Origin of the sequence: Parazoarcus communis SWub3 = DSM 12120 (assembly GCF_003226565.1) — a bacterium.
Lineage (GTDB): Bacteria > Pseudomonadota > Gammaproteobacteria > Burkholderiales > Rhodocyclaceae > Parazoarcus > Parazoarcus communis.
The window spans coordinates 115344-171085 of record NZ_QKOE01000001.1 but is presented as its reverse complement, the minus strand read 5'-3'; the positions used below and the strand labels follow the sequence as shown (position 1 = coordinate 171085).

Below are 55742 nucleotides of genomic sequence, written 5' to 3'. Positions count from 1 at the left end.
AGCGGCAGGGTTTCGTCCCAGATCAGCATGCCGAACAGGCTGGCAAAGATCACCGTGCTGTAGCTGAAGGCAGCTGAGACCACCGTCTTGCCCAGACGATAAGAGCGCGTCATCGCCAGTTGCGCGAGTCCGCCGAACAGGCCGACGCCGATCAGTATCGCCAGCCCTTCACCGTCGGGCAGGTGCAATGCGTCGGCCAGCGCCCATCCGGCACCGAGTGCGGTGGTGACCGTCGAAAACCAGAACACCGTACGGATCTCGGGCTCTCCCGCCTTACCCAGTTCGCGCACGCTGATGTAGGCGAGGCTTGCGATCAGTCCGGCGCCCAGGCCCACGACGGCGCCCAGCCACTGTCCGGGTTGCAGGGTGGGGCGAAGCAACAGGACCACACCGGCAAAGCCGATCAGTACAGCAAGTGCTGCGCTGGGGCGCAGGCGCTCGCCGAACAGCAGCACGAGCAGGATGGCGACGAAGATCGGTGAGGTGTAGCTCAGGGTGGCGGCAGTCGCCAGTGGCAGCAGGCCAATGGCAAAGAAGTAGCACATCAGCGCGATCGAGCCCGAGACGCTGCGTGACAGCTGCATGCGCCAGTGCGGCGTGCGCAATGACACCTTGGCGGCGCGGGCGGCCACGAGCATCATCAGCAGGCTGATGAAGCCGCGATAGAACACCAGCTCGCCAGTGGAAAAGCGTGCTGCGCCCAGTTTTACGCAGACGCCCATGCAGGCAAACAGAAAACTGGCGATGATCATCCACAAGGCGGGCATGTCGGCGTGTTGCAGTGCAATGAACAGCCTGCCATTGAAACATACTGCGGCACATCATGCGATTGCCCTGTTCAGCCGGGCGACAAGGGTCTAACCTTGGTCCAGATGCATATCGGGAGTGAAGGATGGCTCATGTCCTTGCCCTGGATCAGGGTACGACCAGCTCGAGAGCGATGATCTTCGATGACGCCGGGCGGGTATGCTCCAGCGCGCAGCGCGAGTTGACGCAGCACTATCCGCAGCCCGGATGGGTGGAGCACGATCCGCACGAGATCCTCTCAAGCCAGTTCGATTGTGCCCGCCAAGCCATCGCGATGGCCGGGCTTAAGGCAGGTGATATCGCTGCAATCGGCATTGCCAATCAGCGTGAAACCACCGTGTTGTGGGAGCGTGCGACCGGCCGGGCGCTGGCGCCCGCCATCGTCTGGCAGGACCGGCGCACGGCGCAGCGCTGCGAGCAGTTGCGCGAGCAGGGCTGGAGCGCGCTCGTACGCGAGCGCGCCGGGCTCGAGATCGATCCGTATTTCTCAGCCACCAAGCTGGCCTGGCTGCTCGATCGGCTGCCAGATGCGCGTGTGCGGGCCGAGCGCGGCGAGCTTGCCTTTGGCACCATCGACAGTTGGTTGCTGTGGCACTTGAGCGGCGGGCGGCTCCACGTCACCGATGCGAGCAATGCCTCCCGGACCCTGCTCTACGATCTGCAGGCACGCAATTGGGGTGCGGTCTTGCTTGACTGCTTCGGTATTCCTGCGTCGGTGTTGCCGACCGTGGTCGATAGTATCGGCCAGTGCGGAGAGACCGACCCCGAAGTGTTCGGTGCAGCGATTCCGATGACTGGCATCGGTGGCGATCAGCAGGCCGCTACATTCGGGCAATGCTGTTTTTCGCCTGGCATGGCAAAAAATACCTACGGAACCGGCTGCTTCTTGTTGATGAATACCGGGCACGAGGCGGTGGTCTCCCGGCATCATCTGCTGACGACCGTGGCCTGGGCATCGGCGGGTGAGGTTTGCCATGCGCTTGAGGGCAGTGTGTTCATGGGTGGGGCGGTGGTGCAGTGGTTGCGCGATGGTCTGGGCGTGATCGAGCGTGCCGCCGATGTGCAGGCGCTGGCGGCCCAGGTGCCGGACGCGGAAGGCGTCGTGATGGTGCCGGCCTTCACGGGCCTGGGGGCACCCTACTGGGATGCACAGGCCCGCGGCAGCGTGTTTGGCCTGACGCGGGGAAGCTCGGCAGCGCATCTTGCCCGTGCTGCACTGGACGCGATCGCACAGCAGACCGCCGATCTGGTCGAGGCGATGCGTCTGGATGGTACGGGTGACTTGCGCGAACTGCGGGTGGATGGTGGGGCAGCGTCGAACGACCTGTTGATGCAGATCCAGGCCGATTTGCTGGGGGTGCCGGTGGTCAGGCCGCAGATGCTGGAGACGACCGCACTCGGGGCGGCATATCTGGCGGGCCTGGGGGCCGGAGTCTGGACGGACCGCGGCGTGCTTGAGCGCCAATGGGTGCAGGACCGGGTCTTTGAGCCGCAGCGCAACGCGGACTGGCGTGCGACGCAGCGCGCTCGGTGGGCGGATGCAGTGGCGTGCGCGCGAAACTGGAGGCCGACATGAGCGGCGATCCCGGCAAGGGCGCCGGTGTGCGCACCCGGCTGGCGATGCTGGCCCGTCTGGCGGAGCCGATCACTTGGGATATCGTGGTCATTGGTGGGGGGGCGACCGGTCTGGGATGTGCGGTGGATGCCGCAGCGCGAGGCTATTCGGTGCTGCTGGTCGAGGCGCGGGATTTTGCCAAGGGGACCAGCTCGCGTGCGACCAAGCTGGTTCATGGCGGCGTGCGCTATCTGGCCCAGGCGCAGCTTCCTCTGGTGCGGGAGGCGCTGGCCGAGCGTGCGCGCTTGCTCGACAATGCGCCACATCTGGTTCACCCCCTGCGCTTCGTCGTGCCGGCCTACCGGTTTCGCGACAAGCCCATGCTGGCGGCCGGGCTCGGGCTTTACGATCTGCTGGCCGGGCGCAGGGGCATTGCCCGCAGTCAGGTGCTGGATGCAGCACGTACGGTGGCGGCGCTCCCTACGGTACAACCTCGCGGTTTGCGCGGCGGGATTGCCTACTGGGATGCGCAGTTCGATGACGCCCGACTGGCCCTGGCCCTGGCCCGTACCGTTGCCGACCTGGGTGGGGTGGCGCTCAATTATTGCCCGGTCACCGGCCTGATCCTGGAGGGCGGGCGGGTGGCCGGTGTCGAGATCACCGATGCGGAAACCGGTGCTCGCTTCAAGGTGTCGGGTCGCGCGGTGGTCAATGCGACCGGTGTGTGGGCCGACGATGTGCGCCGGATGGCGCGTGCCGACGCCCCCCGCATGCTCAAGCCGAGTCAGGGTGTTCACCTGGTGGTCGATGCCGGTTTCCTGCCTGGCAAGGATGCGCTGCTGATCCCGCAAACCGACGATGGTCGGGTGCTGTTCATGATTCCGTGGCAGGGCAAGTGCCTGCTCGGCACCACCGATACGCCCCGGAGCGATCGCCCACTCGAGCCCGAGCCCTTGCCGGGCGAAATCGACTTCATCCTGGAAACCGCCCGACGCTATCTGGTGCGGGCGCCCTCGTCTGCCGATGTACGCAGCATTTTCGCCGGCATGCGGCCGCTGATCGGTGCGGGTGACGCCTCGCTCACCCGGCAGTTGTCACGTGAGCATCTGGTCGATGTGTCCGCCGAGGGTCTGATCAGTGTGCTGGGGGGCAAATGGACGACCTATCGGTTGATGGCCGAAGATGCCATCGATGTTGCGCAATCCCTTGCGCGTCTGCCAAAGCGCTACTCGGGCACGGCCGATCTGCGCCTGCATGGTGCTCTGGCAGGCAGCATGGATCCCTACGGCAGTGATCGTGAGGCGCTCGATCGTATCCAGGGGGCTGGTGTGCGCCTGATGCAGGATGCCAGCCTGACCGAGGCCGAGGTACGCTACGCAGTGCGTGCCGAGCAGGCCCGAACCGTAGAAGATGTGCTTGCGCGCCGGCACCGTGCCTTGTTTCAGGACGCCCGCGTGGCGCAGGCACTCGCTCCGGCGGTCGCAGACCTGATGGCCGACGAACTGGCGAGGGACGCGGACTGGGTGGCAACGCAGGTTGCCGAGTTCTCCGCACTTGCCGACCATTATCTGCCGCCATCGTGATCAGCTCGCTGGGTGATCGGGTGTGAGTCGGACGCGCTGCGCCTATGGTGGGCACACGTCTCGTCGATCCGGCTTCTTGATGAGTGCTGCCTGCATCTGCTTCCGGATGAGGGCATGGTCAGTGGCGTCGCGGCAGTTTCACTGTGGCCAGCAAGCCGCCTTCAGCCGGATTCGACAACGTTACGGTGGCGCCTTGGGTACGCAGCAGATTGCGGGCGATGGCCAGGCCAAGACCTGTGCCGCCGGTCTCGCGGTTGCGGGACGCTTCGGTACGGTAGAAGGGTTCGAAGACTTTCTCGAGCTCTTCGGGCGGCAGTCCCGGGCCATGATCCCGGATCAGGATCGTCTGGCCGTCACTTGTCTCGCTGACACGGATGTCCACCTGCTGGCCGAACTTCACGCCGTTCTCGATCAGATTCCACAGGGCCCGGCGTAGCGCTGAAATCTGCCCCTCGAAGGGCGTGCGCAGCGTGCCCGCCAGCGCGACCGACCAGCCCATGTCGACGGCGTCGTCGCGCAGGGCTTCAAGCAGTCCGTTCAGGTCTATCGTCTGCCGGCTACGGTCGGCCTCCATGCTGCGGGCGTAGGTCAACCCTTCCTTGATCAAGGACTGCATCGCGTCCAGATCTGCCTGGATCTTGGTACGCAGGGTTTCTTCGTCGATCATTTCGGCGCGCAGACGTAGGCGGGTGATCGGCGTCTGCAGGTCGTGCGAGATGGCCGCCAGGATGCGGGTACGATCGCGGACATGCTCGCCGATGCGTTGTTGCATCTGGTTGAAGGCTGCTGCGGCCTGCGCAACCTCCACCGGGCCGCGGGTATCCATCGGCGGGCGGTCGGGGTCTTCACCCAGGGCGCGCGCCGCCGCGGCCATTCGCGACAGAGGGCGGGTGGCGATACGCACACCCAACCAGGTAAGCAGGCTGACGCCGATAAGCAGTGCCGCCAGCGCTGGCAGCAGGCGGCCAGGCGGGGCTGGCGGCAGTTCGGCCAGCGGGGCGATACCGGGCAGACGGACGCTGACGCTGCTGCCGTCACGCAGGCTCAGGCTCAGCAACAAGGCTGGGTGGGGGCCGTCACCGCGGCTGTGTGCAAAGAGCATGATATTGCGCTCTGGCATGGCGCGCCGTAGCGCCGGCAGCATGGGGTGATCGGGTGGGAGCGGGCGCAGATGCTCGGGCGGTGGTCTCAGGCTCAGGCGCAGTCGTCGGCGTCCAAGTTCGTCGATCCAGCGCGCACGTTCCTCTGGGGCCAGACGGTCGAGTACGTCGGCGACGTTTGCGACTTCCTGGGCGATACCCTCGAACAGCGCATCCCGCCCGACGCGATCGCGCTCGCCGACGAATAGTGCGAAGCTGACCGCCAGTACCAGCGAGATGCCGATCAGCCAGATCAGCATCAGGCGCGCGAACAGACTGCGTGGCCAGGGCAGTTTCATGGTGCGTCTGCAACGGTCTGGCGTTGTGCCGTGACTTCGCAGGCCAGGACATAACCTTCGTTGCGTACGGTCTTGATGATTGCCGGCTCGCGGGCGTTGTCGCCCAGGCGTTGACGCAGTCGGCTGATCAGCAGGTCAATCGAGCGGTCGAAGACATCTGCCTCTCGTCCCTGGGTCAGTTCCATGAGCTGGTCGCGCGACAGCACTCGCTGTGGGTGGGCGAGAAAGACGCCCAGCATGCGGTACTCTGCGCCGGACAGCGCAACGACCGTACCCTGTGCGTCGACCAGATGCCGGTTGACGGTGTCCAGCCGCCAGTGGGCGAAGTGCAGTTCCCGCGCGTTGGCCGGTGGGGCTGCATCAAGGTTGGGAGGCAAGGCACGGGCGCGGCGCAGGATGGCGCGGATGCGCGCATATAACTCTCGCGGTACGAAAGGCTTGGGCAGGTAGTCATCGGCACCCATCTCCAGCCCCAGGATGCGGTCCATGTCCTCGCCACGTGCGGTCAGCATCAGGATCGGGGTGTTCGCATGGTTGCCGCCACCTGCACGCAGATTGCGGCACAAGGTCAGGCCGTCTTCGCCCGGCATCATGACGTCGAGCACGATCAGATCGACCCGATGATGCTCCAGTGCGGACTTCATTTCCCGGCCGTCGGCCGCTACGGTGCAGCGCAGACCCTGCTTCTCCAGGTAGTCGGCAAGCAAGGTGCGGATGTCGCGGTCGTCGTCGACGATGAGAATGTGATCTTGTGTATGGCTCATGCTGTGTTCTCCATGTCCCGTATCTTAAGCTGCGCGCCGGGGTGCTTTGTATCTCAGCGTATCTGCGTGGCCGGGGGAGACATCAGGGTGCAAAACGGGCCGATCCCGACATATGAGACTTACATCCAGGTGATCAAATGGCTCCGTCGCCCGAACGACCGGGCGCCAGGCAGAAACCCTAAGAGGAGAAACATCATGAAAACCTGGATCAAGACTTCCATTGCCGCCGCCCTGTTTGCCACCACCGCCGTGGGGGCAACCGCCTTTGCCCGTGGTGGCGATTGCGATGGTCCGCGTGGTGAGCGCATGGGCATGCACCGCATGGCGCCGGAACAGATGAAGGTGCGATTGGCCGAGCGTACCGATCTTCAGCTTGCCCGTCTGGAACTGGCCCTTGCCCTGACGCCAGCACAGCAGGGGGATTGGGCGACGTTCAAGACGGCAATGAAGGCACGTGCTGACAAGATGGTTGCAACCATGGAGGCGCGCAGCAAGGAAGCCACGCCGAAGACGGCAGTGGATCGCATGCAGCGCATGGAGGAAATGAGCAAGCTGCGCCAAACTGAAATGGCCGATACCCGCAAGGCGGTCGAAGCGTTCTATGGCAAGTTGTCGGCTGCACAGAAAACGGTGTTCGATGCCGAGTTTGCCAAGCTGGCCGGTGGCCATGGTCCGATGCATGGAAAGGGTGAAGGGCGTGGTTATGGGCCGGGCCGGGGCTGAGCGACACGCCCAGGAGGCTGTCGGACTTGAGCGATCGTAGCGAGCAGAGGGAGAACGAGGACAGATTCGACCGTTTTTGAGGCGCATAGTCATTCCATGCAACGAAAAAAAACGGGCGGATATGGACCGTTTCTCCCACTGGCGCAGCAGATCGGCCTCAAGCCCGACAGCCTCCTGGGTCAGTCAGAGAATGTTCAGCAGGTCCGTAGAAACGGCCTTGGCAGCATGACGAAAAAAGGCCACCCCGTGGGGTGGCCTTTCTGTCTCCTCCCCCGTTGTCCGGGGAGATTTTTTCTTAGTGGAACTGTTCTTCTTCGGTCGAACCGGTCAGCGCCTTGACGCTGGACGAGCCGCCCTGGATGACGGTGGTCACTTCGTCGAAGTAGCCGGTGCCGACTTCCTGCTGGTGCGACACGAAGGTGTAACCCTGTTCGCGAGCAGCGAATTCCGGTTCCTGCACCATTTCGACGTAATGCTTCATGCCTTCGCCGCGAGCATAGGCGTGGGCGAACTTGAAGGTGTTGTACCAGTTGACATGGATACCGGCCAGGGTGATGAACTGGTACTTGTAGCCCAGCGCCGACAGTTCTTCCTGGAAGGAAGCGATCTGCGAGTCGTTGAGGTTCTTCTTCCAGTTGAAGGACGGCGAGCAGTTGTAGGACAGCAGCTTGCCCGGGCAGGCAGCCAGCACGGCCTGGGCGAATTCGCGGGCGAAGCCGATATCGGGCACGCCGGTTTCGCACCACACCAGGTCAGCATACGGTGCGTAAGCAACGCCACGGGAGATCGACTGCTCCAGACCATTCTTGACGCGGTAGAAGCCTTCCTGAGTACGCTCGCCGGTGAGGAAGGGCTTGTCGTTCTCGTCGTAGTCGGAGGTGATCAGGTTGGCTGCTTCGGCGTCGGTACGGGCCAGGATCAGGGTCGGAACACCCATGACGTCGGCAGCGAAACGCGCTGAGATCAGCTTCTCGACGGCTTCACGGGTCGGGACCAGCACCTTGCCGCCCATGTGGCCACACTTCTTGGCAGCGGCCAGTTGGTCTTCGAAGTGCACACCGGCGGCACCCGCGGCGATCATGTTCTTCATCAGTTCGAAGGCGTTCAGCACGCCACCGAAACCGGCTTCGGCATCGGCCACGATCGGCAGGAAGTAGTCGATGAAGCCTTCGTCGCCCGGGTTGATGCCACGCGACCACTGGATTTCGTCAGCGCGCTTGAAGGTGTTGTTGATGCGGCGAACCATGGTCGGCACCGAGTCGTAGGCGTACAGCGACTGGTCCGGGTACATGGTTTCGGAGGTGTTGCCGTCGGCGGCGACTTGCCAGCCGGACAGATAAACGGCTTCCAGGCCAGCCTTGGCCTGCTGCATGGCCTGACCGGCGGTGATGGCGCCGAAGGCATTCACGTAACCCTTCTTGGCACCGCCATTGACCTTTTCCCACAGCACTTTGGCGCCGCGCTGAGCCAGGGTGTACTCGGGCTGCAGGCTGCCACGCAGACGCACGACGTCGGCCGCGGTGTAACCACGCTTGACGTTCTTCCAGCGGGGGTTTTCAGCCCAGTCTTTTTCGAGGGCGGCGATTTGCTGTTCGCGGGTCAGGGTCATGATGCTTCCTTGTCTGTTTGAAAAGGGGGACAACCATGGTGTGAGGCGGGATCAGGGGGCCGACTCAACCGTTCAAAATTACCGACTCGCTTCGAGGGAGAAAGCTGCATCGGTTGTGAAGCAGTATAGGGGGCATTCTGCGTAGCAGCAATATGTCTTATATAAGATATAAGAAAAAATCTTTCATTTAAAAATCAGCTGCTTAAAAAAACAATGCCGTATTGTGAAACGCAAATTGGACTGATGAAATGAAAAGTCGGACCCCGCCTGTTGCAACGCACAGGTTGAGCCCGACAGCGAGTGCAAAATCGGCGTGCTGTAATGGCGGTTGTGCGCTTCAGAGCAGTGCAGTCGCCGATACGATGACGCCATCTTCATCGGCGTACACGTATTCGCCAGGGGTAAAGGTGACGCCGCCGAAGGTGACGGGAACGTCGATCTCGCCAGTATTGCGCTTGACTGTCTTGCGCGGATGCGTGCCCAGTGCGAACACCCCCAGCGCCATCTCGCCGATTGCCTTGGCGTCGCGGATGCAGCCGTAAACAAGTACGCCCGCCCAGCCGTTCTTCACCGCCAGCTCGGCCAGTTGATCACCCACCAGCGCGCAACGCATCGAAGCGCCGCCGTCGATGACCAGCACCCGGCCATTGCCGGCGGATTCGAAGGCCTTGCGCACCAGCGAGTTGTCCTCGAACAGCTTCAGCGTACTGATCGGGCCACCGAAAGCGGGGATGCCACCAAAACTGGCAAACATTGGCGCAACGACCTTGACGGCGTCTTCATGGGCATCACACAGGTCGGCTGTCTGGATATTCATGCTTGAGTCCTTGTGGGGGAGCGTTGGGCGGGATATTTTCAGGCGCCGATCATAAACCAGGGGCGGGGTGGCGAACAGCCAGCAGAAGGGCGAAAAAAAGCGGCTCCGGAGAGCCGCTTGGTCATTGCAATGACAGGGGTCAGACGGTTGCTGCTTCGGTCTGGTCGAATACCAGCTTGACCTTGTCGTCGTCGTCCAGGTCGATCGTCACCTTGCCGCCATTGGCCAGACGGCCGAACAGCAACTCGTCTGCCAGGGCTGACCGGATGGTGTCCTGAATCAGCCGGGCCATTGGGCGAGCACCCATCAGCGGATCGAACCCCTGCTCGGCCAGCCAGGCCTTGAGCTGGTCCGTGAAGTGGGCTTCCACCTTCTTCTCGTGCAACTGGGCTTCGAGCTGCATCAGGAACTTGTCCACCACTCGCAGGATGACTTCGCTGTCTAGCGCCTTGAACGAGATCGTTGCGTCCAGACGGTTGCGGAACTCCGGCGAGAACATGCGCTTGATATCGCTCATCTCGTCGCCCGCTTCGCGCTTGGCCGAGAAGCCGATGACCGACTTCTGCATCGTCTCTGCGCCTGCATTGGTGGTCATGATGATGATCACATTGCGGAAGTCAGCCTGGCGGCCATTGTTGTCCGTCAGCGTGCCGTGGTCCATCACCTGCAGCAGGATGTTGTAGATGTCAGGATGCGCTTTCTCGATCTCGTCGAGCAACAGCACGCAGTGGGGCTTCTTGGTGATCTGCTCGGTCAGCAGGCCGCCCTGATCGAAGCCGACATAGCCCGGCGGTGCGCCGATCAGCCGGCTGACCGCATGACGTTCCATGTACTCGGACATGTCGAAACGCACCAGTTCGATGCCCAGCGTGTAGGCGAGCTGGCGCGCGACTTCGGTCTTGCCGACGCCAGTCGGGCCGGAAAACAGGAAGGAGCCGATCGGCTTGTGCGGATTGCCCAGGCCCGAGCGCGACATCTTGATGGCCTTGGCCAGTGCTTCGATGGCCGCGTTCTGGCCGAACACGACGTTCTTGAGGTCGCGGTCCAGCGTCTTCAGCGAGGCGCGGTCGTCGTGCGAGACGCTGCGCGGCGGAATGCGCGCGATCTTGGCAACGATGTCCTCGATCTCGGTCTTGCCGATGGTCTTTTTCTGTTTCGACTTCGGCAGGATGCGTTGCGCTGCGCCTGCTTCGTCGATGACATCGATGGCCTTGTCCGGCAGGTGGCGGTCGTTGATGTACTTGGCCGACAACTCGGCCGCGCTGGTCAGGGCGGAGGCAGAGTACTTGATGCCGTGGTGCTCCTCGAAACGGGTCTTCAGTCCCTTGAGGATCTCGACTGTCTCAGCCACCGACGGCTCGACCACGTCGATCTTCTGGAAGCGCCGCGACAGTGCATGGTCTTTCTCGAAGATCTGGCGGAACTCGTTGTAGGTGGTCGCACCGATGCACTTCAACTGGCCGGACGACAGCGCGGGCTTGAGCAGGTTCGAGGCGTCCAGGGTGCCGCCTGACGCGGCGCCGGCGCCAATCAGGGTATGGATCTCGTCAATGAACAGGATGGCATCCTTGTTATCGACCAGTTGCTTGAGCACCGCCTTGAGACGTTGTTCGAAATCGCCCCGATACTTGGTGCCTGCCAGCAAGGCGCCCATGTCCAGCGCGTAGACCTGTGCATTTTCGAGAATCTCGGGTACGCGACCCTCGACGATGCGATGTGCAAGGCCCTCGGCAATTGCGGTCTTGCCCACGCCGGCCTCGCCAACCAGCAAGGGATTGTTCTTGCGCCGGCGGCACAAGGTCTGAATGACGCGCTCGACTTCCTTGTCACGTCCGATCAGCGGGTCGATCTTGCCGATCAGTACCTGCTGGTTGAGGTTCTGGGTGTAGTTCTCGAGGGCGCCACCGGAGGTTTTCTCCTCCTGCTCCTGTTCGCCTTGTTCGGGCTCGCTGCGGTTGGCATTGCCTGCACCGTTCTGGGGCGACTTGGCAATGCCGTGAGAGATGAAATTCACCACATCGAGGCGCGAGATGTTCTGCCGCTGGAGGAAATAGACGGCATGCGAATCCTTCTCGCCAAAGATTGCCACCAGCACGTTGGCGCCGGTGACTTCCTTCTTGCCTGACGACTGCACGTGCAGGATCGCGCGCTGGATGACGCGCTGGAAACCCAGTGTAGGCTGGGTGTCGATCTCGTCAGTGCCTTCGACCTTCGGGGTGTGCTCACTGATGAAGTTGGTCAGTTCCCGACGCAACTCGTCAATGTTCGCAGCGCAGGCGCGTAGCACCTCTGCCGCTGAGGGGTTGTCGAGCAGTGCGAGCAGCAGGTGCTCCACCGTGATGAACTCATGGCGTTTCTGCCGGGCTTCGACAAAAGCCATGTGCAGGCTGACTTCAAGTTCTTGCGCGATCATTCAGTTTTCCTCCATCACGCATGCCAACGGATGCTGGTTCTGGCGGGCATGGGAAACGACCTGTTCCACCTTGGTCGCTGCGATGTCTCTTGGAAACACACCGCATACGCCCACGCCTTCTCTGTGCACTTGGAGCATGACCCGTGTGGCGCGTTCGCGGTCCATGCCAAAAAATTTCTGCAGCACGTCGATCACGAAATCCATCGGTGTGAAATCGTCGTTGAGCAGAAGTACCTTGTAGAGCGGAGGCGGACGGGTACTTGTCCGCTTCGATTCCAGTACGAATCCGTCTTGTTTCTGAGTGGCCATGCGGCCCATTCTAATCAACTCGAGGCAGAGTGCAACACACTGTTCAACAGCTGAAGCAGGGTCAAAAACAGGGTTATTGATGAGAGGCTCATGCGTGAATGGTGCAACACGCATGATTCCGGTAAGCCAGAAACGTGCCATTTTCTGATTGCTTTGCCGGGGGAAATATGACGCGCCGCAGCGTTGTGGTCCGGATCAATTAACCGTTGACGCTGTGCGGACAAGTGCGTAAAAAACCAACCGTGCATTGGTCATGTGCAGCTGGAAGGCGCGCTGGTTGCCGGATTGTCGGGATTGCGACAGTTCGTCGGATGGAGTGCTCCGGATGTCTGATTGAATGCGCCGTCCGGGAGGGGCCCGGGCTGTACCAAGTCACTTTGAAGGATTAAGGCATTATGGCAATCGGCACTGTTAAGTGGTTCAACGATTCGAAGGGTTTTGGTTTCATTACGCCTGACGATGGTAGCGAAGACCTGTTCGCGCACTTCTCCGCCATCAACATGAATGGCTTCAAGACCCTGAAGGAAGGCGAGAAGGTTTCTTTCGAAGTTACGCAGGGCCCCAAGGGCAAGCAGGCTTCGAATATTCAGCGCGCCTGATTCGTTGTTGCGGGCGCCGTGGCTGTGCCACGATCAGCCATGCAAACAAAAAGGCCACCTGCATGGTGGCCTTTTTTTCTGGAGCATGCGTAACCCGCTGCCGGGTTCGCAACAGCAGGCGGGAGCCTGCCGTCGTGTATTACTTCAGCTTGATTTCCTTGTACGGGACGTGCTTGCGCGCGACCGGGTCGTACTTGCTGAATTCGAGCTTCTGCGGGGTGGTGCGCTTGTTCTTCGAAGTCGTGTAGAAATGACCCGTGCCGGCGGTGGACTCCAGCTTGATCTTTTCGCGGCCGCCTTTTGCCATGGCGATCTCCAATCAGTTCAGGTGCGGCGCAGGGCCGCAGGGTTAACGCCGAGGCTTAGAGCTTGTCGCCGCGGGCACGCAATTCGGCAACGACGACGTCGATGCCTTTCTTGTCGATGGTCCGGAGACCGGCATTGGATACGCGCAGGCGGATCCAGCGGTTCTCGGATTCGCTCCAGAACCGGCGGTTTTGCAGGTTGGGGAGGAAACGACGCTTGGTTTTGTTGTTAGCGTGGGAAACGTTGTTTCCCACCATCGGTGCTTTACCGGTCACTTGGCAGACGCGAGCCATACGATGCTCCAGGGAATTCGGATTGCGAAAACGTTGGAGGATAGCGTAATCGGCCAGGTTTTGGCAAGTGGATAATCGGTTTTTGCATGTGTGAGGATTGCATTGGGAAAGGGCGTCATAGCAGTCCGCGCTCGGCAAAAGACAAGGGGCGCCCATGTGCGGGCACGATGAAATGGTCGAGTACGCGCACATCGATCAGGGCGAGCGCATCTTTCAGGGCGCGTGTCAGCAGTTCGTCGGCGTGGCTGGGTTCGGCCGCTCCCGAGGGGTGGTTGTGTGCGAGTATGACCGAGGCGGCATTGTGGGACAGCGCCAGCTTGACCACTTCCCGCGGATAGACTGATGTCTGGGTCAGGGTGCCACGGAACAGATCGACTGCGTCGATCAAGCGGTTCTGCGCATCAAGCAGAAGGATGCAGAAGGTCTCGTGTGGCAGATGGCCCAGGCGCAGGCGCAGCCAGTCCCTGACTGCGGTGGGGGAGTCGAACAGGTCGCGGGTGACCAACTCTTCGTTCAGCGCTCGACGTGCCAGTTCCATCACTGCCTGCAGTTGGGCATACTTCGCCAGCCCCATGCCGGGTACGGCGGAGAACTCGTCCGCGCGGGCGTGGCACAGCCGGGTGATCGACCCGAAGCGCGCAATCAGGCTGCGGGCAAGGTCGACGGCGCTGTGGCCGCGAATGCCGACGCGCAGGAAGAGGGCAAGCAGTTCGGCATCGGATAACGCCTGTGCGCCGCGAGACAGCAGCTTTTCGCGCGGCCGTTCGTCTGCCGGCCAGTCGGTGATCGCCATTCGGAGTCCCATTGTGTTGAATGCAAACCGTATTATCTTAATGTCATGAATGAGCTGCAAGGTCGCAAGGTTGTCATCGGCGTGACCGGTGGGGTTGCCGCATACAAGGCGGTGGAGTTGGTGCGCCTGTTGACCAAGGCCGGTGCCGAGGTTCACGTCGTGCTCACCGAGGGGGGCGCCCGTTTCGTGACCGCGGTCACCTATCAGGCGGTGTCCGGGCATCCGGTGTGGTCGGACCTGTGGGATCCGCGGATGGATAACAACATGGCGCACATCGACCTCGGTCGTGCCGCCGATCTGGTACTGGTGGCGCCGGCTACGGCCGACTTCATCGCACGACTGGCGCAGGGGCGGGCGGATGATCTGCTGAGCACCTTGTGTCTGGCGAGGGATTGCCCCTTGATGCTGGCGCCCGCGATGAACCGCCAGATGTGGGAGCACGCCGCGACCCGGCGCAATGTGACGCAGGTGCAGGCCGACGGGGCTGTCATCGTCGGCCCGGCGGCGGGCGAGCAGGCGTGCGGCGAGGTTGGCATGGGCCGCATGCTCGAGCCTGAGGCCTTGTTCGAGTCGGTATGCGCCTTCTTCACGCCGAAGCGTCTGGCCGGACGTAAGGTTGTGATCACCGCCGGCCCGACCTTCGAGGCCATCGATCCGGTGCGCGGCATCACCAACAGCAGTTCGGGCAAGATGGGGTATGCCATCGCCACTGCCTGTGTCCGTGCCGGAGCGGAAGTCGTGCTGGTCAGTGGTCCGGTGATGCTGCCGGCACCCTTGGGCGTACGGAGGGTGTCGGTCAGCAGTGCGTTACAGATGCGCGATGCGGTTTTTGCTGCGCTGCCTGGCGCTGACGTGTTCATTGGCGTCGCTGCGGTTGCCGACTACCGGCCTGTGCAGGCGGCCGAGCACAAGATCAAGAAATCCGGGGCCTCGATCAGTATCGACTTGACGCCCAATCCCGACATCCTGGCAGAGGTCGCCGGCGGGCCGAACGCCCCTTTCTGTGTCGGTTTTGCAGCGGAAAGCCGTGATCTTGACGGCTATGCCGAGGGCAAGCGCCGCAGCAAGCGCTTGCCTCTGCTGGTAGGCAATCTGGTGGCCGACGGCCTGGGTGGGGATGACAACACCGTGATTCTGTACGACGATGCCGGCAAGCATCCGCTACCGCGAGCCGCCAAGCCGGTGATTGCAGAGCGCATTGTCGAACACCTGGCCAGCCTGCTCCCCGCAGGTGCCGGTCAGCTCCAAGCTTGAGGACTATTCGCATGCATCAAATCGACGTCAAGATTCTCGACGCGCGTCTGCGCGACCATCCGCCAGCTTATGCTACCGCGGGGGCGGCGGGGCTGGATCTGCGTGCCTGCGTCGATGCGCCGGTGCTATTGCATCCGGGCGATACCACACTGGTACCCAGTGGCATCGCGATTCACCTGGCGGATCCCGGCCTGGCGGCCATGGTGCTGCCGCGCTCGGGTCTGGGGCACAAGCACGGTATCGTGCTGGGTAATCTGGTCGGGCTGATCGATTCGGATTACCAGGGGCAGATCTTTGTCTCGGTGTGGAATCGTGGGCGTGACGTGTTCACCATCCAGCCGATGGAGCGGATTGCGCAACTGGTGGTGGTGCCGGTCCTGCAGGTCGGTTTCCGTCTGGTAGAGCGTTTCGATGATAGCGAGCGTGGCAGTGGCGGCTTTGGTAGTACCGGCAAACACTGACGTCATGAGTACGCGGTCTGCGGTTGGTGGGGCAGCGGGGTGTCTGGCGGGAGGGCATGCGGGTATCCCCACCGGCGTTCACATCCTTTGTCAGCAGGGCGACCGCGTACTGCTGCTGCGGCGGGCTGGTACTGGCTTCTTCGATGGGCTCTACAGTCTGCCGGGCGGACATGTCGAGCCTGGCGAATCGGTACTGCAAGCCGCTTGCCGCGAGTTGGCCGAGGAGGTGGGGTTGACGGTGCTGGCGGCTGACCTTGTCTGGCTCGGGGTTGTTCATCGGCTGTCCGACACCAACCGGATCGATTTCTTTGTCCGCGCGCTGCACTGGCAGGGTGAGCCGCGACTGCTCGAGCCCGAGAAGTGTGACCATATCGACTGGTTTGTCCGTACCGGGCTGCCTGCTGAACTGGTGCCTTATGTACGGACCGCGCTCGACAGCGGGGAAGGGCCATGGATGCTTGAGTTGGGTTGGCGCTGAAGCGAGCTTGCGCGATACATGCGCCGATATGAAGTTTTGCGTATTAAAGCATTCTGATAATCTTCTTTACTCGTGCTCGTTTCGAAGCATTCGACTGGGGGAGACAAGGATGACTGGATGGAAAGGCGCCCTGTGTGGCGGGCTGGCTGGCCTGGGGCTGAGTGCGGCAGTGGTGGCGGCGGATTTTCCGCCGGTCGATCTGGCGCGTGCCGAGGAGATCAACATGGGGCGCTGTTTTCTTTGCCACGGTGCAGAAGGTGAGAGCTCGACTGCGCTCTATCCCCGGCTGGCAGGGCAGCACTACCAGTACATTGCCAAGCAGCTGGCGGACTTCAAGTCGGGCAAGCGCAAGAGCGACACCATGGTCAATATGTCAGCCGAGTTGACCGAAGACGAAATGCTGGCGCTTGGCGTGTATTTCGAGCAGAAGCCGACGCGTCCGCAAGAGGTCAAGGATGGCGAACTGGCTGCGGTCGGGCAGTTCATTTTCCGGCGGGGAAATGAGTACGCTGGCGTGGCGGCCTGTGCCACCTGCCACGGAGAGAAGGGCTTGGGCACGTCCCAGTTACCCCGTCTGGCGGGCCAGGTGCCGCAATACACCGAAAGTCAGCTACGCTCGTTCAACAAGCGGGAGCGCACCAACGACAACGCGATCATGCATTCGATCGCCTCGAAGCTCTCCGAGCTCGAGATCAAGGCCGTCGCCCTGTACATCAGCTCCCTGAACTGACCCGGCGCATCTCGTATCCAGAAAAAGAGGGCCGCACGGCCCTCTTTGCATCTATAGCCCGCATGATGCGGGCTATCCGCTCAGTGCTTACGCCAGCATGTCGGCCCAGATGTTCTGTGCCCAGGCAAGTGCGTACTTGCCTTCGATCTCGTTGGCGGCCACCGATACGCCACCCGCGCCGGCAACGGGCATGGGTTGCTTCTTTTCGGCGTCGTACTGATGCACCGAGGCGACGTGGATGACGTTCTTTGCGTCCACGAAGCTGTAGCAGGTGTTCATGACCACCGGGTTCGGGTTGGGCGGTTCGCCAGCGAGCAGATTGATGATGGCTGCGGCAACCACCTTGCCGTGCTGGTTGGCCATGTGGCCGGATTTGGGCATGGTCGGCGCGGGGAACAAGGCGTCGCCGATGACATGGACGCCGGGCACACCCTTGGCTTCATAGGTCAGCCAATCGATGTCGACCCAGCGATCATTGACCAGCGGCAGACCCGATCTGGTGGCGATGTCGCCGGCACGCATCGGAGGGATGATATTCAGCACGTCAGCCTGCACCTTGTCGAACTCAAGCTCCGCGGTACGACTCTTGGCGTCGACGCTGCGGATCTCGCTGTTCGGGCGGTACTCGATCATGCCCTTGTAGCTTTCGAAAGCCTTGGTAAATAAAGGTTTCTTGGACTGGATCTCGCCGTTGGCATCGAGCACCAGCACTTTGGATTTTGGCTTTGCCTGGCGCAGGTAGTTGGCCACCACGCAAGCGCGCTCGTAAGGCCCGGGCGGGCAGCGATAGGGGGCTTTCGGGATCTGGATGGCGAAGACGCCGCCGTCCTTCATGTCCTGCAGCTGCTGGCGCAGCAGCGCGGTTTGCGGACCCGCCTTCCACGCGTGCGGAATCAGTGCCTCGTTGCCGGCCAGGCCTTCGATTGCACCGAACATGAAATCGATGCCGGGTGACAGGACGACGCGATCATAGGTGATGACACCGTTCTTTGCGGTCGTGACGGTGCGCTTGGCCGGATCCAGGCCCACTACCTCGTCCGTCAGGACGCGCACCCCCCACTTCGATTTCAGGTTGTCGTAGCTGACGGTGATGTCCTTCATCTCCTTGACGCCACCAATCACCAGATTGGAGATCGGGCAGGAGATGAAGTCGGTATTGCGTTCGATCAGTGTGACATTGACGCTGCCGTTGCTCCACATGCGCAGGTACTTGGACACGGTGGCGCCGCCATAACCGCCGCCGACCACAACGACATGGCCGCCCGCGCCGCTGCCGGTGCTGGCGCAGCCCGCGAGCCCGACCAGCGAGCTGCCGGCGGTGAGGATGCCTGCAGATTTCAGGAATTCACGTCTGTTCAGCATGGTGTCTCCTCCGGCTTATTTCTGCGCTGCGAAGTACGCAGCGATGAGATCAATCTGTTCGTCGGTATAGCCTTTGGAGATCTGATGCATGATCGACGCGGGTTTCGCGCCCGATTTGAAATCGGCCATTTTCTGCACCAGTTTTTCCTTGGGTTCGCCGGCAAGGCTGTCCATGCCGCCGACGCTCTTGCCGTTGGTGCCGTGGCAGTTGGCACAGGTTGCAGCGAGGTTGCGGCCCAGGTTGGGGTCTTTGGCTTGGGCAATGCCGGCCGTTCCAGCCAGGCACAAGCTGATCAATGCAAGTTTGATGCGCACGTTTTCCTCCTCGTTGCGTGTTTTGGTTTCGCGTCGTCGGCGGGCAGGGCTGTCACGTCCCTCGGCTACTCACGACGGATGGGTGCAAGGACGCCATGGCGCAAAAGTATATCCCACGAGATGCCGGCGCAATCCCTAGTTTTTTGCAGAACTTATGCACAAGTTCGATATGGGACGGTGGTGCGATGCACAAATATTAGCGGTTGACCATATGAGTCTATAGTTATACAGTTTTTCAATCATATACAAGACCCGTAACCGCCATGGACGAGCTGAACAAGGTGTTCGAAAGCGTCGCCGAATACTTCGGCCTGCTTGCAGAGCCAACCCGGCTGAAGATCCTGCACTGCCTGTGCAATGGCGAGCGTGCAGTCAACGAAGTGGTGGATGCGGTTGGCCTGTCGCAGGCCAACGCCTCCAGGCATCTGAACATGCTGTATCGCGCTCGCGTGGTCGATCGACGCCGCGAAGGCAGCCAGGTCATCTACCGCATCATCGATCCGAACTTCACCGATCTGTGCCGCACGGTCTGCGTCAGCATCGCATCGCGCAACGACATGAGTGCGCCCAAGCGGGAGAGTCTGCTCCGGCTGGAGCAGGAGCTGGGCGCAGGTCACTGAGGCAGCCATCAAAAGCGTTTGAAGATATAAAGAGGGGGAGCGTACGTATGGCAAATAGCGAACTCCGGCTTGGCCGGATCCGACCCGCGCCCGAGAACTTCCTGTCCGACGAGCAGATTCAGTCGGTCAAGGAAGGCAGGCGTGATTTCTTGCGCAAGGCGTTTCTCGGCGCCAGTGCAGCAATGGCGGTACCTGCAATGGCGCGGGCGGCGGGGCCGGGCGATCCGGCCATCCTGAACCTGCCTGCATGGACCACCAGTCTTGGATTGCCTGTGGCGGCCAATCCGTATGGCATGCCGTCAAAATACGAGCGTGGTCTGGTACGACGTGAAAGTCCCGGCCTGACCCGCGTCGGGGGCTCGTCAGTCGCATTCACGCCCTTGCAGGGGCTGTTTGGCATCATTACGCCGTCGGGCCTGCATTTCGAACGTCATCACCAGGGCTGGCATGACGTCGACCCGTCCCAACACCGGCTGATGATCAATGGCATGGTCAAGACCAATGCGGTGTTCACCATGGATGACCTGATGCGCCTGCCGTCGGTGTCGCGCATCCACTTCATCGAGTGTGGCGCCAACACCGGTATGGAATGGGGCAATGTCGCGGTGCCGACGGTGCAGTACAGCCACGGCATGCTGTCCTGTTCGGAATTCACCGGCGTGCCGCTCAAGGCCATCCTGGACATGTGTGGTGCGGACTACAAGAAGGGCCGTTTCATCCTCGCCGAAGGGGCCGATGGTTCGTCGATGACACGGACGATTCCGATGGAGATGGTCGAGTCGGGCGAGGTGCTGGTGGCCTACGGCATGAACGGTGAAATGCTGCGGCCGGAGAATGGCTACCCACTGCGTCTGGTGGTGCCGGGTGTGCAGGGCGTGAGCTGGGTGAAGTGGTTGCGCCGCATCGAGGTGGGCGACAAGCCCTGGGGTGCCAAGGACGAAGCCGTGCATTACATCGACCTGATGCCGGACGGCCTGCATCGCCAGTACAGTTCGGTACAGGAGTGCAAATCGGTCATCACCACGCCGTCGGGCGGTCAGATCCTGCTCGACAAGGGCTTCTACAACATTTCCGGCATGGCGTGGTCGGGCCGCGGCAAGGTAACCCGGGTCGATGTTTCCGTCGATGGCGGCATCAACTGGCGCCCGGCGCGACTCGAAACACCGGTGTTGTCGAAGGCAGTCACCCGCTTCAACGTCGATTGGGTGTGGGATGGCAAGCCCGCAATCCTGCAGTCACGTGCGGTGGATGAGACCGGTTATGTGCAGCCGAGCTATGGCCAGTTGCGCGCGGTGCGTGGTACCAAATCCATCTATCACAACAACGCCATCCAGTCCTGGAAGGTGGTCGAATCCGGGGAGGTGAGCAATGTCCAGGTTCTCTAAGACGCTGATGGCCTTGTTCGTGGGGGGCGCGACCATGGCGGCCCTCGCTCCGGCGATGGCGTTCGATCGATACCAGGGGATTGGTCGCCCGGCAACGGCTTCCGAAGTCAAGGCCTGGGACATCGATGTGCGCCCCGACTTTGTCGGGCTGCCCAAAGGGCGGGGCACGGTCGACCAGGGGGTCGAGTTGTGGGAAACTCATTGCGCCAGCTGTCACGGCGCTTTTGGCGAATCCAACGAGGTGTTTACCCCTATTGTTGGCGGTACCACCCAGGACGACATCAAGACCGGGCGGGTCAAGGCGCTGGTGACCGGTGACGCGCCGCAGCGTTCGACCCTGATGAAGGTACCGACGGTGTCCACGCTGTTCGACTACATTCAGCGCGCCATGCCCTGGACTGCGCCGAAGTCGCTCAAGCCTGACGAGGTCTACGCCATCCTGGCCTATATCCTCAACCTGGCAGATGTCGTGCCGGCGGATTTCGAGCTCAGCGACGAGAACATCCGCGAGGTACAGGAGCGCATGCCCAACCGCAACGGCATGACGACCGATCATGGCATGTGGCCGGGGGCCGGTGCCGCCAAGGGTGGCATTGGCAACGGTGGCAAGCCTGATGTCAAGAACGTTGCGTGCATGAAGGACTGCAAGAAGGAAGTGCAGATCGTTTCTGCGCTGCCCGACTACGCTCAGGACGCACACGGCAACCTTGCCGAGCAGAATCGTCCGGTCGGCCAGACCCGGGGCAAGCAGACCGGGACGCCTGCCGAGCAGAAGGGCGATGCCGCACCTTCTGCTGCTGCGGCGACACTGGCGCTGGCAAACGAGAAAGGCTGCATGGCCTGCCACGGGGTGTCCAACAAGATCGTGGGTCCGGGCTATAACGAAATTCTGGCCAAGTACAAGGGTCAGACGGATGCCGAGGCGAAACTGATCGCCAAGGTCAAGGCCGGTGGCCAGGGGGTCTGGGGGGCGGTGCCGATGCCGCCTCAGGGCCATGTGAAGGACGAGGAGATCAAGCAACTCGTCCAGTGGATTCTGGAAGGCGCGAAAGCGCAGTAGTACACAACTCATCATGAGGAGAGACGGGATGAATCATCAACGCAGGGACACCCTGAAGGCGGGCGGCGGCCTTGGTATCTTCGGTCTGCTGGCGGCAGCCGGCATGATCAAGCCGGAAATGGCCGAGGCAGCCTGGAACAAGGCAGCATTCGATGCCCACAAGATGGACGATGCAATGAGCGCACTGGGTGCGGGCAAACCGGCCGAAAGTGCCGACGTGCAGATCACTGCACCCGATATCGCCGAGAACGGTGCAGTGGTGCCGGTTGGTGTGGTGAGCAACATCGCCAATACCGAAAGTATCGCGATCCTGATCGAGAAGAACCCCGCCATGGTTGCGGCGACCTTCGACATTCCGGCAGGCACGGTTGCCGACGTGCAGACCCGGGTCAAGATGGGGCAGACCTCCGACGTCTACGCCGTGGTCAAGGCTGACGGCAAGTTCTACATGGCCAAGAAAGAAGTGAAGGTCACCCTCGGCGGCTGCGGCGGCTGATCAGGCATACGAAACCAAGGAGATAGATCGATGGCAAATCCGATGCGTATCCGCGCTGCGGCCAAGGATGGCGTGACCGAAGTCCGCGTGCTGATGTCCCACGTCATGGAGACCGGTCAGCGCAAGGACTCCTCCGGCGCGGTGATTCCGGCTCATTTCATCACCGAGCTCACCGCCAAGCACAACGACAAGGTTGTGCTGTCGGCGCAGTTCGGCCCCTCCGTGTCCACCAACCCCTATCTGGCGTTCAAGTTCAACGGTGGCGCCAAGGGCGACAAGGTGGTGGTCAGCTGGGTCGACAACAAGGGCGACAGCCGGACCGACGAAGTTCAGGTTGCCTGATTCTGGGTCGTGATCGGACATGGCGGCCTCGCCGGCTGCCATGCCCTTGCAGGTCAAAACAAGCAGGAGGCCCGTATCCTGATCGCATCGTCCAGCGATGTGCTCACGATGCTGGCGCTCGCTCCAGGAGGAGAGACAATGAAGAAAACCATCATGGCGGTGGCGATCGGTGCAGTTGCACTGACTGCTCCGAACATGCAGGCAATGGCCAGCGAAGACCTCAACTTCGATGCTTACCGACAGATGCTGGCCGATGGCAATCCGGCAGAGCTGTTCGAAATGGAAGGCGAAGAGCTGTGGCGTACTGCCCGTGGTCCAAAGAACGCCACGCTCGAGCAATGCGATCTTGGCGTTGGCGCCGGTGTCGTCGACGGTGCTGCAGCGCAGTTACCGCGCTTTTTTGCCGATACGGGCAAGGTGCAGGATCTCGAGTCCCGCCTGATGCACTGCATGGAGACGCTGCAGGGTATTCCGTCTGCCGAAATCATCAACGGCAAGTTCCGTCAGGGTGAGCGCGGCAAGCTGGCATCGCTCGTTGCTTATGTGGTCACGCACTCCAATGGCAAGAAAGTCCAGGTCGATCTCTCGCATCCGAAGATGAAGGAGATGTACGACATGGGCGAGAAAGTCTTCTACTACCGTACCGGCGCAATGGATTTCTCGTGTGCTTCCTGCCATAGCCAGGACGGAAAGCGCATCCGCGCCACCCAGCTGCCCAATATCACCACCAGCAAGGGGGCTGCCGAGGGTTGGGGCTCCTGGCCTGCTTACCGGGTGTCCAACTCGCAGTTCTGGACCATGCAGCACCGGCTGTGGGACTGCTTCCGCCAGCAACGCACGGCTGAACCGGTGTTTGCGTCCGACGTGACCATTGCCCTGTCGGTGTTCATGGCGGGCAAGGGCAATGGCTACGAGGCCGTCTGGCCCGGTGTCAAGCGCTGATCGGGAGAATCACATGAAGAAAACCCTAATGTTTGCGCCGCTGGCGCTGTGTGCTTCCGTCTCGCTGGCCGCCGATCTGGATGCCAAGGTTGCCGAGATGATGAAGACTTCCTTCAAGGCCAATGGCATTGCGTCGATCGAGCGTCAGGTTCAGGACGAGGTGCAGAAGGCCTGTTCCAGCCCCACACAACCTGATGCCGCAACCATGAAGCGGCTGGAAGAGGCGCAGATGGCGACCATCCAGTGGCCTGCCAACGGTGATTACACAGGCGGTGACTGGAAGGAGGGGGCCAAGATCGCAATCAGCGGCCGTGGCCTGACCTGGACGGATCCAACGCCCGACAACAATGGTGGTGGCTGCTACAACTGCCATGCGATGGATCCGAAGGAAGTCTCCGCCGGCACCATCGGACCCAGCCTGGTCGGCTACGGCAAGTTGCGTGGCAACAGCGAGCCGATGGTCAAGTACACCTGGGGCAAGTTGTGGAACTCCAAGGCGTACAACGCCTGCAGTGACATGCCGCGCAACGGGTTCGGCAAGATCCTGACCGAGACGCAGATCCGTCACGTGATGGCTTACCTGTTCGATCCGGAATCGCCGGTCAACAAGTAATGATCTGACGATCGAGGGGCTCGGTCCGCATGGCGGGCTGGGCCTTTTTTCCGTCTTCGTTTATCAATATCTGTCGATATTCCACTTCATTCCGCGATTCAAGGATTCCGACCATGAGCATGAACCGCCGAGAGTTCCTCCAGGTGCTGGCCATTGCTGCGGCAGGTGGCATGACGCTGCACAGCGACATTGCCCGCGCCGAGGCTGCTGCTGCCAAAATGTACGAGCTGCCGAAGTTCGGCAACGTCAGTCTGCTGCACATGACCGATTGTCATGCGCAGTTGTTACCGATCTACTTCCGCGAGCCCAACGTCAACCTCGGCGTCGGCAGCATGCTCGGTCAGGCACCGCACGTCGTGGGCGACCGCTTCCTCAAGCATTTCGGTATCAAGCCCGGATCGGCAGAGGCGCACGCCTTTACCTATCTGGATTTTGTCGAGGCCTCCAGGACCTACGGCAAGGTCGGCGGCTTCGCCCACCTGTCGACGCTGGTCAAGAAGATGAAGGCCAGCCGCCCGGGCGCGCTGTTGCTCGATGGTGGCGATACCTGGCAGGGTTCGGGCACTGCACTGTGGACCAACGCGCAGGACATGGTCGATGCCTGCAAGCTGCTCGGGGTGGATGTGATGACCCTGCATTGGGAATCCACCTACGGTGCGGATCGGGTCAAGGAGATCGAGGAGAAGGACTTTGCCGGCAAGATCGACATCGTCGCGCAGAACGTCAAGACCACCGACTTTGAAGACCCGGTGTTCAAACCCTATGTGATCAAGAACATCAACGGCATTCCTGTCGCCATCGTCGGCCAGGCCTTTCCCTACACGCCGATTGCCAACCCACGCTGGATGACGCCCAACTGGAGCTTCGGCATCCAGGAACAGGGCATGCAGGAGGCAGTCAATGCTGCCCGAGCCGAAGGCGCACAAGTCGTGGTGGTGCTGTCGCACAACGGCATGGACGTCGATCTGAAGATGGCTAGCCGGGTGAGCGGTATCGATGCCATCTTTGGCGGCCATACGCACGACGGCATGCCTGCACCGACGGTGGTGCAGAATCCTGGTGGCAAGACCCTGGTGACCAACGCCGGTTCCAACGGCAAGTTCCTCGGCGTCATGGATTTCGACGTGCGCGACGGCAAGGTGCGGGATTTCCGCTACAAGTTGCTGCCGGTATTTGCCAATCTGCTGCCCGCAGATGCCGAAATGGCTGCCTTCATCGACAAGGTGCGCGCACCCTTCATCGAGAAGCTCAGCGAGAAGCTGGCAGTCACCGAAGGCCTGCTTTACCGTCGTGGCAACTTCAATGGATCGTGGGATCAGTTGCTGGTCGACGCACTGATTGCCGAGAAGGATGCAGAGATCGCATTCTCCCCCGGTTTCCGCTGGGGCACCTCATTGTTGCCGGGTGACACCATCACCATGGAGCACTTGCTCGACCAGACCGCGATCACCTATCCGTGGACCACGGTCACCAACATGAGCGGGGAGATGATCAAGACCATCCTCGAAGATGTTGCCGACAATCTGTTCAATGCGGACCCCTACTATCAGCAAGGCGGGGACATGGTACGCATCGGCGGTCTGCAGTACACCTGCGACCCGGCGGCGGCGATGGGCAAACGCATCGACAACATGATGCTCAAAGGCAAGCCGATCGAGGCTGGCAAGACCTACAAGGTTGCAGGCTGGGCGCCGGTGTCGGAAGAGGCGAAGGATTCCGGGCCCGCCGTCTGGGATGTGGTCGCCAATTATCTGCGCACGCAGAAGGTCATCACCCAGCGTCCGCTGAACCTGCCCACGCTCAAGGGGATGGATGGCAACCCTGGGGTCGCCGTCTGACGCTTGGCTTCGCCCGGCGTGGTGAGGCTTGTTGACTACGTTGGTATTTCAACTTGATGTCGTGCCAAGCCGGCACGACACCGGAGATCGTGATGAAGTGGATGCCTGTCCTATTGTTATCGGCAAGCTTGTTGAGCGGTGCTCAGGTTTTCGCAGCCGATTGGTCAACCTTGCCGGAGATCAAGCGCAGCGAACTGCAGTTGTACCTGACTCCGCAGGAAGCGCATGCGCTGAAGCAGCGTGAGGGCGACAAGGTGTTGTTCGTTGATGTCCGTACCCGTGCCGAGGCGCAATATGTCGGCATGGCAACAGGGGTTGATGCCCTGGTGCCCTTTGTGGAGCATCAGGAAATGTGGACCGACTGGGACGAGAAGCGTGGCATGTACCAGCTAGAGCCCTTTCAGGACTTCGTCCCCGAGATCGAGCGTCGGCTGCAGGAGAAGGGCTTGGGCAAGGATGCGACCCTGGTGCTGATCTGCCGTTCGGGTGACCGCAGCTCGAAGGCGGCTGATCGTCTCGCCAAGGCTGGGTATGCCCGTGTCTACAGCGTGCCGGAAGGCTTCGAAGGGGATATGGGCAAGGAGGGCGCCGCAGCGGGGCGTCGCGCCGTCAATGGCTGGAAGAACGCCGGGTTGCCGTGGAGCTACAAGCTCGACAAGGCGAGGATGTATTTTCCACGCTAGTCGAACCCGCTAATCTTCGGCTCTGCAGTAGGGCGGGTGGGCGCCTCGCTTCCATGGCAGGTGCTGCTGGCTGGCGAAAGCCCCGCAGGTCGAACGACTGCGGGGCTTTCGTCATTCTGCCGTCGGAATGGTTCCGGTTCAGTCGTGCCCGCGGACGATCAGCACCGACACATCGACCTTGCGCACCAGGTTTTCCGCAACGCTACCCAGCAGCAGGCGACGGAAACCGCGGCGGCCGTGCGAGCCAACCACCAGCAGGTCTGCACCTGACTGGGTGACAGCTTCTGCGATCTGGTCCGCTGCATGCAGGTCTTCCGAGGCCAGGAAACGCTCGCGTGGCGCCAGTCCCGCAGCGCGAGCCTTGGCACATGCTTCGGCCAGCACGCTGCGGCCGCTATCGAGCAGTGCATGCTGGATGCGGTCGCTGTCGACCAGCGTGACGCCGTGATTGGAAAAGGACTGCAGCACGGACTCATCGACTGCGTGCGCAATCTCGAGCACGGCGCCGTGAAGCTTTGCCAGCGAGATGGCCTCGTCGAGTGCCTTGGTCGACGTGCGGCTCTCATCGATTGCTACCAGAACGTGCTTGTACATCTTGGCTCCCATGCCGATTGGAACGATCCCGCCAAGACTAGCATTGCGCAGGGCGGCGCGGCATCGGCGTTTTCCTGTAAGCACATCGCGGATCCCCGCAGGACCTGGCCGAAAGCTGACAGCCGTGTTTCGGTTTGTAAGGCAGAAGTAAGATCCGCCTTCCTATAATGGCCCCGCAGTTTTGTGAATTGGCCCATTCAAGCCATTTATTGCAGTAAGGCAGTAACTCTTCAAGAGGAGACGTTATGGAAAACAACAGCAAGACGTACTGGGGAACAGTACTGGGCCTGCTGACCAAGATCCTGATCATCTGGTTCGTGGTCTCGTTCGGCGCAGGCATCCTCTTCGCACCGGAGCTCAACAGCATCTCGCTGGGTGGTTATCCGCTCGGTTTCTGGTTTGCTCACCAGGGGTCAATCTATGTCTTCATCGCGCTGATCTTCTGGTACGCGAAGAAGATGGGCGATATCGACCGCGAATTCGACGTCCACGAAGAATAAGGGGGACACATGGATCTTCAGACTCTGACCTATCTGGTCGTCGGCGCGTCGTTTGCGCTGTACATCGGCATCGCCATCTGGGCACGTGCCGGCAGCACCAGCGAATTCTATGCCGCGGGTGGCAGCGTTCACCCCATCACCAACGGCATGGCCACCGCTGCTGACTGGATGTCGGCGGCTTCCTTCATCTCCATGGCCGGCCTGATCGCCAACATGGGTTACGGCGGCGGCCTGTTCCTGATGGGCTGGACCGGTGGCTATGTGCTGCTGGCCATGCTGCTGGCTCCGTACCTGCGCAAGTTCGGCAAGTTCACCGTGCCGCAGTTCATCGGCGATCGCTTCTACTCCAAGACCGCATCCACGGTTGCGGTGGTCTGCCTGCTGACCGCGTCGCTGACCTACATCATCGGCCAGATGACCGGCGTTGGTGTGGCGTTCTCGCGTTTCCTTGGCGTGTCGAGCGACACCGGTATCTACATCGGTATGGCGATCGTGTTCATGTACGCGGTGTTCGGCGGCATGAAGGGCATCACCTACACCCAGGTGGCCCAGTACATCGTGCTGATCTCCGCTTACCTGGTGCCGGCGATCTTCATCTCGCTGCAACTGACCGGCAATCCGCTGCCGCAACTGGGTCTGGGTTCGAGCATCTCGGGTACCGATACCTCGCTGCTGAGCAAGCTTGACCAGGTCGTCACCGAACTGGGCTTTGGCCAATACACCACGACCACGGCCGGCTCCACGCTGAACATGTTCGTGTACACCATGTCGCTGATGATCGGTACTGCAGGTCTGCCGCACGTCATCATGCGATTCTTCACTGTTCCGACGGTGAAGGATGCGCGTAGCTCGGCGGGCTGGGCACTGGTCTTCATCGCCCTGCTTTACACCACGGCACCGGCTGTTGCTGCCATGGCCAAGCTCAACCTGCACGCCACGGTGAACACCGCGGTGGGTCTGGAAACGGCTGCGGATGGTCGTATGGTGGTGAATGCTGCTGCAGTCAAGGCCAACATCGATCCGTATGCGACCGAGTCGAGCCTGGTCTACGAGCAGCGTCCTGACTGGATGAAGCGTTGGGAAAAGACCGGTCTGCTGAAGTTCGAAGACAAGAACGGCGACGGCCGCATCCAGTACTACAACGACAAGACCAAGAGCGAAGCTGCCAAGGCCAAGGCCGAAGCTGCGGGCTGGAAGGGCAACGAGCTGACGGTCAACGCCGACATCATCGTGCTGGCCAACCCGGAAATCGCGCTGCTGCCGAACTGGGTGATCGCACTGGTGGCTGCCGGTGGTCTGGCTGCCGCACTATCGACCGCTGCCGGTCTGCTGATGGCAATTTCGTCCGCGGTGTCGCATGACCTGGTCAAGGGTGTCTTCAACCCGAACATCAGCGACAAGAACGAGCTGCTGGCAGGCAAGGTCTCGATGGCTGTGGCCATCGTCATCGCCGGCTACCTCGGTCTGAACCCCCCGGGCTTTGCTGCCGGTACGGTTGCACTGGCCTTCGGTATCGCTGCCTCTTCGCTGTTCCCGGCAATCATGATGGGCATCTTCTCCAAGAAGATGAACAAGGAAGGCGCGATCGCAGGCATGCTGGCGGGTCTGTTCGTTACCCTGTTCTACGTGTTTGCACACAAGGGCATCTTCTTCGTGAAGGGTACCGAGTTCGTCGATCTGATCGGCGGCCCGAACTCCTTCTTCGGCATCACGCCGGAAGCCTTCGGTGCAATCGGTGCGTTGGTCAACTTCATCGTCGCCTTCGCGGTCGATAAGGTGACCAAGGAGCCGCCCGAGCACATCCAGCACATGGTCGAAGCGGTTCGCATCCCGCGCGGTTCCAAGGCTGTGGATGGTGCGCACTAAGCAGGGCAGTTAGTCGATGTGTCTGCAGTGCCTGAGGGCGCTGCAGACTCAGAAAAGCCCCGCTCGATCCTGTGGCGGGGCTTTTTGTTTTGTGGCACCTTGCGGCTGCTCGCACAGTTGGCTGCAGCGTGTTCAAATGGAGTAGCACATGGTTTTCGATGTCAGTGTCGCCCTGAACCTGATCCTGTTCATAGCCTTGTTTCCCATCACCTTCTTCTGGCTGCGTCGCGCGTGGCGGATCGTGGTCAAGCGGGATTTCTCGGAAGTGGCGCTCAAGCGCGGCGAACCGCCTGCCAACCCTGCACCTTATGCCCCCTTTGCTGCAGCCATCAATATGGTGGGAGCCGGCGTGATCCTGTTTGTGATTTACGGTGTGGTGGTTCACCAGGTCGAGTTCGACACCTGGACTGCAATCGCCGGGTCGACGATCTGGATGAAGTTCATTGCCGACTTCATTCTCAGTCGTCAGGCGCACCCTATCGTGATCAAGAAGCGTAACAAGGCTGGTGGTACGGCAGGCGAGGCGGGCAAATAAGCCTTGCCCTCAGCGGGTAGGCAAGCGGCTGGCCCGTCAGCGGCGTTCGGAAACGCCGTAACGCCGATCCAGCCAGTTCATGACGATCACGTAGATGCCGATCAGCACAAGATAGGCGATCAGCGTGCCTTGGGCGAAAATGTAGAATCCCAGCGGAAAGCCCAGAAAGGACACATCGTTGAGCTCGTCGGCGTAATAGCCGGCGACGAAGGTCCCTGCGAACCACACCGTCAGCAATGTTGCGGTCAGCCAGAGGTTGCGGCGCCAGTAGGCGCGGTGGCGAGCGGTGAGGTCCATGTCCGTGATCTTAGCGCCAGTGTTGCCGGGCGGTATACCAAAAGACCTATACGCCCGGACTGACTGCGCGCTTGTTCGGCTTACTGAGTGGCACCGTGGGTGCCATGTGCCTGTATCAGTCGTGCCTGGGTCTCCGCAGGCGCGGCTTCATACCCTCCCGCATCGACCACGAACTCGCTTTCGCCCGCGCAGATCGCTTTCAAACGGGTCTCGAAACCCTCCATCGAGGCCATTGGCACCTTTGCGGAGATCAGCGTCCAGCCACTCGATGGACTGTCGGTCGACGTCACCCTGCCACGGCGGACTGCAAGTTCTGCACTGACTTCGCCAAAGTGCGGGTCGGCAACCTTGATGGTCAGGTCCAGGATGGGCTCCAGCACCTGGGGGCGAGCCGCGGTGACCGCCTCGATCAGGGCATGGCGAGCGGCGGTCACGAAGGAGACCTCGTTGGAGTCCACCGCATGATGCTTGCCGTCGGTGACGACGACACGCAGATCCTGAATCGGATAGCCTGCGATCGCCCCTTCGGCCAGCGCCTGGCGCACACCTTTCTCCACCGCCGGCATGAAATGGGTGGGAATGGCGCCGCCCTTGACCTCATCGGCCAGTTGCAGGCCGCTGCCTCGCGCCAATGCCTCCACCCGCAAGGCCACTTCGCCGAACTGACCTGCGCCCCCACTCTGCTTCTTGTGGCGGTAGCGTGCCTCGGCGGTTGCCGAGATGGTCTCACGATAGGGAATGGCCGGTGTGGCGGTGTCGAGTTCGAGATTCCAGCGCGTGGAAAGTTGATCCAGAACGATCTTCAGGTGCTGCTCGCCCAGCCCGCGGACGACGGTCTGGCGGCCACGGGTGTCGTAGCTCACCTCCAGGCAGGGGTCTTCATCGGTTAGGCGAGCGAGTGCCTCTGACAATTTATGCTCGTCAGCAGGTTTGCGCGCCAGCAGGGCCAGGCCAAAGACCGGCCGCGGATAGTCGGGCGGCGCAAGGTGGAAGTGATCTTCGTCATGAGAGTCGTGCAGTACCGCATCACGGTAGAGCTCATCCACTCTCGATACCGCGCATAGATCGCCCGGTACTGCTTTGGGCGTTTCCATCGTATTGCGCCCTTGCAAGCGCAGTAGATGGGTGGGGCGGAAGGGTTTGCGTCCATCACCGATGAACAAGGCACTGCTTGCGGTGATCTCGCCCTGATGAACCCGGAACAGGGCAAGCTTGCCCCGGTAGGGATCGTTGCTGATCTGGAAGACATGCGCCAAGGCGTGGCGCTCGCTTTCAGGCCTGACTTCCACGGCTTGTGCAGCGCTGCCTTCACCCTTGAGGAACCGTGGCGGATTGCCTTCGGTCGGGTCTGGCATCAGGCGGCCGAGGATGTCGAGCAGTTCGCGCACCCCGGCCCCGCTGCGTGCCGAGACAAAGCACACCGGTACAAGGTGGCCCTCGCGTAGTGCTTGTTCGAACGGTGCATGCAGTTGTTCGGGGTCCAGCGACTCACCTTGCTCGAGGTAACGCGCCATCAGCGCCTCATCGAGTTCCACCACCTGGTCGATGATGGCGTCGTGTGTTGCCTGGGGCGTGGAGAACGCGGTCGGGGTGTTCGTGGCGGGGGCAAAGAAGCAGTCCACCACCTGGCTGCCATCGGGCGTGGGCAGGTTGATCGGCAGGCATTCACGGCCGAATACCCGGGTAATCTCGTCCATCAGGGTTGCACAGTCTGCCGTCGCCGCATCGATCTTGTTGACCACGATCAGGCGACATTTGTCACTTGCTGCTGCCATCATGCGACGGGCGCCGCTTTCGATGCCCGCGGCAGCATTGACCACCACCGCCGCTGTTTCGACGGCCGGCAGGGTCGCGAGTGCTCGTCCGGCAAGGTCGGGCAATCCCGGCGTGTCCAGCAGGTTGATCCAGTGACCGGCCCACTCGAGGTGGGTGAGGGTGGCGCTCAGCGAGTGGCCCATGGCCTTTTCCTGCGGGTCATGGTCGGAAACGGTGTCGCCGCGTTCGACGCTGCCACGGCTGGAGATGGCGCCGGTTTCGGCCAGCAGGGCCTCCAGCAGGGTGGTCTTGCCGCTGCCGGCATGACCCAGCAGGCAGAGGTTACGGATATCGTGAACCGAGTTCGGTGTCATCTGGCGTCCTCCGGTGAAGGGATGCCCACAGTTTCTGCCTGACGCCATTGCTTGGCAATGCGCTGGGTCAAACTTTGCGGGACGGCAATCCGTCGGCGCATGCTCAAGCGCAGTCGATGGAACCAAACGACGGATTTGAGGTAGAACGATAAACGCATGCGCAAGCATGCTGACGACGCAATCAGGGAGTTTCGAACATGACGAAGGACTCATCCGCGGCTGCGACGGCAGACGCTCGGCCCCATCACGCCCTTGATGCCGAGATGGTGCTCGAACATCTGGGGGTCGAGCGTCATGCGGGCCTGACCCGACCGGAAGCCGAATTACGCCTCGAACGCTTTGGCCAGAACGCCTTGCCGCCGCCACGTCGGCGGGGCCCCCTGTTGCGCTTCCTGCTGCAGTTCCACAATGTGCTGATTTACGTGTTGCTGGTCGCCGGGGTGATCACTGCGTTGCTGGGTCACCTGATCGACTCCGGTGTGATTTTCGGTGTGGTGGTGATCAATGCGATCATCGGCTTCGTTCAGGAAGGCAAGGCCGAGAGTGCGCTCGATGCCATCCGCAACATGCTCTCGCTCAATGCTCAGGTGCTGCGCGAGGGGCATCGACAAGAACTCGAAGCGGTGTCGCTGGTGCCGGGCGACATCGTGTTTCTCGCCTCGGGTGACAAGGTGCCGGCCGATCTGCGCCTGATCGAGACACGCAGTCTGCGGATCGAAGAGGCTGCGCTGACGGGCGAATCCCTGGCGGTGGAGAAGCGGGTTGCCGCCGTGGATGAAGCGGCTGCGCTTGGCGACCGGGTCAGCATGGCCTACTCCAGCACGCTGGTGACCTACGGGCAGGGTGTGGGTGTGGTGGTCGCGACGGGGGCCCAGACCGAGATTGGCCGTATCAGCACCATGCTGAATGCGGTGGAAACCCTGACTACCCCTTTGCTGCGTCAGCTGGCTGCCTTCGGGCAGGTGCTGACCTGGGCCATCCTGGGTATCGCTGCCGTGGCCTACGGGTTTGGTGTGCTGGTGCGGGATTATGCGCCGGGTGAGATGTTCCTGGCTGCGGTCGGTCTGGCGGTTGCGGCGATTCCGGAGGGCTTGCCGGCAATCATGACCATCACCCTGGCCATTGGCGTGCAGGCTATGGCCCGGCGTCATGCCATCGTCCGACGCCTGCCGGCAGTGGAGGCGCTGGGCTCCGTGACGGTGATCTGCTCGGACAAGACCGGCACGCTCACGCGCAACGAGATGACCGTGCAGCAGGTGTTGACCGCTGATGGGGTGGTCGAGGTGTCAGGGGCTGGCTATGCGCCGCAGGGTGGGTTCAGTGCTGCCGGCCAGGAGCTTGCGCTGGCGGAATGCCCCGTGCTCGAGGACATCGGCCGTGCGGCACTGTTGTGCAACGATGCCAATCTGCTCCTCGAGGATGGGCATTGGCGCCTGGTCGGTGATCCGACCGAAGGTGCGTTGTTGACGCTGGCTACCAAAGCCGGGCTGGATGGCGCGTTCGAGCGCGAGGCCTTGCCGCGGACCGATGTGATTCCTTTTGAGTCCGAACACCGTTTCATGGCAACCCTGCATCACGATCATCAGGGGGGTGGTCGGGTATTCCTGAAAGGCGCGCCGGAGCGGGTATTGTCCTTGTGCTCAAGCGCGCGCGGTATGCAGGGTGAGGTGCCGATCGATGCCGATGTCTGGCAGGCGGCGATGGATTCCGCTGCAGCGCAAGGCATGCGGCTGCTGGCGGTTGCCGAACGAGCGTGTGTCGATGGTGTGTCTGCGATCAGTTTCGACGAGGTCGAGCAGGGCGGCTTCTGCCTGCTGGCCGTGCTGGGTCTGTCGGATCCCCCGCGGGATGAGGCAGTGAAGGCCGTTGCGCGCTGCCTGAGCGCCGGCATCCGGGTCAAGATGATCACCGGTGACCATATCGCCACGGCTCGCGCCATTGGCCAGCAACTGGGCATGGGCGAGCAGGTGCGGGCGATGACCGGTGCCGAGGTCGAGACGCTGGATGAACAGGCCTTGATTGCCGCGGTCGGCGACACCGACATCTTTGCCCGTGCCAGCCCCGAGCACAAGCTGCGTCTGGTCGAAGCCCTGCAGGCCCGGGGCGAGGTCGTGGTCATGACCGGGGACGGTGTCAACGACGCCCCTGCGCTCAAGCGCGCCGATGTCGGGGTGGCGATGGGGCGCAAGGGCACCGAAGCGGCCAAGGAGGCGGCCGAGATGGTGCTCGCCGACGACAACTTTGCGTCGGTCGCGGCTGCGGTGGAGGAGGGGCGGCGGGTCTATGACAACCTGAAGAAGGCGATTGTCTTCATCCTGCCGACCAATATCGGCCAGGCAGGCATGATTTTCTTTGCCGTGCTGTTTGGCCTGACCATGCCGATCACGCCTGCCCAGATCCTGTGGGTCAATATGATTACCGCGGTCACGCTGGCACTGGCACTGGCTTTCGAGGCGCCCGAGCGCAACATCATGCAGCGCCCGCCACGTTCCCCGGCCGAGCCGCTGCTCACGCCTTTTCTGATCTGGCGCATCGTCTTTGTAGGCCTGTTGCTGGTCGCGGGCGGCATGGGCTTGTTCCTGTGGGAAACCGCCCGTGGCGAGAGCCTGGAGGCAGCGCGTACGGCAGCCGTCAATGCCGTCCTGATCGGTGAGGTCTTCTATCTGTTCAATGTGCGCAGCTTCCGTGACTCCATCCTCAATCGCGAGGGCTTCTTCGGCAACCGCTATGTGCTGCTGGCAATTGCCCTGTTGTTGCTGAGTCAGGCATGCTTCACCTATCTGCCGCTGGCTCAGACCTTGTTCGGCACCGCAGCGATCGATGCCGATGCGTGGCTGCGCATCTTCGCGTTTGGGGGGCTGTTGATGCTGGTGGTCGAGGCGGAGAAGGCCTTGTTGCGCATGCGCAGCCGTTGACCGGGTGACGCGATACCATCGGGCGTGTCTGGCGCCCGATGGGGTGACCCCAGTGTCAGGTCATGCGGTGTAGCGGACAGATAGAACAAAAACAGGTCGCACTACGAGGAGGATGCAGCTTGATCGAAGCGCTCAATGCGGGTGGGCACTATGCTGAATTTGCCCTGTTGTTGATCATTTCGGCACTGGCTGGCGCGGTGGCGGTACGTTTGCGCCAGCCGGTACTGATTGCCTATATCGTGGTCGGCATTCTTGTGGGGCCGGCAGTATTCGGTCTGGTCAAGGCGCATGAGCAGGTTGCGCTGCTGGCCGAGATCGGCGTTACGGTGTTGTTGTTCGTGGTTGGGCTCAAGCTGGACCTTCACCACATCCGCCACATCGGTCCGGTCGCCCTTGCCACCGGGCTTGGGCAGCTTGCGTTTACGATTGTGTTCGGTTTCATCCTGATCCTGCTGATGGGCAAGGAGGTCATGGAGGCGATCTATGTCGCGGTTGCGCTGACCTTCTCCAGCACCATCATCATCGTCAAGTTGTTGTCGGACAAGCGCGAGCTCGACTCACTGCACGGCCGCATCGCGGTCGGCTTTCTGATCGTGCAGGACATTGCGGTGGTGCTGGCAATGATGGCGATGAGTGCGCTACGCGGCGCCGACGAAGCGGGGGCGGTGGAGGTGGCTGTCTCGCTGTTGCTGCGACTTGCCGCGGCTGGCGTGCTGATGTTCGTGCTGATGCGCTACGTGCTGCCGCGTCTGGTCGAGGCCATGGCACGATCTCAGGAATTGCTGCTGATCTTTGCCATTGCCTGGGGAACCGGGCTGGCGGCCTTGGGCGAGTGGGCGGGGTTCAGCAAGGAAGCGGGGGCCTTCATGGCCGGGTTCTCGCTGGCCTCCACCAGTTATCGCGAGGCGATGAACGCCCGACTGACCGGCATTCGAGATTTCATGTTGCTGTTCTTCTTTGTTGACCTTGGCGCCAAGCTCGATTTCTCCACACTGGGTGGCGAGGTGTGGCCGGCGGTGGTCCTGTCGGTGTTCGTGTTGATCGGCAATCCGCTGATCGTGATGGCGATCATGGGCTACATGGGCTACCGCAAGCGCACCGGCTTTCTGGCCGGCCTGACGGTAGCCCAGATCAGCGAGTTCTCCATCGTCTTCGTGGCCATGGGGATTTCGCTGGGACATGTGGGGGTCGAGGCGCTTGGTCTGACGACGCTTGTCGGGCTGGTGACCATCACCTTGTCGACCTACATGATCCTGTACTCGCACCCGCTTTACGAGCGGCTTGGGCCGTGGATGGGCGTGTTCGAGCGGCGACGGCCGTTCCGCGAACTGGCGGTCGAGCGCAAGCGTCGTCCCGATGGCCAGCCAGACATCATCATCTTTGGTCTGGGACGCTATGGCACACGCCTGATGCAGCAGTTGCGCGCGGCCGGCGTTGAGGTGCTTGGTGTGGATTTCGATCCGGAGGCCGTACGCGAACTGCGCCGTCGCAAGTTGCCGGTGCGATTTGGTGATGGCGAGGATCCGAGTTTCCTGGAGAGCCTGCCGCTGGAGCATACACCCTGGGTCATCACCACCTTTCCGCAATGGGAGTCGAACCGGGCCTTTCTCGAGGCGCTGCGTCAGGCCGGATTCAGCGGCAAGGTTGCCGGTGTGGTGCGTGACGAGGTCCATGGCGATGCGATGGGGGCGGCGGGCGTTGCCCGGGTGCTGAATCCATTCAATGATGCCGCTGATTTTGCGGCACGCAACTTTGCTGCCGAAATTGCGCAGACCAAGGCGGCGCGAGCCGCAGAGGAGGAGGCATGAACGCAGTTCGAACCGTATTGGCAGCAACCGATCTGTCCTCTCATGCCCGTCATGCAGTTGGGCGCGCGGCGATGCTGGCTGCCGAGATGGGTGCCCGCATGAGCCTGATGCACGTGGTCGCGGGTGGTGGGCTGGATGCGTTGCGGCATCTGTTTGCTGGCGGGACTTCCGATGTTGGTGAGCGCCTGCTCGATGAGGTGCGGGGCGAGGTAAGGGAGCTGGCGGATGAGTTGGGCGAGCGTCATCACCTGACCATGGATATCCAGCTTATCGTGGGCGCAGTCCTGACCGAACTGGGTGGGCATGCCGATGCGATCGATGCTGACCTGCTTGTGCTGGGGGCCCGCGGCGCCAGTCCACTGCGGGAGTGGATGCTGGGTTCGACCACCGAGCGCATGCTGCGCAAGACGTATCGGCCGATGCTGGTGGTGAAGCAGATTCCACATGAGACGTATCGCAGGGTGCTGGTGCCGGTGGATTTCTCGCCGCGTTCGATCGAGTCCCTGCGTTTTGCCCGGCAGGTGGCGCCGCAGGCAGATCTGATCCTGCTGCATGCCTTCGAGGTGCCGTTCGAGGGCAAGCTGCGTTACGCCGGTGTCGACGACAACGCGCTGTCCAGCCTGCGGGTTACCGCCAAACGGGAAGCGGTGGAGCACATGAACACACTGATCGAGCACGCAGGCCTGAGTGACGCGCCCGTACGCCGTATCGTGATGCATGGTGACGCGCCCTCCATCATCCTGAACCAGGAGCAAGAGCAGGACTGCGATCTGATCGTGATCGGCAAGCGTGGCGCAGGGCTGATCGAGGAGGTGTTGCTCGGCAGCGTCACCAAGCACATCCTGGCGCAGTCGAGTGCTGACGTACTGGTGACGGATCGCGCACCGGCTTGATCGCCGACGCTACCCGGGTAGCCCGGCTGCATTGGCGTCCTTGCTTGGGTTTCCGCCGTCGGGCGCCTTACACTTGCGGTTTCGCCGCGCAAGCCCGCGCCTGACGGAGCCACAATGAGAACCGAACACGCCCCAACCATCCAGCGCGCCGATTACCGGCCCCTGGCCTGGACGGTCGAACGCATCGACCTGCATTTCCGCCTCGATCCCACCGCAACCCTGGTGACCAACCGCATGGTCTGCGTCCGCAACCCGGATGCCGGGGCCGGACCGATCCGCCTGTGGAGCGAGGCGCTTGAGCGCTTGTCACTGACCGTGGACGGCAAGGCGCCGGTGTCGCTGCGTGAGGCCGACGGCCAGATCGAGATCGACGCCGACGGTGAACGTGTGCTGGTCGAGGTGCTTACCCGGATCAACCCGCAAGCCAACACCACCTTGTCCGGCCTGTACCAGTCCAATGGCGGTTACTTTACCCAGTGCGAGGCGGAAGGCTTCCGTCGCATCACCTGCTTTCCCGACCGTCCGGATGTGATGGCGCGCTACACCGTCACCCTCGAGGCCGAGCGTGACGCCTGCCCGGTACTGCTGTCCAATGGCAATCTGCTGGAGCAGGGGGATCTGCCGGATGGATGGCATTACGCCAAGTGGGAAGACCCCTTCCTCAAGCCGTCCTACCTGTTCGCGCTGGTTGCTGCGCGGCTGGAAGCGCTCGAACGAGAAGTGACCACGGCCTCAGGGCGCAAGGTGTTGCTGCAGGTCTGGGTGGAGGCAAGGGATCTCGACCGTTGCGAACATGCGATGGAGTCGCTGATTCACTCGATGCGCTGGGATGAGGAGGCGTTTGGTCTGGAGCTCGATCTCGACCGCTTCATGATCGTCGCGGTGTCCGACTTCAACATGGGGGCGATGGAGAACAAGGGGCTGAACATCTTCAATACCAAGTTCGTCCTGGCCAAACCGGATACGGCCACCGACATCGACTACGAGAACGTCGAGAGCGTGGTCGCCCACGAGTACTTCCACAACTGGACCGGTAACCGCGTGACCTGTCGTGACTGGTTCCAGCTGACCCTGAAGGAAGGGCTGACGGTCTTCCGTGATCAGCAGTTCTCCGCCGACATGCTGGCGCGTGCCGCGGGGCCGGAAGGTGCCGCATCGGCCCGTGCGGTCAAGCGCATCGACGATGTGCGGGTACTGCGCGCAGCACAGTTTCCGGAAGATGGCGGGCCGATGGCGCACCCCATCCGTCCCGACTGCTATCAGGAGATCAACAACTTCTACACCGCGACGGTGTATGAAAAGGGCGCCGAAGTCATCCGCATGCTGCACACCCTGCTGGGCCCCGAGGGCTTCCGCAATGGCATGGACCTTTACTTCAGCTACCACGACGGCCGTGCGGTGACCTGCGATGACTTTGTCGAGGCCATGGCCGAGGCCAATGGTCGCGACCTGGACCAGTTCATGCACTGGTATGCCCAGGCCGGCACACCTCGTCTAAGCGCGCGTGCTAGCTGGGACGCTGCCAGCGCCAGCTATACGCTGACCCTGTCCCAGCACACGCCGCCGACACCGGGCCAGCCGGACAAGCGCCCGCTGGTGATTCCGGTCGCGCTGGGCCTGATTGGGCCGGACGGGCAGGATTGTCCGCTGCAACTCGATGGAGAAGCCTCACCCGGCGCATGCACCCGGGTGCTGACCCTGACCGAGGCCGAGCAAACCTTCCGCTTCGTCGGCCTGACGGCCGAACCGGTACCGTCATTGTTGCGCGGCTTTTCGGCGCCGGTGATCCTGGAGCTGGAAGAGGATGATGCGCGCCTGGCGTTCCGCATGGCCAATGATGCCGACCCCTTCAACCGCTGGGATGCGGCGCAGCGCTACAGCGAGCGGGTGGCGCTGGCGCTGGCCGCGGGCATTGCCGATGAGCTGCCCCAGGCCTATGTCGACGCGTTTGCGGCCTTGCTCAACGACGGACGCCTGGATCCTGCCTTCCGGGCGCAGGCGCTGGCTCTGCCGACCGAGGGCTATCTGCTGGAGCGCATGTCGCCCGCCGATCCGGTTGCGCTGCGCAGCGCGATGGTGGTGGTGATGCATGGCCTTGGCCAGGCCCTGGCGGACGATTGGCTGGGGGTATGCGATGCAATGCAGGTGAGTGGCCCGTACCGCTATCACCCTGCCGACGCCGGGCGTCGTGCACTGACGGGCCTGGCTTTGCGCTACCTGTGTGCAGCTGGCGATGAACGTGGCCTGGCATTGGCGCAGGCGCGCTACGAAGGGGCGGGCAACATGACCGAACGCTTTGCCGCACTTGCCGCGCTGGTGCAGAGTGCCAGCACGGCAAGCGTGCCGGCGCTCGAGGCCTTTCATCAGCGCTATCATGACGATGCCCTGGTGCTGGACAAGTGGTTTGCCCTGCAGGCTGGCGCCTGGCGCTGGAACGAGGCTGCACCGCGTACCGTGGAGTGTGTCCGTGCCTTGATGGCCGATCCGGCCTTCAGCCTGTCCAACCCGAACAAGGTTTATGCGCTTCTTGGCACCTTCTTCCGCGCCAATCCTGGCGAGTTCCATGCTGCGGATGGCAGCGGGCATGTGTTCTGGGCAGACCAGGTGATTGCACTGAATGCACGCAATCCGCAGGTCGCGGCGCGCATGGCGCGGGCGCTGGAGAACTGGCGTCGTTATACCCCGGCGCTGCAGGCCAGCATCCGTCCGCAACTGGAGCGTGTGCTGGCCAGCGAAGATTTGTCGCCGGATGTGGCCGAGGTGATTGGCAAGGCGCTTTCCTGACTTCCGCCGGGGTGCCGGCACCATGCAAAACGCCGTGGTCCCGACCGGGAGCACGGCGTTTTTTGGTATCGCAGGCCGTAGCGCTGTCAGGTGGCCAGATCGCCGGCAATATAACTGGAGAGCTGCTGGATGGTGGCTTCCTGTTCGCTGACCACACATTTGACCATGTCACCGATGGTGACGATGCCGGCAATCTTGCCGTTCTCGACCACCGGCAGGTGGCGGAAGCGGCGCTGGGTCATGGTCTGCATGACCTGATCGACCGTCTGTGAGGGGGCGACCGTGGTCGGGTTGGCCGTCATCAGTTCGCTGACCTTCACATCGCGCGACACCAGACCGCGCAGGGCGACTTTCCGGGCATAGTCACGCTCGGTGAAGATGCCGACCAGCCGCTCACCTTCGGTGACCAGCACAGCGCCAATGTCGTGTTCCGCCATGATCTTCAGCGCGTCGAGCACCGAGTTGTCGGGTGCCACCGCCATTGCCTTGTTGCCCTTCGCTGCCAGAATTTGTCCCACCGTCATCGTCATGTCCAGTCTCCCTCCGTTCGCTGGGTTACATGCCCGCCCAAGATGGACGGCTGTTTTTATATAGCTTGGAATGTTTACGTCCGCGACGCAAGGGTGGGCGAACCCTGACATCGCATGGACGGGGCCACGACGGGGCGATACGTGACCTTCAGATCTCGAGATTGTCGATCAGACGCGTCGTGCCCAGGCGTGCGGCGGCCAGTACCACCAGCGGATCGTCGGCATGGATCGGGGGTTGCAGATCGGCACGGCGGCGGATCGCAATGTAGTCCGGCTTCCAGCCGCGTGCAGCAAGCAGGTCCATCGCATCGGTCTCGAGCTTCAGGAAATCGTGATCGCCGCTGCGCACCGCTTCTGCGATACCGGTCAGCAGCCGATACAGCAAGGGCGCCTCAGCCCGCTCGGTCGCGCTCAGGTAGCCGTTGCGGGAAGACAAGGCGAGCCCGTCGGTGGCACGAACCGTTTCGCCTGGCAGCACGTCGACCGGTAGGGCCAGTTCGCGCACCATGTTGGAGAGCACCATCAACTGCTGATAGTCCTTCTTGCCGAACAGGGCGACATCAGGCTGCACGATGTTGAGCAACTTGAGCACGACCGTGGCAACACCCCGAAAATGCCCGGGGCGGAATTCTCCGTCGAGAATGGACACCTGCGCCGGAGCCGGATCGACGTGGTAGCGCTGGGGCTGCGGGTACATCACCGTCTCGTCGGGAGCGAAGAGATGCGCTACACCCGCTGCTTCAAGCTTGTCGCAGTCCGCCTGCAGCGTGCGGGGGTATTTGTCGAAGTCCTCGCTGGGGCCGAATTGCAGGCGATTGACAAAGATGCTGGCAATCACGCAGTCGGCATGCTGGCCGGCCTGCTGCATCAGTGCAATATGCCCTTCGTGCAGGTTGCCCATGGTGGGGACGAAGGCGACGCGACCGGCCTGGGCGCGGGCTGCACGCAGGCTCTCGATCGTGGTGTGGATCTGCATGGTTGGGAAACCTTGGGAGAACAGGCGTTCGAACGGCGGAGATCAGTAGCAGTGTTCGGGGGCAGGGAAGCTGCCATCCTTGACCGCGCTGACATAGGCGGCGACGGCACTGTCGATGCTGTCGGCCCCCTGCATGAAATTGCGCACGAAACGTGCCGTCTTGCCAGGGTAGACCCCCAGCAGGTCGTGCAGCACCAGCACCTGTCCATCGCACGACGGTCCCGCACCGATACCGATGGAGGCCATCGATTGCAGGCTGGAAGTGATTTCGGCGGCAACAGTGGCGGGCACCATTTCCATGACCATCAGCGCAGCCCCCGCCTGTTCAAGTGCCAGGGCGTCGGCTTTCAGCCTGGCGGCACCGCTGTCGTCCCGCCCCTGGACCCGATAGCCGCCAAGCTGGTGTACCGACTGTGGGGTCAGGCCGATATGCGCACAGACCGGCACACCGCGTTCGACCAGGAAGCGCACGGTCTCGGCCATGAATTCGCCTCCTTCAAGCTTGACCATCTGCGCCCCGGCTGCCATCAGACGCGCAGCGCTGCGCATGGCCTGCGCAGGGCTTTCGTGATAGCTGCCAAAAGGCATGTCGGTGACGATGAAGGGGCGACGGCAGCCGCGGACCACCGATTCGGTGTGATACACCATGTGATCGAGCGTGACCGGCAGGGTGGATTTCTGTCCTTGCAGGACATTGCCCAGCGAATCGCCGATCAGGATCACGTCCACGCCGCAACGCTCGAGCAGCGCCGCAAAGCTGGCATCGTAGCCGGTGAGCATCGCGATCTTGCGGCCGTCGGCACGCATCTTCCCGAGCTCGAAGAGGGTGATGGGTTTGTCGTCCTGGAGGTAGCTCATGGTTCGCTCCTGAGAGGAGGGCGCAGTTTTCACCAAACTGGTGCATTGCACAAGCGGCTTGATGCTTTTCGGTCAGAAAAATCAGCCGGCGTAGGCGAAGAACTCGCGGTATCCGCGCATGTTGCGCAGGCGTTCGATGAGCAGCTCGAAATCCGAATCATTGTCCACCGGGTTGAGGATGCCGGCGTCGACAATGAATAACGGTGCTGCATCGTACTGGTAGAAGAAGCGGGCGTAACGTTCAGCCACCCGTTCGAGATAGGTCTCGGTAATACGCCTTTCGGCTTCCATGCCCCGCTTTCGGATGCGTTCGATCAGTGTATCGGCGCGTGCCTGCAGATAGATGACCAGATCGGGTTTGGGTGGGTTGGCAGGCTTCATCGCGTCGAAGATGCGCTGATACACCGCATGTTCGTCCGCCTGCAGGTTCAGGTCGGCGAACAGCGGATCCTTTTCGAGCAGGAAGTCGGACACGACGCGTGGGGGGTCGCCGCTGGCCTGCTGCAAGGCGTTCAACTGATCGATACGCTGAAACAGAAAGGAGAGCTGGGTAGGCAGCGCCCAGCGATCCGCATGCTGATAGAAACGGGCAAGAAACGGGTTCGCTTCGGGCTGTTCGAACAGCTCCACCGCCTGCAGCCGTTCCGCCAGACGGCGGGCGAGCGACGTCTTGCCCGCGCCGATGGGGCCTTCAACGACGATGTAGTGCGCCTTGTCGAGCATCCTGAGCGTGTTCCGGTCGCAGGGTCATGGCCGGCTGGGTGCCGGACTGGGTGTCGATGCTAACAAAAAAGCTGGTCGGATAGAAAACTGCCGAAGTCCGGTGCGGTCATTGGCGGGCCGAACAGGGGGCCTTGCTGCAGGTCGCATTCCAGTGCAAGCAGGAAGGCTTGCTGGGCCTCATCCTCAACGCCGCGGGCCAGCACCTTCAGCCCGAGAGGCCTGGCCATGCAGACGATGGATTCGACCACTGCATCGGATTCGTCCAGCCGGCCGACCTGCCGGACCAGTTCGGGGTCGAGCTTGAGCGCCTGGATGGGGTAACGCTTGAGTCGGCGGATGGTGCTGAGCCCGTGGCCGAAATCGTCAATTGCCAGCCGTACCCCGAGTGCGGCCAGTGCATGAAGGATCGGGGCAACTTCATCTTCCGCTGCAACCAGGACCTGCTCGTCGAGGTCCAGCTCCAGCCGCTGGGGTTCGATACCGCTCTCGCTGAGCGCGGTGGTGACCTGCTGGACGAGCGCGCCATGCAGGATCTGCTCGATGGCGATGTTGACCGTGACCGAGGGTGAACGCCCTTGTGTGCTAGGCCATGCCTGTGCTGCACGGCAGGCGGCACGCAAGGCCCAGCCGCCGAGTTCGGGCAGGCGGCCGTCGTCACGGGCAGCATGGGCGAAACGCCTGAACGGGATGACGCCGTTGACCGGGTGATGCCAGCGCAGCAGGGCTTCGCCTGAGTGAATGGCTCCGGTGCGGGCATTGACCAGCGGCTGGAAGTGCAGCTCGAGTTGGTCGTTGAGGATGGCGAGCTGGTTGCTGCGCCTTGTCGGTGGCGAAGATGCAGCAGGTGCTGCGACGGTGCCCGCCTGTGTGCTGACGCCGGCCGGCAGGACCAGCAGGTGCCAGCCAGGACGTGGCCCATCGAGCACGCGCGCTTGCAGGGGCTCGTCATGGCGGGTGGCATGGATGCGCGCAATCGGAGCACCTCCGGCCGATGGCCAGTCGAGCTTCAGACAATCTTCGACCGGCTGGCCGATCAGTGCGTCGCGGCGCATGCCGAGTGATTCAAGTGCGGCCGCGTTGGCGGCACTGACCCGGCGCTGATCGTCGACGACGATCACCGGTTGGGCCAATGCAGCGGCCAGGCGGGGCCAGACGCGGTCGCCGTCGTCCTCCGGGCGGGTCTCCGCAAGCAGGTCGGGGCTGAGGATCAGGGCGTGGATGCCGGGGCGCAGGCGGGCTGCGGCAACAAAGCGGAAATCGCGGTGTCGTCCGCCTGGCAGCGCAACCCGCAGGCTGCCACGCATTTCACCCTGGATCAGCAGGCGGGCGCGCGCTTCGAGAAAGGCGCGCTCGTCGGGAAAGATGTCGGCAAGCGGGCGGTTGGCCAGTTCGCGGTATTCGCGCTCCAGCAGCCTGCAGGCCGCACTGTTGACGTCGATGATGGTTTCGTCGCCGGTGATGATCAGGCCTTCGTCGATCAGTTCGAGCAAGGCCAGATACACACCGGTCTCCGCCCCTTCCGACAGGTCGGGGACGAAGGGTTCTTCCGGTGGTTTGCCCCGCAAGGGGTCGAAGGGAATCATCGAAGGCAGCATGTCCAGTTGTCCAGCCTAGTATCGGCAGGCATCCAGCTTACTTTAAGTGCTGCGAACGGATTCGCGGAATAGCACGGCCCGAAGGCCTTATTTCCGTCCCAGCCCGCCCAGCAGCACGGCAATCGGACGTTGCGGACGGCGGGGGGGCGTCTTGTCGGTGTTCTCCACCGTGTCGCTGGCGGGGGCGGGTGACTTGGGCTGGTAAGGCTTGCTGAAGTCGAACCCATCCGCTGCGATCATCGACCGCGGGTTCCGTGCGCGGTTCTGACTTGAACCGCCGCTACGATTGCCGCGCGGGTCCGCATCGTGGGGCTTGGCATTGCTGTTGCGCCGGGGTGTCTCACTGCGTTCACTGTTGTCGCCCAGGGGCGATTGTCCGGTGCCGCGCTTGCCGCGGTGGCGGCTGCCCGCTTCGAAGAACTCGGGCTCCGGATCAAAGCCGGGCACGATCTCCTGCGGGATGTCGAGCTTGATCAGCTTCTGGATGTCGGCCAGCCAGTGTTTTTCTTCGGCACAGACCAGCGATACCGCGTTGCCCTTGTGGCCCGCCCGACCGGTACGACCGATGCGATGGACGTAGTCTTCGGCGGTGTGCGGCAATTCGAAGTTGATCACATACGGCAACTCGTCGATGTCGATGCCGCGTGCGGCCACATCGGTCGCCACCAGCACGCGCAACTTGCCGGCCTTGAAGGCTTCCAGGGTTTCGGTACGCTGCTGCTGACCCTTGTCGCCATGGATGGCATCCGCCGAGATGCCGCTACGCTCGAGAAAGTGCGCAAGGCGGCCACAGACGATCTTGGTGTCGACAAAGACCAGCGCCTGAGTGTCCGGCTGATGGCGAAGCAGGTGAGCGAGCAGGTTGCGCTTCATGCCCGACGAGACCGGGTGCACCACATGGGTGATGGTCTCGGAGACCATGTTGCGGCGCGCGACCTCGATCAGTTGCGGATTCTTCAGCATCTGGTCGGCGAGTTTCTTGATCTCGTCGGAGAAGGTCGCCGAGAACAGCAGGCTCTGCCGGCTGGCCGGCAGCAGGCCGAGAATGCGCTTGATGTCGGGAATGAAGCCCATGTCCAGCATGCGGTCGGCTTCGTCCAGTACCAGCATCTCGACCTGGGACAGATTGATGGTCTTCTGCTGCACATGGTCGAGCAGGCGGCCTGGTGTGGCGATGACGATCTCGATGCCCCGACGCAGTTCCTGGATCTGGGCGTTCATGTCCACGCCGCCGTAGATGCAGGTGGCGCGCAGTGGCACGTACTTGCTGTAGGTCTTGACCGACTCGAACACCTGCATCGCCAGTTCGCGCGTGGGTGCCAGGATCAGCGCCCGGGTCTGGTGACGGGCAGGCGAGGTGCTGGTGCTGGCGTGGCGGGCGAGGCGGTGCAGCAGCGGCAGGGTAAAGCCTGCAGTCTTGCCGGTGCCGGTCTGGGCGCCGCCAAGCACGTCATTGCCTGCGATCACGATTGGAATCGCCTGGCGCTGGATCGGGGTGGGTTCGGTATAGCCGGCTTCCGCTACGGCTTTCTGGAGTTCCGGGATGAGGCCGAGGTCGGCAAAACTCATGGGCGCCTTTCTGGTTGGGTCGCCTGCCGTCACGTCGCGTTGAGATCGCTCACGGCGATCGATGGATCATGCACCGGGGATGAGTCCCGGGCGGGTCTCGTGCCGGCGGGCAGGCCGGATACTGATAAAAGCCGACATTATACACTCAGGTCGAAAGGCTTTTCGTGACAAGTGCTTCCGTGTGCGCGCAATCATGCGGGGCGCGCCCCCTGGCGCGATTGCGCGCGATCTCACTCAGCGCTTCAGCGCCAGATAGGCGGTGACTTCCTCGCGGTCGTGGTAGAGCTGCTTGATGCGAAGGTCGTAAGGGCCGATGCTGGCCAGCCGCTTCTGGATCAGGATGCGGCACTGCTCGACGGCGTCCAGGCGGCGCTTCATCGGCAGCTTCAGGTTGAAGATGGTGTGGCGGCACTTGCCGGTCGCAACCCACTCGGCCATCAGCGAGGCGATGCGGCTGGGCTGTTCCACCATGTCGCACACCATCCAGTCCACCGCACGTTGTGGCCGCCAGGTGAAGCCGTCGGCACGGACATGCTCGACCATTTCAGTGGCCATCACGCTGTCGCGCAGCGGGCCGTTATCCACTGCGGTGACGCGCAGGCCTCGGTTGGCCAGCTGCCAGGTCCAGCCCCCAGGGGCCGCGCCGAGGTCGACCGCACGCTGGCCGGCACGCATCAGCTCCTCGCGCTCCTGGTCCGAGAGCAGGGTCATCAATGCCTCGGCCAGCTTGAGGGTCGAGCGGCTGGGGGCGTTGGACGGCATGCGCAGGCGCGGGATGCCCATCGGCCAGGGCGCGCACTGGCCGGCCAGGCCGGAGGCCAGCCACACCGTGGTCGGGCTGGTGAACAATACGTGCAACTGCGGCAGGCCGGTGCGGCTGGAGCGCAGACGCCCCGCTTTTTCCAGCGCCTTGGACAGCGGCTCGGTGAAGCGCTTGCAAAAGCCCGACTGCTGCTTGGCCACGTCAGTGTCGGGCGTTTCCAGTACGACACCGGAGAAGCGTTGCCCGGTGGCCTTGACGGCTTCGACGATGGGGGTGGCGCGGTCGCGCTCGGGCAGGTCGTCAACGCGGGCAAACCACGGCAGCAACTGGCGGGCGAACACCGGCTTGCGCCAGTCGGTGTGCTCGCCCAGCGAGGACACCGGAACGGGTTCGAAGGATTCGAACACCGCAAAGCCCGTGTTGGGTTCGGTGCGGACGAAGCCGATCAGGCCGGCGTCGGCGGCAATGTCGTCGAGTTCGGCCGCCAGCTCCTTCTCGAAGCCGGCACGGCAGTAGGCAAGCAGGCCGGAAACGGCAAGGCTGGAATTGGGATTGGCGTCTGACATGGGCAGGGTACGCTTGCGCGCTGAAGTATCATTTTGAGGCGAAGCGACGCATGATAAGTCGTATAGGCATGAATCAACAGGAGAATCGCTGATGAGCGACAGCAGCATGATCTACCGCAGCCTGGGCCAGCAGGGGCCGGAGGTGTCGGCCGTGTGCCTGGGGACGATGACATTCGGTCAGCAGACCGATCAGGCCGATGCGCACTCGCAGCTCGACATGGCGTTCGAGCGCGGGATCAACTTCATCGACACCGCAGAGATGTACGCGGTGCCGCCGCGCGCCGAGACCTATGGTGCAACCGAGACCATCGTCGGCACCTGGCTGCGTCGGCAGGCGCGCGAGCGCATCGTGCTGGCGAGCAAGGTCGCCGGACCGGCACGAAGCCTGGGCTGGATCCGCAACGGGCCGCTGGCCCTGGACCGCGCCAATATCCGCGCTGCCGTCGAAGGCAGTCTGCGCCGCTTGCAGACCGATTACATCGACCTGTACCAGTTGCACTGGCCGGAGCGCAACCAGCCGATGTTCGGCCAATGGCAATACGATCCGGACAAGGAGCGGGTGTGTACCCCGATCCGTGCGCAGCTCGAGGCGCTGGCAGAACTGGTTGCAGAAGGCAAGGTGCGCCACGTCGGCCTGTCGAACGAACACCCCTGGGGGGTCATGGAGTTTGTCCGTTGTGCCCGCGAATTTGACCTGCCCAGGGTCGTGTCGATCCAGAACGCCTACAACCTGCTGAACCGGGTGTTCGAGTACGGGCTGGCCGAGGTCTGTCACCGCGAGCAGGTCAGCTTGCTGGCGTACTCTCCGCTGGCCTTCGGGCATCTTTCCGGCAAGTATCTGGCCAACCCGGTGGCGGCCGGCCGTCTGACCGAGTTCGAAGGATTTGGCCAGCGCTACAGTAAGGAGAATGTGCAGCCGGCCGTCGCTGCATATGTGGCGCTGGCGCAGTCTCTCGGGCTGACGCCGGTGCAGCTGGCGCTGGCCTTCGTCTATCGGCGGGGGTGTGTTGCCAGCACCATCATCGGCGCCAGTACGCGTGCGCAACTTGCCCAGAATCTGGATGCCTGGGTGGTCACGCTGTCGGCCGATGCGCTGGAGGCGATCGACCGGATTCATCTGCGCTACAGCAACCCTGCGCCCTGAGCGGCGGGGCGGGGTGACGGTGCTTGTGTGATCATGTCAGGTCCGGCCGGCAGGTTGATCCTGCCGGGCTGGGCGGCGGTGGCCACATGACTGTCGAGCTTGCTGCCGTTGCCGGATCGCCCGTCAGCGCCCTGCCGGGCGGGTGCGTGCGGGCTCGGCGGCGGGCTCGGACTTGTGTTCTGGCTCGGCCGGCGCCGGTGCCGGCTTGCTTGGGTGCGCTGGAAGCTGGGATGGAACGACATCGAGCTTGTGTTCCATCATGTAGTCATTCATGGCGCGCCAGCCGGCAAACACCGCCGCCTTCTGGGCCTCCGGGTTGAGGATGTAGCAGTCCTCCAGCGAGCGTCCGGCATGACGGCAGGCACTACCGATGGCCTGACCTTCGGCTTCGACCTTGGCGGCATCCTTGGCCGGGTTGGGAATCTCCAGGGCTTCGAGCAGGGCGTCGCATCCGCTGAGCACGGGCAGCAGGAGGCACAGCAGCAGGGTTCGTAGGCGTGGGCGCATGATGCAGGGCCAGATGTGTAGGGCGTAATCAGCTTAACGTCAAAGCAACGGAAATCTTGATGGTCTGCGTTGCAGATCCTGGGTGCGGGAGCTGCCGGACCTGGCGCGGGCATACAAAGATACACCTTGTGTTCAAGCACATGGCGCCTGTGGCGCTCTATACTTCGCAGTGATCCGGCAGGTGTGGAATCTCGCCGCTGCCGGCCAATATTGCCCCTTCATTCGAGAGTCGTGCCACCCATGCTGTCTTCCATTTTTTCCGCATCCGTACGCCGGGCGCTGACCCTTGGCGGCCTTTGCCTGATCTCTTCCGCGTCGGTTCTTGCCTCGACCGCAAAGCCGGTCGTGGTGCAGCAGATCGAACTTTTCCATCGCCTGCCGGCAGAGCGTGCCGAAGCCCTGGGCGAGTTGGTGAACCGTTTCAACGCACAGAGCAAGGAATACCGCGTCACCTTGGCCGAGCACGACTGGCGTGCCGCCAATGCACCGCACCTGATGATTCTCGAGGGTGATGACGAAGAAAGCTTCCTCGCTGGCAAGCCGCGCTACAAGCCGCTGCATGCCTTGATGAAGGAAGCGAAGGTGCCGCTGCAGACCTTGCGGGCGCCGGCGATGATGACGCGTACGCCGGTTGACGCGAAAGGGCAGTTGCTGGCCCTGCCAGTCGGCCTGTCGACCCCGGTGTTGTTCGTCAATCGCGATGCCCTGCGCCGCGCCGGCATGAACCCGGATGCAACCTCGGTGGCAACCTGGTTCGATCTTCAGAACGTGCTGGGTCGTCTTGCGGATACGGGGCATACCTGCCCCTACACCGTGTCCGAGCCGGGCCGCATCATGGTGGAGAACCTCAGCGCGTGGCATAACGAGCCTGTTTCCGCGCTGCGGGGCAAGGTCCAGGCGCCGTCATTCAACGGCATGTTCCAGGTCAAGCATGTGGCGATGATGGCCAGCTGGCACCGTGCGCGTTACCTGCAGGTGTTCGACAAGGGTGACGAGGCCGAACAGCGTTTTGCCAACGGGGATTGCGCGGTGATCGCTGCACCCTCCGCGAGCTGGACCGACTTCCGCCGCAAGGGAACGGTCGATGTCGGTGTAACCCGCCTGCCTTACCACGAAGACTTCCCGGGGGCGCCACAGAACACGCTGGCCGATGGCCCTGCGCTGTGGGTCTCCGCAGGCAAGAAGGCCGGCGAGTACACCGGCGTGGCGCGTTTCATCAGCTTCTGGCTGCAGCCGGAAAACCAGGTGGCCTGGCAGCGTGCGACTGGCTACCTGCCGTTGAACCGTGCCGGACTGCTGGCCTCGCAAAGCGATCTGCTGGGTGAAGACCTGGAAAACATCCGGGTCGCCGTGGGGCAGCTTACCAACAAGCCGGTGACCGGTGATTCGTCGTCCCAGCCGGTGGTTGAGCGTGCGAGCGTGCGGCGCATCCTCGACGAAGAACTGGCAGCGGTCTGGGCTGATCGCAAGGCCGCCAAGGAGGCGCTCGACAACGCCGTCACCCGCGCGTCGGGCGGTTGATCCGGGCGTCGTGATGTCCGCTGTCGCCTGGCCACTGCCTGCTGTGCTTGCGCATCGCTGTGGTGGCGCGCTGGCGCCTGAGAACACGCTCGCTGGCTTGAGTGTCGCCGCAGCGCTGGGGTGTCGTGGTGTCGAGTTCGATGTCATGCTCAGCGCCGATGGCGTACCGGTCGTGATTCATGACGAAACCGTCGACCGCACGACCGATGGTCGTGGCTGCGTGTCGGCGTTGAGCCTGGCCGAGCTGCGAAGGCTGGATGCAGGCGCCTGGCGCGGTCCAGCCTTCGCAGGCGAGCGCCTGCCGACCCTGGTCGAGACGCTCGAGCGTTGCGCCAGCCTTGGGCTTGCCGTCAATCTCGAGATCAAACCGGCGACCGGTCACGATGTCGACACCGGACGTGTGGTGGTTGAAACGCTGCTGCAAGGCTTTGCTGACGCACTGACGGGCCTCGTGCTGTCCTCGTTCTCCGAGTCCTCCCTGGCTGCGGCCCGGGCAGTCTGCCCGGACTTCCAGTACGGCTTGCTGTTCGGCGAGCTGCCCGAGGACTGGGGCACCAGGGCGGGCGCGCTGCAGGTCGATGCCATCCACGCGGATACCCGCTACCTCAGCGCCGCGACGGTGGCCCAGTTGCGTGATGCCGGCTATCGGGTGGCGGCTTACACCGAGAACGACCCAGTGCTTGCGACGCGTCTGCGTCGCTGGGGCGTGGATAGCGTGATCACCGACCGGCCCGATGTCGTGCTTGATAGTGTCATCATGACTGCTTGATACTGTGCGACGCAAGGGCGGTGAATGCCCGCGATCGCTATTGACGCCGCTTGTCGGCGCCACCTACCATCCCGTTTTTTCCCCGCGAGCAACCCGTCTTGTCCGTCCAGCAGCTATTTGCACCGATCGCCGCCGACATGCAGGCGGTGGATGCCGTGATCCGGCAGCGACTTCATTCGGATGTAGTGCTGATCCGTCAGGTTGCAGAGTACATCATCCATAGCGGGGGCAAGCGCCTGCGTCCGGCGCTGGTGCTATATACCGCTGGAGCAATGGGCTATCACGGCACCCAGCATCACGAACTTGCCGCCGTGGTCGAGTTCATCCACACCGCCACCCTGCTGCATGACGACGTGGTGGACGAGTCCGAACTTCGTCGTGGCAACAAGACGGCCAATGCCCTCTTTGGCAATGCCGCGTCGGTGCTGGTGGGAGATTTCCTTTACTCGCGTGCCTTCCAGATGATGGTCGGCGTAGACAACATGCGGGTCATGCAGGTGCTGTCCGACGCGACCAATGTGATCGCCGAAGGTGAAGTCCTGCAGTTGCTCAACTGTCACAACGCCGATGTTGCGATTGATGACTATCTGCGCGTGATCCGCTACAAGACCGCGAAGCTGTTCGAGGCCGCCGCGCGCCTGGGCGGCATTCTGGCGGGCGCCGATGACGAGACGGAAGCCCGTCTTGCCGCATTCGGCATGCATCTGGGTACGGCCTTCCAGATCATCGACGATGTGCTCGATTACTCGGCTGACGAGTCGGAAACCGGCAAGCATCTGGGTGACGACCTCGCCGAGGGCAAGCCAACCCTGCCGCTGATCCATGTGATGCAGCACGGCACGCCGGAACAGTCAGCCCTGGTCCGCAACGCCATCGAGCAGGGGGGGCGTGACGATTTCGCTGCGGTGCTGGCTGCCATCCAGGCAACTGGCGCATTGGATGTCGCCCGTGCTCACGCGGCGGAAGAGTCCCAGCGCGCAATCGCAGCGATTTCTGATCTTCCCCCTTCCCTTTTTAAAGAGTCATTGCTACAATTATCGGACTTTGCAGTTGCCAGAAAACATTGATATACTTTCTGGCTTCGCAGCGAAAGCTGCAAGCAGGTAAAAGTGTCGGGGAATAGCTCAGCCTGGTAGAGCACTGCGTTCGGGACGCAGGGGCCGGAGGTTCGAATCCTCTTTCCCCGACCAGAAATCCCGCAAAAAAGCCACTCACTGAGTGGCTTTTTTGTTTTGGAGTCAAGGGTTTTGGCAGGGTGCTTCCCTTGGCACTGCGTCCCGGTGCCGCGCTAAATCGCTTTAGCGCGACACAAGCGCGACACGAAAAATGGCGCTGCGTCGCGGCCGCTGGGGGCGCGTGCTGGCCGAGGAGCGGGTGAGGGCGGAGTTCGTGGTCAAGCTCAAGGAATTCACTCGCTGCCTGGACGAAGTGTTGCCGCGACCGATTGCCGAGTACGTGGTCGTGCATGAACTCGTGCACCTGCACGAGCCGCACCATACCCCCGCTTTCTGGCGGCGCATGGAGCGGGTGATACCGGACTATCAGCGGCACAAGAAGATGCTGTTGCTGCGGGCCGCCGACGTGGAAGCACATTGATTGTTTCAATGTACGGCGGGTCGTGAGCCCAGATCGGCGGCAAGAGCGCCCTGGCCCTGCAGGGCGTGCGGCACAACCTGGGCAGCCGGGAGACGCTGGTACTGTGGGGCGACGGTCGTTTCGCGTTGCCGGCCTGGCTCACTGCGGGAAAGCCGACTCAGGACGCCGGATCCGCTCTCCCGAGGTCGAAAGCGAGCTGGCGCTGATGGCGGATCGCGAGCAGGTGGAGGCTCTCGGGCAGCCACAGGTACAGGATCAGATAGTGCTTCAGCACGTACTCACGGATGTTGCCCGAGTCGTCCCGGGCATTCAGGAGGCCGATCACTGCTTCGCGCTTCAGCTGCGCTTCAATTGAGTCTGTGGGACGCATAAGGTAGTCCCGGCCGATGTCGGGATGGCGCTCAAGCGTCGGGATGACCTGTTCTGACAGTTCGTCCAGCAGCCGATCGAACGCGTCGGGCACATCCGCGTGGGTCAGGAAGGTTTCGATCTCGTCCAGGTTGCGCTCGAAGTTGCGGGTAATCCGCACTGCAACCCGCGTACTCACGCCCGTGTGCGCGCCTGTCTGCGCTCCATCAGTGCTTCCCGCGCGTCACGCGTGCTACCTGCGGCAACATCCTCCAGTCCCTGCCGTACTTCGTTGAGCATCAATAGGTGGAGATGGGCTTGCTCCAGCCGGTGGTAGTAGTCCAGCCGGTGTGCGTCGACCAGGGCCACGTAGCCCTCACCGTTCTTGGTGATGATCTTCTCCGCGCCGGCCTTCACCTGCTCGGCCAGTTCGGACAACTGTGCTCTGGCTGTGGACAACGAGACGATGTCCTGTGCCGTAATCGTCATGGCAATATCTCAATGTACAGAATTCAGTCTTGAATTCTAGATCTTTCGTTGCCTATCTGCCTGCTGCCGATGAGTTTGGCTATCGCACGGGACGAGCGTCTGATGTGGGCAACCGAACATTTCGTGAGCGAGCCCGGGCTGCACCTGAGTGCAACGCTCAGGCGGCTCCGCACAGCACTTCCATACACACCGTGGCACCTCGAATAACCCGACGCTTTCAGCGAATCCCGTCACCAATCTTTAGCAGTCTTCACGCCCCTTGCTCCACGCGACTTTTTACACGTAATGCCTAACATGCGTAGCCAGCCGGAACGCCGCTGAAACGCGCTCGCGTGTGGCAATCCGCCCTGCGCTCGGGATGATTTCCGGCCTGAACGACACCACGTCTGCTCGTGCTCGGGAGCGTTGATTCCTTGTGTTCAACAGGGGCCGCGTTACATGCCCTGGTAGATCGGTCCTTCACCGCCTTGCGGTACCACCCAGTCGATATTCTGTGTGGGATCCTTGATGTCGCAGGTCTTGCAGTGAACGCAATTCTGCGCATTGATCTGTAGCCTGGGGGTGCCCTCAACCTGCACGATTTCATAGACCCCTGCCGGGCAATAGCGCTGCTCGGGGGCTTCATAACGGGCAAGGTTGACCGTGATCGGCACCATGTCATTCTTCAGCCGCAGGTGGCAGGGCTGATCTTCCTCGTGGTGGGTGTTAGACAGGAAGACTGATGACAGGCGATCGAAGGTCAGTACGCCATCGGGTTTCGGATAGTTGATCCCGTCGCACTCGGCTGCGGGTTTCAAGGTGTCGTGGTCAGCACTGTTGTGCAGTGTCCAGGGCGCCTTGCCACGGAACACCAATTGATCGATCCCGAACATCAGGGCG

The 55742-nt window shown here is 62.4% G+C and carries 55 protein-coding genes and 1 tRNA gene (2 of these 56 cut by a window edge); 30 read left to right on the top strand and 26 right to left on the bottom strand.

Annotation, left to right across the window (positions count from 1 at the left end; all coding sequences use genetic code 11):
* On the bottom strand, positions 1-767 hold the 5' portion of the coding sequence (locus DNK49_RS00765) for a DMT family transporter (protein WP_110522410.1). It extends 82 nt beyond the left edge of the window; only the first 767 of its 849 coding nucleotides appear in the window; the start codon lies at positions 765-767; its stop codon lies beyond the left edge, outside the window.
* Positions 768-892: 125 nt separating this feature from the next.
* On the opposite strand from DNK49_RS00765, the gene glpK reads away from it, so the two are divergent.
* Both glpK and DNK49_RS00755 read left to right on the top strand, forming a co-directional pair.
* On the top strand, positions 893-2383 hold the full coding sequence (glpK, locus tag DNK49_RS00760; RefSeq protein WP_110522409.1) for a glycerol kinase GlpK: 1491 nt from the start codon (positions 893-895) through the stop codon (positions 2381-2383).
* A complete protein-coding gene (locus tag DNK49_RS00755) occupies positions 2380-3945 on the top strand; it encodes a glycerol-3-phosphate dehydrogenase/oxidase (protein ID WP_110522408.1) in 1566 nt (521 codons plus the stop codon). The genes glpK and DNK49_RS00755 overlap by 4 nt, the downstream gene beginning before the upstream one ends.
* Before the next feature lie 118 nt (positions 3946-4063).
* Here DNK49_RS00755 and DNK49_RS00750 read toward each other — a convergent pair whose 3' ends face one another.
* The gene (locus DNK49_RS00750) at positions 4064-5383 is read right to left on the bottom strand and encodes an ATP-binding protein (protein WP_110522407.1); all 1320 of its coding nucleotides are present in this window, start codon (positions 5381-5383) and stop codon (positions 4064-4066) included.
* Positions 5380-6147: a response regulator gene (locus DNK49_RS00745; RefSeq protein ID WP_110522406.1), complete on the bottom strand. Its 768-nt coding sequence runs from the start codon at positions 6145-6147 to the stop codon at positions 5380-5382. Before DNK49_RS00745 ends, DNK49_RS00750 begins: the two co-directional genes overlap by 4 nt.
* Before the next feature lie 195 nt (positions 6148-6342).
* Between DNK49_RS00745 and DNK49_RS00740 the strand changes: the two genes are divergently transcribed.
* Entirely contained in the window at positions 6343-6870 is a 528-nt protein-coding gene (locus DNK49_RS00740; RefSeq protein ID WP_110522405.1) for a Spy/CpxP family protein refolding chaperone, read from the top strand.
* 295 nt (positions 6871-7165) lie between these two features.
* Here the strand turns inward: DNK49_RS00740 and aceA are convergent, their stop codons facing one another.
* From aceA to clpS, 4 genes are all read right to left on the bottom strand, one after another.
* Positions 7166-8479 carry an isocitrate lyase gene (gene aceA / locus DNK49_RS00735; protein ID WP_110522404.1) on the bottom strand — a complete coding sequence of 438 codons (1314 nt, stop codon included), beginning with the start codon at positions 8477-8479 and terminating at the stop codon, positions 7166-7168.
* A 337-nt stretch (positions 8480-8816) separates the two neighbouring features.
* A complete protein-coding gene (gene rraA, locus DNK49_RS00730; RefSeq protein ID WP_110522403.1) occupies positions 8817-9296 on the bottom strand; it encodes a ribonuclease E activity regulator RraA in 480 nt (159 codons plus the stop codon).
* Between the two features lie 139 nt (positions 9297-9435).
* Positions 9436-11709, bottom strand: coding sequence for an ATP-dependent Clp protease ATP-binding subunit ClpA (clpA, locus tag DNK49_RS00725; protein ID WP_110522402.1), 2274 nt, complete (start codon positions 11707-11709; stop codon positions 9436-9438).
* Positions 11710-12018 carry an ATP-dependent Clp protease adapter ClpS gene (clpS, locus tag DNK49_RS00720; protein ID WP_110522941.1) on the bottom strand — a complete coding sequence of 103 codons (309 nt, stop codon included), beginning with the start codon at positions 12016-12018 and terminating at the stop codon, positions 11710-11712.
* 395 nt (positions 12019-12413) lie between these two features.
* On the opposite strand from clpS, the gene DNK49_RS00715 reads away from it, so the two are divergent.
* A complete protein-coding gene (locus DNK49_RS00715; RefSeq protein WP_110522401.1) occupies positions 12414-12617 on the top strand; it encodes a cold-shock protein in 204 nt (67 codons plus the stop codon).
* A 139-nt stretch (positions 12618-12756) separates the two neighbouring features.
* On the opposite strand, the gene rpmG is transcribed toward DNK49_RS00715, so the two are convergent.
* From rpmG to radC, 3 genes are all read right to left on the bottom strand, one after another.
* Positions 12757-12924, bottom strand: a complete 168-nt coding sequence (rpmG, locus tag DNK49_RS00710; RefSeq protein ID WP_110522400.1) for a 50S ribosomal protein L33 — start codon at positions 12922-12924, stop codon at positions 12757-12759.
* A gap of 55 nt (positions 12925-12979) precedes the next feature.
* On the bottom strand, positions 12980-13216 hold the full coding sequence (gene rpmB / locus DNK49_RS00705) for a 50S ribosomal protein L28 (RefSeq protein WP_110522399.1): 237 nt from the start codon (positions 13214-13216) through the stop codon (positions 12980-12982).
* A 115-nt stretch (positions 13217-13331) separates the two neighbouring features.
* Entirely contained in the window at positions 13332-14009 is a 678-nt protein-coding gene (radC, locus tag DNK49_RS00700) for a RadC family protein (RefSeq protein WP_110522398.1), read from the bottom strand.
* Between the two features lie 45 nt (positions 14010-14054).
* Between radC and coaBC the strand changes: the two genes are divergently transcribed.
* From coaBC to DNK49_RS00680, 4 genes are all read left to right on the top strand, one after another.
* Entirely contained in the window at positions 14055-15263 is a 1209-nt protein-coding gene (gene coaBC, locus DNK49_RS00695; RefSeq protein ID WP_110522397.1) for a bifunctional phosphopantothenoylcysteine decarboxylase/phosphopantothenate--cysteine ligase CoaBC, read from the top strand.
* 11 nt (positions 15264-15274) lie between these two features.
* Positions 15275-15724, top strand: a complete 450-nt coding sequence (gene dut / locus DNK49_RS00690) for a dUTP diphosphatase (RefSeq protein ID WP_110522396.1) — start codon at positions 15275-15277, stop codon at positions 15722-15724.
* A gap of 4 nt (positions 15725-15728) precedes the next feature.
* On the top strand, positions 15729-16202 hold the full coding sequence (locus DNK49_RS00685) for an NUDIX hydrolase (RefSeq protein ID WP_110522395.1): 474 nt from the start codon (positions 15729-15731) through the stop codon (positions 16200-16202).
* Positions 16203-16311: 109 nt separating this feature from the next.
* Positions 16312-16932, top strand: a complete 621-nt coding sequence (locus DNK49_RS00680) for a c-type cytochrome (RefSeq protein WP_110522394.1) — start codon at positions 16312-16314, stop codon at positions 16930-16932.
* An 87-nt stretch (positions 16933-17019) separates the two neighbouring features.
* On the opposite strand, the gene DNK49_RS00675 is transcribed toward DNK49_RS00680, so the two are convergent.
* Both DNK49_RS00675 and DNK49_RS00670 read right to left on the bottom strand, forming a co-directional pair.
* Positions 17020-18294, bottom strand: a complete 1275-nt coding sequence (locus DNK49_RS00675; protein ID WP_110522393.1) for an NAD(P)/FAD-dependent oxidoreductase — start codon at positions 18292-18294, stop codon at positions 17020-17022.
* 15 nt (positions 18295-18309) lie between these two features.
* The gene (locus DNK49_RS00670) at positions 18310-18609 is read right to left on the bottom strand and encodes a c-type cytochrome (RefSeq protein ID WP_110522392.1); all 300 of its coding nucleotides are present in this window, start codon (positions 18607-18609) and stop codon (positions 18310-18312) included.
* A gap of 263 nt (positions 18610-18872) precedes the next feature.
* Between DNK49_RS00670 and DNK49_RS00665 the strand changes: the two genes are divergently transcribed.
* The 9 genes from DNK49_RS00665 (at position 18873) to DNK49_RS00625 (ending at position 26588) form a co-directional block, all read left to right on the top strand.
* Entirely contained in the window at positions 18873-19229 is a 357-nt protein-coding gene (locus DNK49_RS00665) for an ArsR/SmtB family transcription factor (protein WP_110522391.1), read from the top strand.
* Between the two features lie 47 nt (positions 19230-19276).
* Entirely contained in the window at positions 19277-20614 is a 1338-nt protein-coding gene (gene soxC / locus DNK49_RS00660) for a sulfite dehydrogenase (RefSeq protein ID WP_110522390.1), read from the top strand.
* The gene (locus DNK49_RS00655) at positions 20598-21674 is read left to right on the top strand and encodes a c-type cytochrome (RefSeq protein WP_110522389.1); all 1077 of its coding nucleotides are present in this window, start codon (positions 20598-20600) and stop codon (positions 21672-21674) included. Before soxC ends, DNK49_RS00655 begins: the two co-directional genes overlap by 17 nt.
* Positions 21675-21702: 28 nt before the next feature.
* Positions 21703-22170 carry a thiosulfate oxidation carrier protein SoxY gene (gene soxY, locus DNK49_RS00650; protein ID WP_110522388.1) on the top strand — a complete coding sequence of 156 codons (468 nt, stop codon included), beginning with the start codon at positions 21703-21705 and terminating at the stop codon, positions 22168-22170.
* A gap of 30 nt (positions 22171-22200) precedes the next feature.
* Positions 22201-22512: a thiosulfate oxidation carrier complex protein SoxZ gene (gene soxZ, locus DNK49_RS00645; protein ID WP_165843247.1), complete on the top strand. Its 312-nt coding sequence runs from the start codon at positions 22201-22203 to the stop codon at positions 22510-22512.
* A 138-nt stretch (positions 22513-22650) separates the two neighbouring features.
* A complete protein-coding gene (gene soxA / locus DNK49_RS00640) occupies positions 22651-23454 on the top strand; it encodes a sulfur oxidation c-type cytochrome SoxA (RefSeq protein ID WP_110522939.1) in 804 nt (267 codons plus the stop codon).
* 13 nt (positions 23455-23467) lie between these two features.
* Positions 23468-24067: a sulfur oxidation c-type cytochrome SoxX gene (soxX, locus tag DNK49_RS00635; protein WP_110522387.1), complete on the top strand. Its 600-nt coding sequence runs from the start codon at positions 23468-23470 to the stop codon at positions 24065-24067.
* Positions 24068-24180: 113 nt separating this feature from the next.
* Positions 24181-25905 (top strand): thiosulfohydrolase SoxB, encoded by a 1725-nt coding sequence (gene soxB / locus DNK49_RS00630; RefSeq protein ID WP_110522386.1) that lies wholly within the window; start codon positions 24181-24183, stop codon positions 25903-25905.
* A gap of 92 nt (positions 25906-25997) precedes the next feature.
* Complete coding sequence (locus DNK49_RS00625; RefSeq protein WP_207806852.1) at positions 25998-26588, top strand: rhodanese-like domain-containing protein; 591 nt, start codon at positions 25998-26000, stop codon at positions 26586-26588.
* A 138-nt stretch (positions 26589-26726) separates the two neighbouring features.
* On the opposite strand, the gene DNK49_RS00620 is transcribed toward DNK49_RS00625, so the two are convergent.
* Complete coding sequence (locus tag DNK49_RS00620) at positions 26727-27182, bottom strand: universal stress protein (protein WP_110522384.1); 456 nt, start codon at positions 27180-27182, stop codon at positions 26727-26729.
* 245 nt (positions 27183-27427) lie between these two features.
* Here DNK49_RS00620 and DNK49_RS00615 point away from each other — a divergent pair, with 245 nt between their 5' ends.
* From DNK49_RS00615 to DNK49_RS00605, 3 genes are all read left to right on the top strand, one after another.
* Positions 27428-27682 carry a DUF4212 domain-containing protein gene (locus tag DNK49_RS00615; protein WP_110522383.1) on the top strand — a complete coding sequence of 85 codons (255 nt, stop codon included), beginning with the start codon at positions 27428-27430 and terminating at the stop codon, positions 27680-27682.
* A 9-nt stretch (positions 27683-27691) separates the two neighbouring features.
* A complete protein-coding gene (locus tag DNK49_RS00610) occupies positions 27692-29548 on the top strand; it encodes a sodium:solute symporter family protein (protein WP_110522382.1) in 1857 nt (618 codons plus the stop codon).
* 148 nt (positions 29549-29696) lie between these two features.
* Complete coding sequence (locus tag DNK49_RS00605; RefSeq protein ID WP_110522381.1) at positions 29697-30083, top strand: hypothetical protein; 387 nt, start codon at positions 29697-29699, stop codon at positions 30081-30083.
* A 36-nt stretch (positions 30084-30119) separates the two neighbouring features.
* Here DNK49_RS00605 and DNK49_RS00600 read toward each other — a convergent pair whose 3' ends face one another.
* Positions 30120-30380, bottom strand: coding sequence for a DUF4212 domain-containing protein (locus tag DNK49_RS00600; protein ID WP_110522380.1), 261 nt, complete (start codon positions 30378-30380; stop codon positions 30120-30122).
* 80 nt (positions 30381-30460) lie between these two features.
* A complete protein-coding gene (fusA, locus tag DNK49_RS00595; RefSeq protein WP_110522379.1) occupies positions 30461-32509 on the bottom strand; it encodes an elongation factor G in 2049 nt (682 codons plus the stop codon).
* 197 nt (positions 32510-32706) lie between these two features.
* Here fusA and DNK49_RS00590 point away from each other — a divergent pair, with 197 nt between their 5' ends.
* The 4 genes from DNK49_RS00590 (at position 32707) to pepN (ending at position 40909) form a co-directional block, all read left to right on the top strand.
* Positions 32707-35424: a cation-transporting P-type ATPase gene (locus DNK49_RS00590; protein ID WP_110522378.1), complete on the top strand. Its 2718-nt coding sequence runs from the start codon at positions 32707-32709 to the stop codon at positions 35422-35424.
* 119 nt (positions 35425-35543) lie between these two features.
* Positions 35544-37232, top strand: coding sequence for a cation:proton antiporter (locus tag DNK49_RS00585; RefSeq protein ID WP_243632192.1), 1689 nt, complete (start codon positions 35544-35546; stop codon positions 37230-37232).
* Positions 37229-38125, top strand: a complete 897-nt coding sequence (locus tag DNK49_RS00580; RefSeq protein ID WP_110522376.1) for a universal stress protein — start codon at positions 37229-37231, stop codon at positions 38123-38125. The genes DNK49_RS00585 and DNK49_RS00580 overlap by 4 nt, the downstream gene beginning before the upstream one ends.
* Before the next feature lie 114 nt (positions 38126-38239).
* Positions 38240-40909 (top strand): aminopeptidase N, encoded by a 2670-nt coding sequence (pepN, locus tag DNK49_RS00575; RefSeq protein WP_110522375.1) that lies wholly within the window; start codon positions 38240-38242, stop codon positions 40907-40909.
* 86 nt (positions 40910-40995) lie between these two features.
* Here the strand turns inward: pepN and DNK49_RS00570 are convergent, their stop codons facing one another.
* The 7 genes from DNK49_RS00570 to rlmM form a co-directional block, all read right to left on the bottom strand.
* Complete coding sequence (locus DNK49_RS00570; protein ID WP_110522374.1) at positions 40996-41439, bottom strand: CBS domain-containing protein; 444 nt, start codon at positions 41437-41439, stop codon at positions 40996-40998.
* Between the two features lie 148 nt (positions 41440-41587).
* Positions 41588-42415, bottom strand: coding sequence for a pantoate--beta-alanine ligase (gene panC, locus DNK49_RS00565; RefSeq protein ID WP_110522373.1), 828 nt, complete (start codon positions 42413-42415; stop codon positions 41588-41590).
* A gap of 42 nt (positions 42416-42457) precedes the next feature.
* Positions 42458-43273, bottom strand: coding sequence for a 3-methyl-2-oxobutanoate hydroxymethyltransferase (gene panB, locus DNK49_RS00560; protein WP_110522372.1), 816 nt, complete (start codon positions 43271-43273; stop codon positions 42458-42460).
* A gap of 81 nt (positions 43274-43354) precedes the next feature.
* On the bottom strand, positions 43355-43996 hold the full coding sequence (locus DNK49_RS00555; protein WP_110522371.1) for a deoxynucleoside kinase: 642 nt from the start codon (positions 43994-43996) through the stop codon (positions 43355-43357).
* Positions 43997-44055: 59 nt separating this feature from the next.
* Positions 44056-45591 (bottom strand): EAL domain-containing protein, encoded by a 1536-nt coding sequence (locus DNK49_RS00550; RefSeq protein WP_110522370.1) that lies wholly within the window; start codon positions 45589-45591, stop codon positions 44056-44058.
* An 87-nt stretch (positions 45592-45678) separates the two neighbouring features.
* Positions 45679-47160 carry a DEAD/DEAH box helicase gene (locus DNK49_RS00545; protein WP_110522369.1) on the bottom strand — a complete coding sequence of 494 codons (1482 nt, stop codon included), beginning with the start codon at positions 47158-47160 and terminating at the stop codon, positions 45679-45681.
* Between the two features lie 234 nt (positions 47161-47394).
* A complete protein-coding gene (gene rlmM / locus DNK49_RS00540; protein ID WP_110522368.1) occupies positions 47395-48489 on the bottom strand; it encodes a 23S rRNA (cytidine(2498)-2'-O)-methyltransferase RlmM in 1095 nt (364 codons plus the stop codon).
* Positions 48490-48580: 91 nt separating this feature from the next.
* Between rlmM and DNK49_RS00535 the strand changes: the two genes are divergently transcribed.
* Entirely contained in the window at positions 48581-49633 is a 1053-nt protein-coding gene (locus tag DNK49_RS00535; RefSeq protein WP_341538201.1) for an aldo/keto reductase, read from the top strand.
* A gap of 123 nt (positions 49634-49756) precedes the next feature.
* Here DNK49_RS00535 and DNK49_RS00530 read toward each other — a convergent pair whose 3' ends face one another.
* Entirely contained in the window at positions 49757-50140 is a 384-nt protein-coding gene (locus DNK49_RS00530; RefSeq protein ID WP_110522367.1) for a hypothetical protein, read from the bottom strand.
* A 240-nt stretch (positions 50141-50380) separates the two neighbouring features.
* Here DNK49_RS00530 and DNK49_RS00525 point away from each other — a divergent pair, with 240 nt between their 5' ends.
* The 5 genes from DNK49_RS00525 (at position 50381) to DNK49_RS24370 (ending at position 54026) form a co-directional block, all read left to right on the top strand.
* On the top strand, positions 50381-51661 hold the full coding sequence (locus DNK49_RS00525; protein ID WP_110522366.1) for an extracellular solute-binding protein: 1281 nt from the start codon (positions 50381-50383) through the stop codon (positions 51659-51661).
* A 13-nt stretch (positions 51662-51674) separates the two neighbouring features.
* The gene (ugpQ, locus tag DNK49_RS00520) at positions 51675-52430 is read left to right on the top strand and encodes a glycerophosphodiester phosphodiesterase (protein ID WP_110522365.1); all 756 of its coding nucleotides are present in this window, start codon (positions 51675-51677) and stop codon (positions 52428-52430) included.
* Positions 52431-52528: 98 nt separating this feature from the next.
* The gene (gene ispB, locus DNK49_RS00515) at positions 52529-53497 is read left to right on the top strand and encodes an octaprenyl diphosphate synthase (RefSeq protein WP_110522364.1); all 969 of its coding nucleotides are present in this window, start codon (positions 52529-52531) and stop codon (positions 53495-53497) included.
* 46 nt (positions 53498-53543) lie between these two features.
* A tRNA-Pro gene (locus DNK49_RS00510) sits at positions 53544-53620 on the top strand.
* A gap of 136 nt (positions 53621-53756) precedes the next feature.
* Positions 53757-54026 carry a M48 metallopeptidase family protein gene (locus DNK49_RS24370; RefSeq protein WP_207806850.1) on the top strand — a complete coding sequence of 90 codons (270 nt, stop codon included), beginning with the start codon at positions 53757-53759 and terminating at the stop codon, positions 54024-54026.
* A 157-nt stretch (positions 54027-54183) separates the two neighbouring features.
* Here DNK49_RS24370 and DNK49_RS00500 read toward each other — a convergent pair whose 3' ends face one another.
* The 3 genes from DNK49_RS00500 to DNK49_RS00490 form a co-directional block, all read right to left on the bottom strand.
* The gene (locus tag DNK49_RS00500) at positions 54184-54573 is read right to left on the bottom strand and encodes a type II toxin-antitoxin system RelE/ParE family toxin (protein ID WP_110522363.1); all 390 of its coding nucleotides are present in this window, start codon (positions 54571-54573) and stop codon (positions 54184-54186) included.
* Positions 54570-54863, bottom strand: coding sequence for a type II toxin-antitoxin system Phd/YefM family antitoxin (locus tag DNK49_RS00495; RefSeq protein ID WP_110522362.1), 294 nt, complete (start codon positions 54861-54863; stop codon positions 54570-54572). Before DNK49_RS00495 ends, DNK49_RS00500 begins: the two co-directional genes overlap by 4 nt.
* A 434-nt stretch (positions 54864-55297) precedes the next feature.
* Positions 55298-55742, bottom strand: the final stretch of a protein-coding gene (locus tag DNK49_RS00490) for an electron transfer flavoprotein-ubiquinone oxidoreductase (protein WP_243632191.1). The gene runs 1199 nt beyond the window's last position; 445 of the gene's 1644 nt are visible here — the last part of the coding sequence; the start codon falls outside the window, past its right edge — the gene reads right to left on this strand; the stop codon is at positions 55298-55300.

Coding starts and splice junctions, on each gene's coding strand:
- glpK (WP_110522409.1), top strand. CDS start 893: ATGGCTCATGTCCTTGCCCTGGATCAGGGTACGACCAGCTCGAGAGCG.
- DNK49_RS00755 (WP_110522408.1), top strand. CDS start 2,380: ATGAGCGGCGATCCCGGCAAGGGCGCCGGTGTGCGCACCCGGCTGGCG.
- DNK49_RS00750 (WP_110522407.1), bottom strand. CDS start 5,383: ATGAAACTGCCCTGGCCACGCAGTCTGTTCGCGCGCCTGATGCTGATC.
- DNK49_RS00745 (WP_110522406.1), bottom strand. CDS start 6,147: ATGAGCCATACACAAGATCACATTCTCATCGTCGACGACGACCGCGAC.
- DNK49_RS00740 (WP_110522405.1), top strand. CDS start 6,343: ATGAAAACCTGGATCAAGACTTCCATTGCCGCCGCCCTGTTTGCCACC.
- aceA (WP_110522404.1), bottom strand. CDS start 8,479: ATGACCCTGACCCGCGAACAGCAAATCGCCGCCCTCGAAAAAGACTGG.
- rraA (WP_110522403.1), bottom strand. CDS start 9,296: ATGAATATCCAGACAGCCGACCTGTGTGATGCCCATGAAGACGCCGTC.
- clpA (WP_110522402.1), bottom strand. CDS start 11,709: ATGATCGCGCAAGAACTTGAAGTCAGCCTGCACATGGCTTTTGTCGAA.
- clpS (WP_110522941.1), bottom strand. CDS start 12,018: ATGGCCACTCAGAAACAAGACGGATTCGTACTGGAATCGAAGCGGACA.
- DNK49_RS00715 (WP_110522401.1), top strand. CDS start 12,414: ATGGCAATCGGCACTGTTAAGTGGTTCAACGATTCGAAGGGTTTTGGT.
- rpmG (WP_110522400.1), bottom strand. CDS start 12,924: ATGGCAAAAGGCGGCCGCGAAAAGATCAAGCTGGAGTCCACCGCCGGC.
- rpmB (WP_110522399.1), bottom strand. CDS start 13,216: ATGGCTCGCGTCTGCCAAGTGACCGGTAAAGCACCGATGGTGGGAAAC.
- radC (WP_110522398.1), bottom strand. CDS start 14,009: ATGGCGATCACCGACTGGCCGGCAGACGAACGGCCGCGCGAAAAGCTG.
- coaBC (WP_110522397.1), top strand. CDS start 14,055: ATGAATGAGCTGCAAGGTCGCAAGGTTGTCATCGGCGTGACCGGTGGG.
- dut (WP_110522396.1), top strand. CDS start 15,275: ATGCATCAAATCGACGTCAAGATTCTCGACGCGCGTCTGCGCGACCAT.
- DNK49_RS00685 (WP_110522395.1), top strand. CDS start 15,729: ATGAGTACGCGGTCTGCGGTTGGTGGGGCAGCGGGGTGTCTGGCGGGA.
- DNK49_RS00680 (WP_110522394.1), top strand. CDS start 16,312: ATGACTGGATGGAAAGGCGCCCTGTGTGGCGGGCTGGCTGGCCTGGGG.
- DNK49_RS00675 (WP_110522393.1), bottom strand. CDS start 18,294: ATGCTGAACAGACGTGAATTCCTGAAATCTGCAGGCATCCTCACCGCC.
- DNK49_RS00665 (WP_110522391.1), top strand. CDS start 18,873: ATGGACGAGCTGAACAAGGTGTTCGAAAGCGTCGCCGAATACTTCGGC.
- soxC (WP_110522390.1), top strand. CDS start 19,277: ATGGCAAATAGCGAACTCCGGCTTGGCCGGATCCGACCCGCGCCCGAG.
- DNK49_RS00655 (WP_110522389.1), top strand. CDS start 20,598: ATGTCCAGGTTCTCTAAGACGCTGATGGCCTTGTTCGTGGGGGGCGCG.
- soxY (WP_110522388.1), top strand. CDS start 21,703: ATGAATCATCAACGCAGGGACACCCTGAAGGCGGGCGGCGGCCTTGGT.
- soxZ (WP_165843247.1), top strand. CDS start 22,201: ATGGCAAATCCGATGCGTATCCGCGCTGCGGCCAAGGATGGCGTGACC.
- soxA (WP_110522939.1), top strand. CDS start 22,651: ATGAAGAAAACCATCATGGCGGTGGCGATCGGTGCAGTTGCACTGACT.
- soxX (WP_110522387.1), top strand. CDS start 23,468: ATGAAGAAAACCCTAATGTTTGCGCCGCTGGCGCTGTGTGCTTCCGTC.
- soxB (WP_110522386.1), top strand. CDS start 24,181: ATGAGCATGAACCGCCGAGAGTTCCTCCAGGTGCTGGCCATTGCTGCG.
- DNK49_RS00625 (WP_207806852.1), top strand. CDS start 25,998: ATGAAGTGGATGCCTGTCCTATTGTTATCGGCAAGCTTGTTGAGCGGT.
- DNK49_RS00620 (WP_110522384.1), bottom strand. CDS start 27,182: ATGTACAAGCACGTTCTGGTAGCAATCGATGAGAGCCGCACGTCGACC.
- DNK49_RS00615 (WP_110522383.1), top strand. CDS start 27,428: ATGGAAAACAACAGCAAGACGTACTGGGGAACAGTACTGGGCCTGCTG.
- DNK49_RS00610 (WP_110522382.1), top strand. CDS start 27,692: ATGGATCTTCAGACTCTGACCTATCTGGTCGTCGGCGCGTCGTTTGCG.
- DNK49_RS00605 (WP_110522381.1), top strand. CDS start 29,697: ATGGTTTTCGATGTCAGTGTCGCCCTGAACCTGATCCTGTTCATAGCC.
- DNK49_RS00600 (WP_110522380.1), bottom strand. CDS start 30,380: ATGGACCTCACCGCTCGCCACCGCGCCTACTGGCGCCGCAACCTCTGG.
- fusA (WP_110522379.1), bottom strand. CDS start 32,509: ATGACACCGAACTCGGTTCACGATATCCGTAACCTCTGCCTGCTGGGT.
- DNK49_RS00590 (WP_110522378.1), top strand. CDS start 32,707: ATGACGAAGGACTCATCCGCGGCTGCGACGGCAGACGCTCGGCCCCAT.
- DNK49_RS00580 (WP_110522376.1), top strand. CDS start 37,229: ATGAACGCAGTTCGAACCGTATTGGCAGCAACCGATCTGTCCTCTCAT.
- pepN (WP_110522375.1), top strand. CDS start 38,240: ATGAGAACCGAACACGCCCCAACCATCCAGCGCGCCGATTACCGGCCC.
- DNK49_RS00570 (WP_110522374.1), bottom strand. CDS start 41,439: ATGACGATGACGGTGGGACAAATTCTGGCAGCGAAGGGCAACAAGGCA.
- panC (WP_110522373.1), bottom strand. CDS start 42,415: ATGCAGATCCACACCACGATCGAGAGCCTGCGTGCAGCCCGCGCCCAG.
- panB (WP_110522372.1), bottom strand. CDS start 43,273: ATGAGCTACCTCCAGGACGACAAACCCATCACCCTCTTCGAGCTCGGG.
- DNK49_RS00555 (WP_110522371.1), bottom strand. CDS start 43,996: ATGCTCGACAAGGCGCACTACATCGTCGTTGAAGGCCCCATCGGCGCG.
- DNK49_RS00550 (WP_110522370.1), bottom strand. CDS start 45,591: ATGCTGCCTTCGATGATTCCCTTCGACCCCTTGCGGGGCAAACCACCG.
- DNK49_RS00545 (WP_110522369.1), bottom strand. CDS start 47,160: ATGAGTTTTGCCGACCTCGGCCTCATCCCGGAACTCCAGAAAGCCGTA.
- rlmM (WP_110522368.1), bottom strand. CDS start 48,489: ATGTCAGACGCCAATCCCAATTCCAGCCTTGCCGTTTCCGGCCTGCTT.
- DNK49_RS00535 (WP_341538201.1), top strand. CDS start 48,581: ATGAGCGACAGCAGCATGATCTACCGCAGCCTGGGCCAGCAGGGGCCG.
- DNK49_RS00530 (WP_110522367.1), bottom strand. CDS start 50,140: ATGCGCCCACGCCTACGAACCCTGCTGCTGTGCCTCCTGCTGCCCGTG.
- DNK49_RS00525 (WP_110522366.1), top strand. CDS start 50,381: ATGCTGTCTTCCATTTTTTCCGCATCCGTACGCCGGGCGCTGACCCTT.
- ugpQ (WP_110522365.1), top strand. CDS start 51,675: ATGTCCGCTGTCGCCTGGCCACTGCCTGCTGTGCTTGCGCATCGCTGT.
- DNK49_RS24370 (WP_207806850.1), top strand. CDS start 53,757: ATGGCGCTGCGTCGCGGCCGCTGGGGGCGCGTGCTGGCCGAGGAGCGG.
- DNK49_RS00495 (WP_110522362.1), bottom strand. CDS start 54,863: ATGACGATTACGGCACAGGACATCGTCTCGTTGTCCACAGCCAGAGCA.